Source organism: Yoonia maricola (assembly GCF_002797915.1).
In the GTDB taxonomy this organism is placed as follows: Bacteria; Pseudomonadota; Alphaproteobacteria; order Rhodobacterales; family Rhodobacteraceae; genus Yoonia; species Yoonia maricola.
In genome coordinates this window covers 450,945-497,340 of record NZ_PGTY01000003.1, presented here as the reverse complement: position 1 = coordinate 497,340, position 46,396 = coordinate 450,945, and the positions used below count along the sequence as shown (strand labels likewise).

General features: G+C 54.6%; 42 protein-coding genes and 1 tRNA gene (1 of these 43 running past the window's edge). 28 read left to right on the top strand and 15 right to left on the bottom strand.

The window, feature by feature from the left end; translation table 11 throughout:
* A partial coding sequence (locus BC777_RS16750; protein WP_446001710.1) for an EF-Tu C-terminal domain-related protein occupies positions 1 to 132 on the top strand: 132 nt, incomplete at its 5' end.
* A gap of 175 nt (positions 133 to 307) precedes the next feature.
* Positions 308 to 967, top strand: a complete 660-nt coding sequence (locus BC777_RS16745) for a CatB-related O-acetyltransferase (protein ID WP_100369332.1) — start codon at positions 308 to 310, stop codon at positions 965 to 967.
* 1 nt (position 968) lies between these two features.
* Here BC777_RS16745 and BC777_RS16740 read toward each other — a convergent pair whose 3' ends face one another.
* Complete coding sequence (locus tag BC777_RS16740) at positions 969 to 1,658, bottom strand: lysophospholipid acyltransferase family protein (protein ID WP_100369331.1); 690 nt, start codon at positions 1,656 to 1,658, stop codon at positions 969 to 971.
* Between the two features lie 127 nt (positions 1,659 to 1,785).
* Between BC777_RS16740 and BC777_RS16735 the strand changes: the two genes are divergently transcribed.
* The 4 genes from BC777_RS16735 (at position 1,786) to nusG (ending at position 3,794) form a co-directional block, all read left to right on the top strand.
* A tRNA-Trp gene (locus BC777_RS16735) sits at positions 1,786 to 1,861 on the top strand.
* Positions 1,862 to 2,070: 209 nt separating this feature from the next.
* On the top strand, positions 2,071 to 2,781 hold the full coding sequence (locus BC777_RS16730; protein WP_245834416.1) for a hypothetical protein: 711 nt from the start codon (positions 2,071 to 2,073) through the stop codon (positions 2,779 to 2,781).
* A 92-nt stretch (positions 2,782 to 2,873) separates the two neighbouring features.
* The gene (secE, locus tag BC777_RS16725) at positions 2,874 to 3,074 is read left to right on the top strand and encodes a preprotein translocase subunit SecE (protein WP_100369329.1); all 201 of its coding nucleotides are present in this window, start codon (positions 2,874 to 2,876) and stop codon (positions 3,072 to 3,074) included.
* A gap of 189 nt (positions 3,075 to 3,263) precedes the next feature.
* Positions 3,264 to 3,794 (top strand): transcription termination/antitermination protein NusG, encoded by a 531-nt coding sequence (gene nusG, locus BC777_RS16720; RefSeq protein WP_100369328.1) that lies wholly within the window; start codon positions 3,264 to 3,266, stop codon positions 3,792 to 3,794.
* A 54-nt stretch (positions 3,795 to 3,848) separates the two neighbouring features.
* On the opposite strand, the gene BC777_RS16715 is transcribed toward nusG, so the two are convergent.
* Both BC777_RS16715 and BC777_RS16710 read right to left on the bottom strand, forming a co-directional pair.
* On the bottom strand, positions 3,849 to 4,418 hold the full coding sequence (locus tag BC777_RS16715; RefSeq protein ID WP_100369327.1) for a Rieske (2Fe-2S) protein: 570 nt from the start codon (positions 4,416 to 4,418) through the stop codon (positions 3,849 to 3,851).
* 3 nt (positions 4,419 to 4,421) lie between these two features.
* The gene (locus BC777_RS16710; RefSeq protein WP_100369326.1) at positions 4,422 to 4,934 is read right to left on the bottom strand and encodes a cytochrome b; all 513 of its coding nucleotides are present in this window, start codon (positions 4,932 to 4,934) and stop codon (positions 4,422 to 4,424) included.
* Between the two features lie 292 nt (positions 4,935 to 5,226).
* Here BC777_RS16710 and rplK point away from each other — a divergent pair, with 292 nt between their 5' ends.
* Positions 5,227 to 5,652: a 50S ribosomal protein L11 gene (rplK, locus tag BC777_RS16705; RefSeq protein ID WP_100369325.1), complete on the top strand. Its 426-nt coding sequence runs from the start codon at positions 5,227 to 5,229 to the stop codon at positions 5,650 to 5,652.
* Positions 5,652 to 6,353: a 50S ribosomal protein L1 gene (rplA, locus tag BC777_RS16700; protein ID WP_100369324.1), complete on the top strand. Its 702-nt coding sequence runs from the start codon at positions 5,652 to 5,654 to the stop codon at positions 6,351 to 6,353. The genes rplK and rplA overlap by 1 nt, the downstream gene beginning before the upstream one ends.
* Positions 6,354 to 6,536: 183 nt before the next feature.
* Here rplA and BC777_RS16695 read toward each other — a convergent pair whose 3' ends face one another.
* Together BC777_RS16695 and BC777_RS16690 are read right to left on the bottom strand one after the other, a co-directional pair.
* Positions 6,537 to 6,803, bottom strand: a complete 267-nt coding sequence (locus BC777_RS16695; protein ID WP_100369323.1) for a hypothetical protein — start codon at positions 6,801 to 6,803, stop codon at positions 6,537 to 6,539.
* Between the two features lie 128 nt (positions 6,804 to 6,931).
* Complete coding sequence (locus BC777_RS16690) at positions 6,932 to 8,746, bottom strand: putative bifunctional diguanylate cyclase/phosphodiesterase (protein WP_100369369.1); 1,815 nt, start codon at positions 8,744 to 8,746, stop codon at positions 6,932 to 6,934.
* Positions 8,747 to 9,102: 356 nt separating this feature from the next.
* Here BC777_RS16690 and rplJ point away from each other — a divergent pair, with 356 nt between their 5' ends.
* The 5 genes from rplJ (at position 9,103) to rpoC (ending at position 20,534) form a co-directional block, all read left to right on the top strand.
* Entirely contained in the window at positions 9,103 to 9,615 is a 513-nt protein-coding gene (gene rplJ / locus BC777_RS16685) for a 50S ribosomal protein L10 (RefSeq protein ID WP_100369322.1), read from the top strand.
* Positions 9,616 to 9,684: 69 nt separating this feature from the next.
* Positions 9,685 to 10,059 (top strand): 50S ribosomal protein L7/L12, encoded by a 375-nt coding sequence (rplL, locus tag BC777_RS16680; RefSeq protein ID WP_100369321.1) that lies wholly within the window; start codon positions 9,685 to 9,687, stop codon positions 10,057 to 10,059.
* Between the two features lie 292 nt (positions 10,060 to 10,351).
* The gene (locus BC777_RS16675) at positions 10,352 to 11,677 is read left to right on the top strand and encodes an Ea47 family protein (RefSeq protein WP_100369320.1); all 1,326 of its coding nucleotides are present in this window, start codon (positions 10,352 to 10,354) and stop codon (positions 11,675 to 11,677) included.
* 383 nt (positions 11,678 to 12,060) lie between these two features.
* The gene (rpoB, locus tag BC777_RS16670; protein ID WP_100369319.1) at positions 12,061 to 16,200 is read left to right on the top strand and encodes a DNA-directed RNA polymerase subunit beta; all 4,140 of its coding nucleotides are present in this window, start codon (positions 12,061 to 12,063) and stop codon (positions 16,198 to 16,200) included.
* 86 nt (positions 16,201 to 16,286) lie between these two features.
* Entirely contained in the window at positions 16,287 to 20,534 is a 4,248-nt protein-coding gene (gene rpoC / locus BC777_RS16665; protein ID WP_100369318.1) for a DNA-directed RNA polymerase subunit beta', read from the top strand.
* Positions 20,535 to 20,630: 96 nt separating this feature from the next.
* Here the strand turns inward: rpoC and BC777_RS16660 are convergent, their stop codons facing one another.
* The 6 genes from BC777_RS16660 to BC777_RS16635 all read right to left on the bottom strand — a co-directional run bounded on the left by BC777_RS16660 (position 20,631) and on the right by BC777_RS16635 (position 25,881).
* Positions 20,631 to 20,984: an SH3 domain-containing protein gene (locus tag BC777_RS16660; protein WP_100369317.1), complete on the bottom strand. Its 354-nt coding sequence runs from the start codon at positions 20,982 to 20,984 to the stop codon at positions 20,631 to 20,633.
* A gap of 121 nt (positions 20,985 to 21,105) precedes the next feature.
* Positions 21,106 to 21,840 carry a proteasome-type protease gene (locus BC777_RS16655; RefSeq protein ID WP_100369316.1) on the bottom strand — a complete coding sequence of 245 codons (735 nt, stop codon included), beginning with the start codon at positions 21,838 to 21,840 and terminating at the stop codon, positions 21,106 to 21,108.
* A gap of 34 nt (positions 21,841 to 21,874) precedes the next feature.
* The gene (locus tag BC777_RS16650; protein WP_100369315.1) at positions 21,875 to 22,672 is read right to left on the bottom strand and encodes a transglutaminase family protein; all 798 of its coding nucleotides are present in this window, start codon (positions 22,670 to 22,672) and stop codon (positions 21,875 to 21,877) included.
* The gene (locus BC777_RS16645) at positions 22,672 to 23,613 is read right to left on the bottom strand and encodes an alpha-E domain-containing protein (RefSeq protein ID WP_100369314.1); all 942 of its coding nucleotides are present in this window, start codon (positions 23,611 to 23,613) and stop codon (positions 22,672 to 22,674) included. The genes BC777_RS16650 and BC777_RS16645 overlap by 1 nt, the downstream gene beginning before the upstream one ends.
* A gap of 4 nt (positions 23,614 to 23,617) precedes the next feature.
* The gene (locus BC777_RS16640; protein WP_100369313.1) at positions 23,618 to 25,045 is read right to left on the bottom strand and encodes a circularly permuted type 2 ATP-grasp protein; all 1,428 of its coding nucleotides are present in this window, start codon (positions 25,043 to 25,045) and stop codon (positions 23,618 to 23,620) included.
* Between the two features lie 56 nt (positions 25,046 to 25,101).
* Positions 25,102 to 25,881, bottom strand: coding sequence for a transglutaminase-like domain-containing protein (locus BC777_RS16635; RefSeq protein ID WP_245834415.1), 780 nt, complete (start codon positions 25,879 to 25,881; stop codon positions 25,102 to 25,104).
* 308 nt (positions 25,882 to 26,189) lie between these two features.
* Between BC777_RS16635 and BC777_RS16630 the strand changes: the two genes are divergently transcribed.
* The 4 genes from BC777_RS16630 to BC777_RS16615 all read left to right on the top strand — a co-directional run bounded on the left by BC777_RS16630 (position 26,190) and on the right by BC777_RS16615 (position 30,288).
* Positions 26,190 to 27,044 carry a universal stress protein gene (locus BC777_RS16630; protein WP_100369312.1) on the top strand — a complete coding sequence of 285 codons (855 nt, stop codon included), beginning with the start codon at positions 26,190 to 26,192 and terminating at the stop codon, positions 27,042 to 27,044.
* A 156-nt stretch (positions 27,045 to 27,200) separates the two neighbouring features.
* A complete protein-coding gene (locus BC777_RS16625; RefSeq protein WP_100369311.1) occupies positions 27,201 to 28,172 on the top strand; it encodes a Bug family tripartite tricarboxylate transporter substrate binding protein in 972 nt (323 codons plus the stop codon).
* A gap of 59 nt (positions 28,173 to 28,231) precedes the next feature.
* Positions 28,232 to 28,735 carry a tripartite tricarboxylate transporter TctB family protein gene (locus BC777_RS16620; RefSeq protein WP_100369310.1) on the top strand — a complete coding sequence of 168 codons (504 nt, stop codon included), beginning with the start codon at positions 28,232 to 28,234 and terminating at the stop codon, positions 28,733 to 28,735.
* Between the two features lie 35 nt (positions 28,736 to 28,770).
* On the top strand, positions 28,771 to 30,288 hold the full coding sequence (locus tag BC777_RS16615) for a tripartite tricarboxylate transporter permease (RefSeq protein ID WP_100369309.1): 1,518 nt from the start codon (positions 28,771 to 28,773) through the stop codon (positions 30,286 to 30,288).
* A gap of 33 nt (positions 30,289 to 30,321) precedes the next feature.
* Here BC777_RS16615 and BC777_RS16610 read toward each other — a convergent pair whose 3' ends face one another.
* From BC777_RS16610 to BC777_RS16595, 4 genes are all read right to left on the bottom strand, one after another.
* On the bottom strand, positions 30,322 to 31,299 hold the full coding sequence (locus tag BC777_RS16610; protein ID WP_100369308.1) for a 2-dehydropantoate 2-reductase: 978 nt from the start codon (positions 31,297 to 31,299) through the stop codon (positions 30,322 to 30,324).
* On the bottom strand, positions 31,296 to 32,831 hold the full coding sequence (locus BC777_RS16605) for an acyl--CoA ligase (protein ID WP_100369307.1): 1,536 nt from the start codon (positions 32,829 to 32,831) through the stop codon (positions 31,296 to 31,298). Before BC777_RS16605 ends, BC777_RS16610 begins: the two co-directional genes overlap by 4 nt.
* A gap of 119 nt (positions 32,832 to 32,950) precedes the next feature.
* Positions 32,951 to 34,132, bottom strand: a complete 1,182-nt coding sequence (uxuA, locus tag BC777_RS16600; protein ID WP_100369306.1) for a mannonate dehydratase — start codon at positions 34,130 to 34,132, stop codon at positions 32,951 to 32,953.
* A gap of 60 nt (positions 34,133 to 34,192) precedes the next feature.
* The gene (locus tag BC777_RS16595) at positions 34,193 to 34,873 is read right to left on the bottom strand and encodes a GntR family transcriptional regulator (RefSeq protein ID WP_100369305.1); all 681 of its coding nucleotides are present in this window, start codon (positions 34,871 to 34,873) and stop codon (positions 34,193 to 34,195) included.
* Positions 34,874 to 35,128: 255 nt separating this feature from the next.
* On the opposite strand from BC777_RS16595, the gene BC777_RS19400 reads away from it, so the two are divergent.
* The 11 genes from BC777_RS19400 to BC777_RS16545 all read left to right on the top strand — a co-directional run.
* A complete protein-coding gene (locus BC777_RS19400; RefSeq protein ID WP_168769195.1) occupies positions 35,129 to 35,275 on the top strand; it encodes a hypothetical protein in 147 nt (48 codons plus the stop codon).
* Positions 35,276 to 35,375: 100 nt separating this feature from the next.
* Complete coding sequence (locus BC777_RS16590) at positions 35,376 to 36,362, top strand: TRAP transporter substrate-binding protein (RefSeq protein WP_100369304.1); 987 nt, start codon at positions 35,376 to 35,378, stop codon at positions 36,360 to 36,362.
* An 85-nt stretch (positions 36,363 to 36,447) separates the two neighbouring features.
* Positions 36,448 to 36,942 carry a TRAP transporter small permease gene (locus BC777_RS16585; RefSeq protein WP_100369303.1) on the top strand — a complete coding sequence of 165 codons (495 nt, stop codon included), beginning with the start codon at positions 36,448 to 36,450 and terminating at the stop codon, positions 36,940 to 36,942.
* A complete protein-coding gene (locus BC777_RS16580) occupies positions 36,939 to 38,249 on the top strand; it encodes a TRAP transporter large permease (RefSeq protein ID WP_100369302.1) in 1,311 nt (436 codons plus the stop codon). The genes BC777_RS16585 and BC777_RS16580 overlap by 4 nt, the downstream gene beginning before the upstream one ends.
* A gap of 300 nt (positions 38,250 to 38,549) precedes the next feature.
* Positions 38,550 to 38,981, top strand: a complete 432-nt coding sequence (locus BC777_RS16575) for a universal stress protein (RefSeq protein WP_100369301.1) — start codon at positions 38,550 to 38,552, stop codon at positions 38,979 to 38,981.
* A gap of 11 nt (positions 38,982 to 38,992) precedes the next feature.
* Entirely contained in the window at positions 38,993 to 40,549 is a 1,557-nt protein-coding gene (locus BC777_RS16570) for an alanine/glycine:cation symporter family protein (protein WP_100369300.1), read from the top strand.
* Positions 40,550 to 40,717: 168 nt separating this feature from the next.
* Entirely contained in the window at positions 40,718 to 41,839 is a 1,122-nt protein-coding gene (locus BC777_RS16565; RefSeq protein ID WP_100369367.1) for an MHYT domain-containing protein, read from the top strand.
* 115 nt (positions 41,840 to 41,954) lie between these two features.
* Complete coding sequence (locus tag BC777_RS16560; protein ID WP_100369299.1) at positions 41,955 to 42,809, top strand: FAD binding domain-containing protein; 855 nt, start codon at positions 41,955 to 41,957, stop codon at positions 42,807 to 42,809.
* A 12-nt stretch (positions 42,810 to 42,821) separates the two neighbouring features.
* Complete coding sequence (locus BC777_RS16555; RefSeq protein ID WP_100369298.1) at positions 42,822 to 43,316, top strand: (2Fe-2S)-binding protein; 495 nt, start codon at positions 42,822 to 42,824, stop codon at positions 43,314 to 43,316.
* A complete protein-coding gene (locus BC777_RS16550; protein ID WP_100369297.1) occupies positions 43,313 to 45,739 on the top strand; it encodes an aerobic carbon-monoxide dehydrogenase large subunit in 2,427 nt (808 codons plus the stop codon). The genes BC777_RS16555 and BC777_RS16550 overlap by 4 nt, the downstream gene beginning before the upstream one ends.
* Positions 45,740 to 45,787: 48 nt before the next feature.
* Positions 45,788 to 46,396, top strand: partial view of an AAA family ATPase gene (locus BC777_RS16545; RefSeq protein ID WP_100369296.1) — the 5' portion only. Its footprint extends 267 nt past the window's final position; only the first 609 of its 876 coding nucleotides appear in the window; the start codon lies at positions 45,788 to 45,790; its stop codon lies beyond the right edge, outside the window.

Here is a 46,396-nt window from a genome sequence, read left to right as displayed (position 1 = left end):
ATGCCGGGCGACAACCTGAAGTTCAACGTCGAGCTGATCGCACCGATCGCGATGGAAGACGGCCTGCGCTTCGCGATCCGCGAAGGCGGCCGCACTGTTGGCGCCGGTGTTGTATCCAAGATCGTCGAGTAATCGGCACATACGCGTGGGTTGCACCCACCCTACGTAGGGTGGGTGCAACCCACCGCATGACCCAAACAAACAAAAGGCCGGCGCAGTAATGTGGCGGCCTTTTGCTTTGATAGCATAAAAGCAGTGGAGCTGACCCAAGTGGAACGGTATTCAGCCATTAGACTTTGGAGCGCCCATGCCTTTCCCATCCGCCGACACGCTACACCCGGTCACCTTTCCCGACGGTACCGTCCACAAGGGCAATGTTTTTCTTAATAATGCGATCATGCATCCAAATTGGGATATTGGTGACTACACCTATGCCAATGACTTTGATCCCCCCAACGATCCAGAGGCCTGGGCCGCGCGGCTGGCTCCATATCTTTTTCCGGGGGCACAGGACCGGATCATTATTGGCAAGTTTGGGCAGTTTGCCCATGGGCTGCAATTCATCACTGATGGTGCCAATCATGCCCGCGAGGGCTTTTCCACTTTTCCTTTTGCCATCCACGAGCCTGATCGGTTTATCGCCTATGCATCAACCTTGCGACCGGGGCGTGATATTCGGATTGGTCATGACGTCTGGATCGGGACTGGCGCCCGCATTCTGGCGGGTGCAGATATTGGAAATGGTGTGATTGTAGGTGCCGGTGCGGTGGTGAGCGGTACAGTACCGGATTATGCGATTGTGGCGGGCAACCGTGCGACGGTGCAGCGGATGCGGTTCGATGATGCTACGATTTCAGAACTCAATAAGATCGCTTGGTGGGATTGGGACATCACAAAGATTTTGCAAAACGAAGCTGCCATTGTCGGCGGCGATCTGGATGCACTGCGCCGGGCGACCGAGGCCTGATTTATGGCCCCGGCGGGAGGCCTGCCAAAGCGTCGGCCTGATGGGTGACTTCGGTCAGGCTATCTTGCACTGCGGTACGCAGGGCTGTGATTTCGGCCTCGCTTGCTTTGCGCGAGATCGTATAGTTGAGCCTTCGAAACACATAGGCCCCTTTCCCAAACGGCTTTGGCACCAGCATTTGATCCCATGATTGTAGCCGCCGCCCTTTTGTCGTCGAAAAAGCGTAGCAAAAGATGGGTATCCCAGTGGTCCTTGCCCAATCTAGCGGTGCATCTTTCAGAATAAGCGCCGGACCCAAGGGGCCGTCGCCTGTGATGCCGATACTGACCCCTGCTTTGGCCTGTTTGAGGACGCTGCGTGACGCGGCAAGGTTCGATTTCTTGCGCGACATTTTAATGGGCAGCAGCCCGTTGCGGCGCAGCATTGCGCCGGTGACACGCCCGATCGGCGATGTGTCATGCAGGCTCGACATAGTTCCGTGATGGACAGGCCAATGGTAACCAACCATCATCAGCCGACTATGCCACAGCACCAGCAATACGGGCCCTTCACCCAAAGCGGCCTCGATATCCTCCAACCCATCGTCCTTCCAAGTGGTGGTGCGATAGCAAAACGTCAGGTACCACCCCGCTAGCGTACCTAGCACTCCAGCAAGCGTTTCAGATTTTTCGAGCCGTTTGCGCAGAGACATGAGCGGGTAGGGGCCTTTGGTTGTCGATAACTGCTCTCTTGTCGCATTTCTGGACCTGAACACAAGTGTGCTGCACTTATCCCTCTTGATCCTGCTGTGGTTTCGGACTACCCCGTCAACCGGTCGTAGGGGTATAGCTCAGTTGGTAGAGCGGCGGTCTCCAAAACCGTAGGTCCCGGGTTCAAGTCCTGGTGCCCCTGCCAGACCAGATCGCGGGCCTGTGTTGCCGGAGGATCAGACAAACCTCATGACAGATCGTCCGATGCGTATTGCCTTTCATGTCGGGGCCCATAAGACGGCGACCTCGCACTTGCAGCGGTCGTTGAAACGGTCAAGTCAGGCATTGTCCAGACAGGGCGTGTACTATTATGGACCCGACCATTTTCGGCAGCCGGGTCAGAGCATTCAGTCGATGTTTGGGCTGCGTTTGGAAGAAGGCGCTCAGCCCTTGGCGCAGCTGCCCCAGAACGGGCACCGGATCGTCATAAGCGAAGAGAACTTTATCGGCCCGTTGAATCAGCCGCATGGGCGAGGGATGCGGCACCGCTATAAGTCTGCAGACGACAGGCTGGCGGAACTGTCACGCGCCATTGGCCGGGATGTCGATGTCTGCCTTGCCATCCGCCGCCCAACCGCTTTCATCAATTCCGCTTACTGCCAGATGTTGCTGGGTGGACGGGTGCAGCCTATCGCGGTTTTTCAAAGGCGCAACCCATTGGCCAGTGTTGATTGGGTCGATCTGGTCAGCCGCTTGCGGGCCGCACAGGGTGTCGGGGCGCTAACCGTCTGGCGATATGAAGATTACACGGCTGTCTTTCCGCAGATCATAAAGCATCTGGTCGGCGAAGATGCCGCAGATTGCGTTGCCCCACGCCCGCGCCATATCAATCGCGGCTTGTCAGAGCGGGCGGTGGACTATGTGCTGACCAATGCGCCTGAACCGTCCGGCGCCAAAATGGCCCAGCTGGCCCGTCAAAAACTGCCCGTGGAAGACGGCCACGCCCCGTTTGATGGCTTTGCCGCCGAAGAACACGCGATTGGGGATGCCGCCTATGCGCGTCAACTTGCGACGATTTCCGCCATGCAGGGTGTGACACTGTTGCGTCCGCCCAATGATGCATGACGTCATCTTGATAGATGCCGCAGCCAAACGGGCTTGAATTCATGTATCAGAGTCCGTAAGTCCGTCTTGTTTCGAAAGAGGACATATGCGCCATGGCCATCGCCAACCCAATGAAGTTCATTCAGGAAGTCCGTGCAGAGGTTTCCAAGGTGGTTTGGCCCACCCGCCGCGAGGTGCTGATGACCACTGTGATGGTCTTTATCATGGCGGCCCTGACGGCTGTATTCTTTGCCTTGGTCGATCTGCTGATCCGTACCGGCTTGAACGGCGTCTTGACCTACTTTGGCGGCTAATCGCGCCTGATTTTCCGCACACCTCTTGAAAACCGGGTAAGGCAGCGGTATCAGCCATCAACTTTCCGAAAATGGCGTGTGGCGAATCGAGTTGCACGCCCCTTTTATTTTCGGGAACTGCGGCCCCGCCCGCTGGACATGAAATGCAATTCGGCCTTTTGGCCAAGTGACGACAAGGTGCTCTGACAGATGGCCAAACGTTGGTATTCGGTAAGCGTTCTCTCAAACTTTGAGAAGAAGATCGCGGAAGCGATCCGCCAGAAGGCGGAAGAGCAGGGGCTGGATGAGCAAATCGACGAAGTGCTGGTCCCGACCGAAGAAGTCATCGAAATCCGCCGCAACAAAAAGGTAACCGCCGAGCGCCGCTTTATGCCCGGTTACGTTTTGGTTCACATGGAAATGTCGGATGAAGGCTATCACCTGATCAACTCGATCAATCGCGTCACAGGTTTCTTGGGTCCGCAGGGGCGCCCGATGCCCATGCGTGACGCCGAAGTGCAGGCCATCCTTGGCCGCGTGCAAGAGGGCGAAGATGCGCCACGCACGTTGATTCACTTTGAGATCGGCGAAAAAGTCAAAGTCAACGATGGCCCGTTCGAGGATTTCGACGGTATGGTTGAAGAAGTTGATGAAGAGAACCAGCGCCTGAAGGTGACTGTGTCCATCTTTGGTCGCGCGACGCCGGTTGAATTGGAATATACGCAGGTCACCAAGCAGTAACCGGGCTGCAACGATATTTGAAAAGGGGAGCGTCTGACGCTCCCCTTTTTGCGTTTAGGTCAGGCTAACCACAACTTGCCCGCCATCAGCGGCTATCGTGTAAGTCGGGATCGAGAGGTATTCATCCTCTGACGCGCCAGATACCCCAAACCCGGAGGCATCATAGATTGAAGAATGGCGGTCGCCGCGGTCTGTGCAGGCAAAGGGGGCTTCGGGATTGCCTGTGATGCCGATGGCCTTACCCCTGTGAGAGCAGACCAGATTTACCACAAAATATTCAGGGTTCTGTACCGTGCCATCGCGGTCGTTGGCGGCACCAAAGGCAATCTGATCAGCAGTGCGCCGGTGCACCGCAATGTATTGTGTCATGCCTGTGGCTGAATATGCTTCGTCGTCGGTTGGGCGGGCGATGACCGCCACTTCGCCCGGTTGCAATTCTGATACATCCACATCTGCAGGGCCCGAACCCACTTCGATCAACCTGTCTTGGCCAATTGGTGTGTCGTCCGGGATATCAGCCCAGTCTTCATCAACATTTGTCTGCGCATTCAGGATCGCCGGGCAGAGCAGGACTGCGCTGGTGGAGAGTGTTGTGATCACGTGACGACGGGTCATTTTATACATGCGTTATTCCTTCCGAAAGGTGGGTGTCATGTTGGAAATGGGTTTGTTTTGCTGCCAAAGAAGATGTTTGAGAGCGCCCGCAAAATGCAAGGTAAAGAGCGCTAAGAGGATCCATTTGAGCGTGAAATGTGCCTCAAGGAGCCATTCGCCCGCATCTGACCGTGCAAAAGCCTGATTAACTGGCGCGAGCAGCATTGGGTCGCGCAGACCCGACGCGGCGATATACCCCGTGAATACATAGGCGATCATGCACAGATAAAGACCGCCATGGACGATACGGGCGGCGATCACTTCAAAAGCGGTATGGTCGGCGTGATCTGGCGTGACGGGATAGATCAGTCTGGTGATCAGACGGGCCGCAAGAAGGACGATGAAAATCTGCCCAAGAAGCTGATGAAACCTGATACTGCCCGTGTCGATCCAATCATAGTTGTAAGCAAGCCCAGACAGCACCATGAAGGCTAACACAGCGACTGTCAGCCAATGATATACAATCTGCGCCCTTGAGTATCTCATATCGTCCGCCTTCACTTTCACTAACTTAGGGCCTTCCGGCAGAAGGCAATTTCGCGCTGCGGTCACGTCAAACGGACCGAGCAAGAGTTGAACGTCTTAGAAAACAGATTCCGTCGCGTGCAAATACGAAAACGCTTGCAAAACAAGACATGCCCTACTATCTGCACGCCCTGTCGCGCTGATAATGCGCGGCATCCATGTGGGAGGCGAGGCACACGCGTGCGCCAGACCGGACCACACAACGAAAAGCCCTGCGGACGCGACCAAAGGGCGTTGAAAAAGGAGAAGGCCGATGGCCAAGAAAATCGTGGGTACGCTCAAGCTGCAGGTCCCTGCAGGCGCTGCTAACCCTTCACCCCCCGTGGGTCCTGCGCTGGGTCAGCGCGGCATCAACATCATGGAATTCTGCAAAGCGTTCAACGCCAAGACAGAAGACCTCGAAAAGAATGCCCCATGCCCAACCGTGATTACCTATTATCAGGACAAGTCGTTCTCGATGGAAATCAAGACGCCACCTGCGTCTTATTACATCAAGAAAGCGGCCAAGCTGAAGTCCGGCAGCCAGACCCCTGGTAAGGCCGTCGCTGGTTCGATCACCGGCAAGCAGGTTCGTGAAATTGCAGAAGCCAAGATGAAGGACCTCAACGCGACGTCCATCGAAGGTGCGATGCAGATCATCATGGGTTCTGCCCGTTCCATGGGCATCGAGGTGAAGTAATGGCAAAATTTGGTAAGCGTACAACTGCGGCCCGCGCCGCATTCGAAGGCAAGCACAACGTATCCGTTGCGGAAGCCGCATCTTTGGTCAAAGACAACGCCAAGGCAAAGTTTGACGAAAGCATCGAGATTGCAATGACACTGGGCGTTGATCCTCGTCATGCTGACCAGATGGTGCGTGGCACAGTTTCATTGCCGCACGGCACAGGTAAAACGGTTCGTGTTGCTGTGTTCGCTCGTGGTGAAAAAGCTGAAGAAGCAAAAGCAGCTGGTGCAGACATCGTCGGTGCAGAAGACCTGATGGAAACCGTTCAAGGCGGCACGATCGACTTTGATCGTTGCATCGCGACACCTGACATGATGGCCGTTGTTGGTCGTTTGGGTAAGGTTCTGGGTCCACGTAACCTGATGCCAAACCCACGTGTTGGCACGGTCACCATGGACGTCAAAGAAGCTGTGGAAGCAGCAAAAGGCGGTCAGGTGCAGTTCAAGGCTGAAAAAGCTGGTGTGGTTCACGCCGGTATCGGCAAGGCGTCTTTCTCTGCTGATCAGATTGCAGAGAACATGAAAGCTTTCGTTGATGCGGTCAGCAAAGCCAAGCCAACAGGCGCCAAAGGCACCTATATGAAAAAGATCGCTGTGAGCTCAACCATGGGCCCAGGTGTGTCTATCGATGTGGCTTCGGCGACAGGCAACGAATAAAGCGCAGACTACCTGATCAGGTATCTTGCGACGGTATTGGGAAGCCCCGGAGACGGGGCTTCCTTTTTTTGTGCTGCGGGTGCGGTACCAACAATTTTGCGATCAGTTGATGTATTTGGCCGTGTTCAATGGCAAGGTGATGGTGAACCGTCAGATGAAGCGGCTTGACCTGCCAGATCGTGGTTAACTGGCTGTCACGGTGCTTCGCGCGATACACGCGTTGATTTCGGTGGCCTGTGCTTCGGTCAATCCACCGCTCGCTGATACAGCCCTTGTGGTGACCCCACCTTCAAACACGGTTTCAACACTGATTTGATTGCCTTGGTAGCCAAGCTCATCTTGGCAAGCAAACGCCAGTGAGACGAACTCTTCTGACGATTGGCCGGATGAGCCTGCGCTACAACCGATCAGTGTGATGCCAATGGCGATCATCGAGGAATATTTGAACATGTTGATCCTTTAAGAAATAATGGGACAACCTGACTGGGTTGGGTGCAGGCAGGCTCCCTATAATCTTGTACCAATACGGTTGAATTCGGACAATAGCTTTCAACGCAAGGGGCATAGCAATGAAACCCCTATACACCAAAGGCGGCTTTACGACCGTCACTGAAATGCTGCGCGCCTGTGCTGCCGGGATGGGCCCTTGTCTGTCGTTGGCGTAGAAAGTCCACAAATCCCGCTGCGGGCAGGGGGCGCGCATAGACGTAGCCTTGGAACAGATGGCAGCCGAGCCCTCGGATCACAGCGATGTCTTCTTCGGTTTCGACGCCTTCGGCCAGGCTTTCGATGTCAAGGGCGCGGGCCATTTCGAGGATGGCTGAAACCGCTTGGCGTTTCATCGGATCGCGTGTTGCCGCCTGAACAAGATGTCGGTCGATTTTGATGCGATCAGGGCGCACGCTGAGCAGGCTGGTGATTGACGCCCGCCCGCTTCCGAAATCGTCCATCTCAATCTTGACGCCCATGGCGCGCAATTGTGCGATGTTTTCCGCGACGATCGTTTCGCGTTGCAGTTCATCAAAACTGATCGTTTCCAGCAGTTCGATCGAAAGCCTGCAGGTGCGGTTCGTCCAACATGCGCCGACTTCGGACACAAGATTGGGGTCCGTCAACCGCCCGGCGCTGAGGTTGATGGAAACCGAAGTCAGATTCAAACCTGCGGCGAGACTCCTTTCCGCGAAGGCCAGGGCCTTTTGCATCATGCAACGGTCAATATCGGCAACGATGCCCAGCTCTGTTGCCGCATCAATGAACGCGTTGGGTGCAAGCAATCCCAGTTCGGGGTGCTGCCATCTTGCAAGTACCTCGGCGCCGATCACCGCATTGGTTTCAGCGTCGATCTGCGGTTGGAAGAATGGGATGATTTGATCGTTTTGGATGGCGGCGGCGATTTGACTTGCCAACTGCCGTTTTGCTGCAATCTGCCCAAGCATATCTGGCGTCAGTTCGCGCGCGCAGCCCCGACCATCTTTTTTCGCTTCATAAAGCGCAATATCGGCGTTTGCGATAAGTTGCTGGGGGGAGAATTTCCCGCCAAGACCAGCGGCAATCCCGATGCTTGCGCCGACCGACGTGTTCTGCCGTTCGATCGGAATAGGGTTCTCCATGATCTCAAGAATGCTGTCGCTGATCCATCTTGCGCTTTCGATTTCCGCATTGTCGGCCAAGACCACCAGAAATTCATCACCGCCAACCCGATAAACAGGCCCAATACCGCTTGCGATGTGCCTAAGACGTTCTGCCGCTGTTACCAAAACCGCGTCGCCGGCGGGATGGCCCAGAGTGTCATTGACCCATTTGAAACGGTCCAGATCAATATGGATCAAGATGACGGTGTTGTTTTCGACGCTCAACGCCTCTTCTAGATCACGTTCGAAGGCACGCCGGTTCAAAAGACCGGTCAAGCTGTCTTCATTCGCGCTTCTTTCGAGTGCGCGGCGCACCTGGGTCAGTTCAGTATTCCGTTCAGCCAATGCCGCGTTGCTTTCTTTCAGGCGCCGCATGGTTTCAAGTTCTGCGGTGACATCATGTCCAATCCCGCGATAGCCCTTGAAAAGGCCGGCAGAGTCAAAAATTGGATGCCCCGATATGCGCAGCCAAAGCTTTTCACCGTCATCAGGTCGGATAAATGAATACTCAAAGTTTCTGAAAGGTCGTCTGGCCTCAAGATCGGCGAAATGTTCCGCCCACCCTTCGTCGGGTTTCTGGGCGCCGCTTACTTTGGCCCGTGTAGCGCCCAGAACATCAGAAATCTTGATTTTCAGCACGGTCTCTACGCGTCCTGAAAGATAGCTCATGCGGTGGGCTGCGTCTGACTCCCAAAACCAGTCTGATGCGATCTCGGCAAAATCCTCCAGCTTGCGCGAATTATTGGGGTCAATGTCGGCCATATCATGGTTTAGCGCGTAATCTCTGAATAAGGCGTTAGCAGCGGGCTGCGCCGCGCGCGCCATATCTTTAGTTATTCAATAAGTCTTGGCTTTTTGCCGTTGGCAGATTACTGCACGCGGTAAGGCAGGTGTGATTGATTCGCGTCCGCCTTATTCGTCCGAGACGGTGGGTTGGCCTCATGCCAGTAATTCCTGCCTGAGACGGGATAGACCAGATACGCACAGCGGGCTCTCCTCTGTTTGCTCTGGCTCACCCCCGTAAACACACGGACTGTAGACTGTTGGATGGCATCAGCCGTTTGACAAAAGTAGAGCCGGTGCCGGGCCTGATCCGGTGCCACAATTGGAGTAAAACTGTGGATAGAGCACAAAAAGAACAGCTGGTCGACGATCTCGGCCAGATCTTTGAAAGCTCTGGCGTCGTAGTGGTTGCCCACTACGAAGGCATGACAGTTGCTGAAATGCAGGACCTGCGCGCGCACATGCGTGAAGCGGGCGGTTCCGTACGCGTTGCCAAGAACAAGCTCGCCAAAATCGCCCTTGAGGGCAAGCCATGCGCAAGCATTGCGGAATACCTCGAAGGCATGACTGTACTCGCTTACTCGGAAGACCCTGTCGCTGCGGCGAAGGTTGTCGACAAGTACGCCAAAGAGAATGACAAGCTGGTCATTCTTGGCGGTGCTATGGGTGATACAGCACTGGACGTCGCTGGTGTGAAAGCCGTTGCCGGGATGCCATCACGCGAGGAGCTTATTGCTTCTATCGTGGGCTGCATCGGGGCACCTGCAAGCAACATCGCCGGGGCCATTGGCGCGCCTGCTTCGAACATCGCAAGCGTTCTCTCAACCATCGAAGAGAAAGCTGCATAAAGTATCTGAATTGACTTGGGGGTGGTACCCTCACGTTGGAACACACTTAAAACGAACGGAAAGCATAAAATGGCTGATCTGAAGAAAATGGCTGAAGAGATTGTCGCGCTGACATTGCTCGAAGCACAAGAACTGAAAACCATCCTCAAGGACGAGTATGGCATTGAGCCCGCAGCTGGCGGCGCAGTGATGATGGCAGCTGGCGGCGACGCTGGTGGTGAAGCAGCAGCAGAGAAGACAGAATTCGACGTCGTTCTCAAGAACGCTGGCGCATCCAAAATCAACGTCATCAAAGAAGTCCGCGGCATCACAGGTCTTGGCCTGAAAGAAGCCAAAGACCTTGTCGAAGCTGGTGGCAAGATCAAAGAAGGCGCGTCCAAGGACGAAGCCGAAGAGATCAAAGGCAAGCTGGAAGCAGCCGGCGCCGAGGTCGAACTGGCCTAAGCCAGATCGGTTTGATCAAAAAGAACCGGGTCGTGCAAACGGCCCGGTTTTTTTGTGTCTGGTGGGTGGGGCACGCAACGGTCGGTGGGGTACTGGGTCGATTTGGGAAAAGACCGCGCGAAACACCTTAAGGCCCAGGTTTTGCGAGGTTTGGTAGCGTACAGATGGCGTATGTATTGCGTACAGAAGCTGTATGTACAGATGTACGAGATTGGGTGGGTTAATGGTGCGTGCGGAAGAGTGTTAAGTAATCGTTGGTGTTAAGCGTATTGCCGGATTATGCTTTTTAACCATGCGTCAGGTTAGTAGAAACAGTTCTCACTCGGTGTGCCAAAGTGCGAATTGCAAACTGAAAGCGATTGATAGGAGACTGTCAGATCTGCATCTTCAGTGGCATGACGCCGAAGATGCGTACTTTGACCCCAACGCGTTTCGAATAGCCATTCAAACCTGTATTCAGACCGCCCGAACGGTTACCTTTATCTTACAGTCGAACAAAGCTCTATTTCCAGATTTCGACGCTTGGTACGTACAGTGGCAAGATCAGTTTCGTAGTATCCCGCTGATGAAATGGATGGTTGACGCCAGAAACAAGATAGAAAAACGCGGTGATCTTGAAACACACAGTGATGTGACGGTTTCGATCTTGGCATCCTATCTCGATCACGAGAGGGTTTCAGTCCAAGTCGAGACCGATTTATTTGACTCAACTCAGCAGTTAATGGAGAAGATTCCAAAGTATGCTTTGCGAAAGCACGTTTTGCGCGATGGGATTTTGCAAATACAGCGTCGTTGGGTCGCAAACGATCTGCCTGAATATGAACTTCTTGATGCGGTTGCAGAGGCTTATGGTCATTTGTCTCGACTGGTACATGACGCACATTTGGCGCTTGGATTACTGGCCCCAGATATTACGAGTAACGTGCATGGCCTGACTTATGACCATGAAGCGATGGATGGTAAATTGCCTTGCATGATAGGTCATGAGCGACGTAGGTCTTGTGACATTTGGCTTGCTACCGGCGAACGTATGGAAATCGAAACAAAGTTGGTAACTGTCAGCAGAGCAGAAGCAGAAAAGGTGAGCGGACGCTATGATATAGACTTTAGCGAAGTCTACAGTGGAGCAAATACACCAGAGGAGACTCTGCGAAAACTGTTCGATGTTGCTCGCAAAATGTTTCTTAACGACGAGTATCATGCCACGATTGCAATACTCCTTAAGGGTATAATTCCTGTCGATATTCAAGAATTGAGACCCGAAGAACATGGCCAGAAGTATGTAATGGCTCAAATGCTCGCGGATCAGGTTAGACGCGTAGGTGCTGATACTGTGATTGTTATTGGTGAAATCTGGACGGCTCCATTTGATCCGGAGCAGCCTCTTGCGAGGGCTGTAGATTCATCTGACAAGAGTGAGGCGCTATCTGGCACGTTAGTGCAAAAGCGTGGTGAGCCTTTGAGGATATCTGCTGAAATACTCCGAGGTGTAGATAGAGTTGCATTGAAGGCATCGACAGAACAGTCGGGCGGCGCACATAATTTCTTTTCTCCTATATATGACGTGTGGGGTAGGGCTAAATCGCCAAGCGCCGAAGAGGCCCAACATGACAAATGATCTTTTTGGCGCGACTTGAGCTGGTCATGCATTTTCTGTGTTCCATCATGAAGTGCTGCGCTGACCAGAGACGCCGACGAGCATCAGCGGTTCTCCACCCCCTCAAAAACCCCATTGATTTTCCTTAAAACCCTTGAACTTTACCCGAATCTCTCTTAGTTGATCGGTTCTGGTCGGCGCAGCATTCGGAAATAGCAAAACTTACTCATTTGAAACTTATCTTTCAAAGCGCCCGTTTGTGCGCGTTTTGACAGGTAAGTTGGTCGTTTCGGGAGAGGTGTTTTGGGTTACACTTCAGGTATTGAAGCGATCCTGCCGTAAATCGGACGCGTTTTGGTAGCCCAGCCAAGGCGCGTTTACGACATTATGGAGACCCGGCTCACATGGCTTCAACCTTCCTTGGTCAGAAACGTCTACGCAAGTACTATGGTAAAATCCGCGAAGTACTTGAAATGCCGAACCTTATTGAGGTTCAGAAATCATCCTACGATCTGTTCCTGCGCTCTGGCGACAGCGACACGCCGCTTGACGGTGAAGGCATCAAAGGTGTCTTCCAGTCGGTGTTCCCGATCAAAGACTTTAACGAAACCGCTGTGCTTGAGTTCGTCAAGTACGAACTGGAAAAGCCGAAATACGATGTTGAGGAATGTCAGCAACGCGACATGACTTACAGCGCGCCGCTGAAAGTCACCCTTCGTCTGATCGTGTTCGAAGTTGACGAAGATACTGGTGCGAAGTCCGTCAAGGACATCAAGGAACAAGATGTGTTCATGGGCGATATGCCTTTGATGACGCCGAATGGTACCTTTGTTGTGAATGGCACTGAGCGTGTGATTGTCTCCCAGATGCACCGCTCCCCCGGTGTGTTCTTTGATCATGACAAGGGCAAAACCCATTCATCCGGCAAACTGCTGTTTGCCTGCCGCATTATCCCATACCGCGGCAGCTGGCTCGACTTTGAATTCGACGCCAAGGACCTTGTGTTCTGCCGGATCGACCGCCGCCGCAAACTGCCTGTGACAACCCTGCTTTATGCGCTGGGCTTTGATCAGGAAGGCATCATGAATGCCTATTACGACACCGTTGATTACAAGCTGGCCAAAAAGGGCGCGGGCTGGACCACCAAGTTCTTCCCTGAGCGTGTGCGTGGCACTCGCCCTGCCTTTGATCTGGTCGATGCCAAAACCGGCGAAGTGATTGCTAAAGCAGGCGAGAAAGTGACACCACGGTCGGTCAAGAAACTGATCGACGCTGGTGAAGTGACCGAGCTGCTGGTCCCCTACGAGAATATCGTCGGCAAATTCGTCTCGGAAGACATCATCAACGAAGAAACCGGTGCAATCTACGTTGAAGCCGGTGATGAACTGACGCTTGAGATGGACAAAGAAGGCGAAGTCATCGGTGGTACGCTGAAAGATCTGGTTGATGCGGGCATCAAGACGATCCCAGTTCTTGACATCGATAACATCACAGTGGGCGCCTACATGCGCAACACAATGGCGTCGGACAAGAACATGAACCGCGAAACCGCGCTTATGGATATCTACCGCGTCATGCGTCCGGGTGAGCCGCCGACCGTTGATTCAGCATCCGCGCTGTTTGATACGCTGTTCTTTGACAGCGAGCGCTATGATCTGTCCGCCGTTGGTCGCGTAAAGATGAACATGCGCCTTGATCTGGATGCCGAAGACACCATGCGCACGCTGCGCAAGGAAGATATCGTGGCCTGCATCAAGGCACTCGTCGAACTGCGTGATGGCAAAGGCGATGTCGATGACATCGACCACCTTGGCAACCGCCGTGTCCGGTCCGTTGGTGAATTGATGGAGAACCAGTACCGCGTTGGTCTGCTGCGCATGGAGCGCGCGATCAAAGAGCGTATGTCTTCCGTTGAAATCGACACGGTGATGCCGCAGGACCTGATCAACGCCAAGCCAGCAGCGGCTGCGGTGCGTGAATTCTTCGGTTCCAGCCAGTTGTCACAGTTCATGGACCAAACCAACCCACTGTCCGAAGTGACGCACAAGCGCCGCCTGTCAGCCCTTGGGCCTGGCGGTCTGACACGCGAGCGTGCGGGCTTTGAGGTGCGCGACGTGCACCCAACCCACTATGGTCGTATGTGCCCGATTGAAACACCGGAAGGGCCAAATATCGGTCTGATCAACTCGCTGGCCACTTTCGCCCGCGTGAACAAATACGGCTTCATCGAAACGCCATATCGCAAGGTCACCGACGGCAAGGTCACGGACGAAGTGTCCTACATGTCCGCGACCGAAGAAATGCGCCACACAGTGGCGCAGGCGAACGCGAATATGGGCGCCGATGGGACCTTCAATAACGAGCTGGTCTCAACCCGTAAGAACGGTGACTACACGCTGTCGCCACGCGAAAACGTGGATCTGATCGACGTGTCGCCTAAGCAGCTTGTGTCTGTTGCGGCGTCCTTGATCCCGTTCTTGGAAAATGACGATGCGAACCGGGCCTTGATGGGGTCCAACATGCAACGTCAGGCGGTGCCACTCTTGCAGGCCGAGGCCCCATTGGTGGGTACCGGTATTGAGGAAGTGGTTGCACGCGACAGTGGTGCTGCGATCATGGCGAAACGCGCCGGGATCATCGACCAAGTCGATGCCCAGCGTATAGTTATCCGTGCAACCGAGGATCTGGAACTGGGTGACGCGGGCGTTGATATTTACCGCATGCGCAAATTCCAGCGTTCCAACCAGAACACCTGCATCAACCAGCGTCCGCTGGTGAAGGTGGGTGACAAGGTGCAAAAAGGTCAGGTTGTGGCTGATGGTCCGTCCACCGATATCGGTGAATTGGCCTTGGGTAAGAACGTGGTCGTCGCGTTTATGCCTTGGAATGGCTATAACTACGAAGACTCGATCCTGATCTCTGAGCGTATCGTGCGCGACGACGTCTTCACCTCGATCCACATCGAGGAATTTGAAGTCGCCGCCCGTGACACCAAGCTTGGGCCAGAGGAAATCACACGTGATATTCCAAACGTTGGTGAGGAAGCCCTGCGCAACCTTGACGAAGCGGGTATCGTATATATCGGTGCCGAAGTTGGCCCGGCAGATATCCTCGTGGGTAAGATCACACCAAAGGGCGAAAGTCCGATGACGCCGGAAGAAAAGCTTCTGCGTGCCATCTTTGGTGAAAAAGCATCTGACGTGCGCGACACATCTTTGCGCCTGCCACCCGGTGACTTCGGGACGGTTGTAGAGGTCCGCGTCTTTAACCGCCACGGCGTGGAAAAAGACGAACGTGCCTTGCAGATCGAGCGTGAGGAAGTTGAACGTCTGGCCCGTGACCGCGACGACGAGTTGGCGATCCTTGATCGTAACATCTATGCGCGTTTGTGGGACATCATCAGCGGTAAGAAAGCGGCGAAAGGGCCCAAGGGCTTTAAGTCGGGTTCTGTTGTGTCCGAGGAAAGCGTTGCCGATCTGACCCGTGGTCAGTGGTGGCAGTTGGCCATGGCTGACGAAGATGATGCCAAGATCGTGGAAGCGCTGAACGAACAGTACGAAATCCAGAAGCGTGCCATGGACGCGCGTTTCGAGGATAAGGTCGAGAAAGTGCGCCGCGGCGATGATCTGCCTCCGGGTGTGATGAAGATGGTCAAAGTCTTCGTGGCTGTGAAGCGCAAGCTGCAGCCCGGCGATAAGATGGCCGGTCGTCACGGCAACAAGGGTGTGATTTCCAAGGTTGTACCTATGGAAGACATGCCATTCCTTGCCGATGGTACCCCTGTCGACTTCTGCCTGAACCCACTTGGTGTTCCTTCACGTATGAACGTCGGTCAGATTTTGGAAACACACATGGGCTGGGCCGCACGTGGCCTTGGCATTCAGATTGACGAGGCGCTGGGTGAATACCGCCGTTCCGGTGATCTGACACCTGTGCGTGACGCGATGAAGATCGTCTATGGTGACAACGTTTATGACGAAGGCATCGCTGGCATGGACGAGGATGAGCTGATTGAAGCTGCGGGTAACGTCACAGGTGGTGTGCCGATCGCGACGCCCGTATTTGACGGTGCGAAGGAGGCTGATGTAAACGACGCGCTGGTGCGTGCCGGGTTCGACACCTCTGGTCAGTCAGTTCTGTATGATGGCCGCACCGGTGAGCAGTTTAGCCGCAAGGTAACGGTAGGCGTGAAATACCTGCTGAAGCTGCACCACCTTGTCGACGACAAAATCCACGCACGTTCCACCGGGCCTTACAGCCTTGTCACGCAGCAGCCATTGGGTGGTAAAGCCCAGTTCGGTGGCCAGCGTTTCGGGGAAATGGAAGTCTGGGCATTGGAAGCATATGGCGCGGCTTACACCTTGCAGGAAATGCTTACTGTGAAGTCAGATGACGTGGCAGGGCGGACGAAAGTCTATGAAAGCATCGTCAAAGGCGAGGACAACTTTGAGGCCGGCGTGCCTGAGTCGTTCAACGTGCTTGTGAAAGAAGTCCGGGGCCTCGGCCTCAACATGGAACTCCTGGATGCGGAGGATGAGGAATAGTCAAAGTTTCATCGAAACTTTGTGGACAGACTTTCGATGAAAGTCTGTCTTCCTCTCCCCTCCCGCCATACTGAAAAGGTATTGAAATGAACCAGGAACTGACAAACAACCCGTTTAACCCGCTCACACCGGCGAAAACGTTTGACGAAATCAAGGTCTCTTTGGCCTCTCCCGAACGGATCCTGTCGTGGTCCTTTGGTGAGATCAAGAAGCCAGAAACCATCAACTACCGCACGTTCAAGCCTGAGCGTGACGGCCTGTTCTGCGCGCGTATCTTTGGCCCGATCAAAGATTATGAATGCCTGTGTGGTAAATATAAGCGCATGAAGTATCGTGGCGTTGTCTGCGAAAAATGCGGTGTGGAAGTCACGCTGCAAAAGGTTCGCCGCGAACGCATGGGCCACATTGAACTGGCAGCACCTGTCGCGCACATCTGGTTCCTGAAATCGCTGCCATCCCGCATCGGCCTGATGCTGGACATGACGCTGCGCGATCTGGAACGCATTCTCTACTTTGAAAATTACGTCGTAATCGAACCCGGCCTGACGGACCTGACCTACGGCCAGTTGATGACCGAGGAAGAGTTCAACGACGCGCAAGACCTTTACGGCATGGATGCATTCCAGGCCAATATCGGTGCCGAGGCGATCCGCGAGATGCTGTCCCAGATCGACCTTGAGTCCGAGGCAGAGCAGCTGCGCGCTGACCTGAAAGAGGCCACAGGTGAATTGAAGCCAAAGAAGATCATCAAGCGTTTGAAGATCGTCGAAAGCTTCCTTGAGTCCGGTAACCGGCCCGAGTGGATGGTTCTGACGGTGATCCCTGTGATCCCGCCAGAACTGCGCCCGTTGGTCCCGCTGGATGGCGGTCGTTTTGCGACGTCTGACCTCAACGATCTCTATCGTCGTGTGATCAACCGGAACAACCGTCTGAAGCGCCTGATCGAATTGCGCGCGCCTGACATCATCGTCCGCAACGAAAAGCGGATGTTGCAGGAATCTGTCGATGCGTTGTTCGACAACGGCCGTCGTGGCCGCGTGATCACGGGTGCCAACAAGCGTCCGTTGAAATCACTGTCCGACATGCTGAAAGGTAAGCAAGGTCGCTTCCGTCAGAACCTTTTGGGGAAGCGCGTCGACTTTTCTGGTCGTTCGGTCATTGTGACCGGTCCAGAGCTGAAGCTGCATCAATGTGGTTTGCCGAAAAAGATGGCTCTCGAACTGTTCAAGCCGTTCATCTATTCGCGGCTTGAGGCCAAAGGCCTGTCTTCGACAGTCAAGCAAGCCAAGAAATTGGTCGAAAAAGAGCGTCCAGAGGTTTGGGATATCCTTGATGAGGTGATCCGCGAACACCCTGTCATGCTGAACCGTGCGCCAACGCTGCACCGTTTGGGCATTCAGGCGTTCGAACCTGTGCTGATCGAAGGTAAAGCGATCCAGCTTCACCCGTTGGTCTGTTCGGCCTTCAACGCCGACTTTGACGGTGACCAGATGGCGGTCCACGTGCCGCTGTCGCTGGAAGCGCAGCTTGAAGCCCGCGTTCTGATGATGTCCACGAACAACGTGTTGTCGCCATCGAACGGTGCGCCAATCATCGTGCCTTCGCAGGATATGATCTTGGGTCTCTACTACACCACGATCATGCGTGAAGGCATGAAGGGTGAGGGCATGAACTTCTCGGATATCGAAGAAGTCGAACATGCGCTGACCGCTGGTGAGGTGCATCTGCACGCCAAGATCAATGCGCGTATGACGCAGATCGACGATGAAGGTAACGAGGTTAAAGTCCGCTTTGAAACCACACCGGGCCGTCTGCGCCTTGGTGCCTTGTTGCCATTGAACGCCAAAGCGCCCTTTGCTTTGGTCAACCGTTTGCTGCGCAAGAAAGAAGTGCAGCAGATCATCGATACGGTCTACCGTTACTGCGGTCAGAAAGAATCTGTCATCTTCTGTGACCAGATCATGACTATGGGCTTCCGCGAAGCGTTTAAGGCTGGCATCTCGTTTGGTAAGGACGACATGGTTGTGCCGGATACCAAATGGGATCTGGTGAATGAGACACGCGAGCAGGTCAAAGACTTTGAACAGCAGTATATGGACGGCCTGATCACTCAGGGTGAAAAGTACAACAAAGTTGTCGATGCCTGGTCCAAGTCGAACGACAAAGTCACCGATGCGATGATGGCCACGATTGGTACAACGCCAACAATGGAAGACGGCTCTCAGGGTGAACCAAACTCGGTTTACATGATGGCCCACTCCGGTGCGCGTGGTTCGGTCACACAGATGAAACAGCTGGGCGGGATGCGCGGCCTGATGGCCAAGCCGAATGGCGAAATCATCGAAACGCCGATCATCTCGAACTTTAAGGAAGGTCTGACCGTTCTTGAATACTTCAACTCCACCCACGGTGCCCGTAAGGGTCTGTCTGATACGGCGTTGAAAACAGCGAACTCTGGTTACCTGACACGTCGTCTGGTGGACGTCGCCCAAGACTGTATCGTCCGTGAGGTCGATTGCGGCACAGAGCGTGCGATCACGGCTGAGGCCGCGGTCAACGATGGTGAGGTTGTTGCTTCACTGGCCGAGCGTGTGCTGGGCCGTGTTTCTGCTGATGACGTCATCAAGCCGGGTACGGATGAGGTGATCGTTGATGCAGGTGAGCTGATCGACGAACGCAAAGCCGACATGATCGATGTGGCGGGCATCGGCAAGATGCGTATTCGCTCACCTTTGACTTGTGAGTCAGAGGATGGCGTCTGTGCGATGTGCTATGGCCGTGACTTGGCCCGTGGTACCCGCGTGAACATCGGCGAGGCTGTTGGTATCATTGCGGCGCAGTCCATCGGTGAACCTGGCACACAGCTGACCATGCGGACATTCCACATTGGTGGTGTTGCCCAAGGTGGCCAGCAATCGTTCCAAGAGGCATCACAGCCCGGTAAGGTCCGTTTCGACAACGAAAACCTGCTGGAAAATGCCGCTGGCGAAATGGTTGTCATGGGTCGCAACATGACCCTGTCGATCATGGACGCGGACGAGAACGAGTTGGCCAGCCACAAGGTTGGTTACGGCTCCAAGGTCTTTGTGAAAGACGGTCAGGACATCCTGCGCGGTGACAAAATGTTCGAATGGGATCCATACACCCTGCCGATCATTGCCGAGCAGTCCGGTACAGCCAAATACGTTGATCTGGTCAACGGTATCGCCGTGCGCGAAGACACCGATGATGCAACGGGTATGACCCAGCGGATCGTGTCTGACTGGCGTGCGGCACCAAAGGGCAATGAACTTGCACCAAAGATCATCGTTCTGGGCAAGGATGGCGAAGCTGCGGTCAAGGAAGATGGCAACCCTGTTGCCTATCCGATGTCCGTGGATGCTGTTCTGTCTGTCGAAGATGGCGAAGAGATCAAAGCGGGTGACGTTGTCGCGCGTATCCCACGTGAGGGTGCCAAGACAAAGGACATTACCGGTGGTCTGCCACGTGTGGCCGAACTGTTCGAAGCCCGTCGTCCGAAGGATCACGCTATCATCGCTGAGATTGATGGTTATGTGCGCTTTGGTAAGGACTATAAGAACAAGCGCCGCATCGCGATTGAATCTGCTGACGATGCAGACGTGAAGGTCGAATACATGGTGCCCAAGGGCAAGCACATTCCGGTTGCGGAAGGTGACTTTGTCCAGAAGGGTGACTACATCATGGACGGCAACCCAGCCCCGCACGACATTCTTGCGGTTATGGGGGTCGAGGCCCTTGCGGACTATATGATCGACGAAGTGCAGGACGTTTATCGCCTGCAAGGTGTGAAAATCAACGACAAGCACATCGAAGTGATCGTGCGCCAGATGCTCCAGAAGTGGGAGATTCAGGACAGTGGTGACACCGTTCTGCTGAAGGGAGAGAACGTCGATAAGGCTGAGTTTGATGAGGCCAACGCAAAGGCACTGGCGCGCGGCGATCGCCCTGCACAGGGCGAGCCGATCCTGCTTGGTATCACCAAGGCGTCGTTGCAGACACGTTCGTTCATCTCTGCCGCGTCGTTCCAGGAAACGACACGCGTTCTGACCGAAGCGTCCGTGCAAGGTAAGCGCGACAAGCTGATCGGTCTGAAAGAGAACGTCATCGTGGGCCGTCTGATCCCTGCTGGTACAGGTGGCGCGACACAGCAGGTCCGCCGTGTTGCTGCAGACCGCGACAATGTCGTGATCGAAGCCCGCCGCGAAGAGGCCGAAGAGGCTGCACGTCTCGCTGCTCCGATGGAGATGGCAGATGTGTCAGAGGATCAGGTCTTTGCCGACGCTGTTGAGGTGCCGGAAGGCGACGACGCGTAAACGACGGATTTTAGAAATTAAGAAAGGCCCTCGCTTTGCGGGGGCCTTTTTGTTTAAGGGAATGTCTGGTTTGAGCCCAATGTGTCGCTTAGATTTCTAAGGATTTGGAATTCTTTTTAGGTTTTTTGCCGGAACCCAACCCTCTAAGCCAACTGCATTCTTGCACAAGACCCATCCGTGAGTTTCAGCTCTCCCGTGCAACTCTTCACCTTGACGACATGTTAGCTCAAGAGCTGAAAAGTCTGTAGTTGCATAGGTCTTGCTTCCAATACTATTGGCGAGATTGTCGGGTATCCAACCTTCTTGCCCAGCTTGGTTTTTTGCCCAAACCCAAACATAACCGTCCCAGTTATCGGTCTTGCCTGTCAGCCAGAATTCTTCGCCCTCTTTGAGCAAAATTGGATCATCATACGCCGCATCCCAATCTGCAACAACTTGATGGCTTCCCATTGGCTGATCTCCATTAGTGCAACCCTGATAATAAAGATCACATCTGGATGAAACTCAAGAATGGAGAACGGCGGTAATGTCCGCAAAGCCGCCAAGCGGAAAAACATTGCGGACGCTCTGCTCAATCCCCCTGATAGCTTGGCAATTGCGTCAACGCATTCCGCAGCGCTTCCCCCCAGCTATTCGATACCGTCTGGTAATAGGGATCATCTGCTTCAATCCGCGGTTTGTCCGACACTTCAAAACTGTCTGCCGTGTAGGTCTGCAAATCAAGCGGTAGCCCGACCGAGAGGTTCGCTTTAATCGTGGAATCAAAAGATACCAGCAACAGTTTGACCGCGTCTTCAAAACTCATGTCAGGGTCATAAGCGCGCACCAGAATCGGCTTGCCATATTTCGTCTCACCGATCTGGAAGAATGGGTTATCATCTGTCACCTCGATGAAGTTGCCCTCGGGATAGATCAGAAAGACTGTGGGTTTGCCGCCCTTGATCTGACCACCAAGGATGACCGAAGCTTTGAATTTGGACGCCGCCTTTTGTCCCTCGGACCCGCTGTCTGCGATCACCTCGCGCAGTGTTTCACCGATAATGCGGGCGACTTGAAACATTGTTGGTTGTTCAAGGATGGTTGGATTGCGTTCGGACACGATTTTGGATCGCTCGTCCAGCAGGCTTATCAGCGCTTGGGTCGTTGCCAAATTGCCGGCTGTCATCACTGTGATCACACGTTCGCCCGGCACGTCCCATGTGAACATCTTGCGCGTCACCGAAAAATTATCCACACCCGCGTTTGTGCGGGTGTCCGACATAAAGACAAGGCCCGTGTTCAGGCGCAGTCCAACGCAGTAAGTCATTCTATTATCCCGTGCAGAAACGTCCTGTGCGTGTCTATTGCTGAACTTGCAGCGATACAATCATCGCTTCTTGTGCAGAACCAAGACGGACACCTGATATCGGTGATGCATCCCGCGAATCGAGGCCTGTTGCAATCCTGACATAACGTTCGTCGGGGCAAATTCGGTTTGAGACGTCAAAGCCGACCCAGCCCAGCCCATCTATATGCGCTTCGGCCCAAGCATGGCTGGCGTCTTGGTCAATACGGTCGTTCATCATCAGATAGCCGCTGATGTAGCGCGCTGGGATGCCGGCAACCCGCGCTGCCGATACAAAGATTTGCGCGTGGTCCTGACAGACACCACCGCCTGCGCTGAGCGCTTCTTCCGCTGTTGTGCCCGCTTCGGTGCCGGTCGTGCTGTAGGGTGCCGCCGCAATGATGGCTGTGGAGAGGGCGTGCAGGCCATCCAGCGCGTCAGGTGCCTTTGTGATGATCTTCGCAAGCTTCTTGATGCCCCGGCCTGCTTGGGTTCGCAGGGTGCTTTGGCGAAAATGCCAAAGCGGCGCTGTGCCGTAGACCTTGCCAAACACACCGTCAGAGCTGTGCGTTTCAACTTCGCCTGTGACATCAACAGAGACTTCGGTTGTTCCCGCGTCGGCTTTTACCAATAGGGTTTTGTTCTGATATTGATCGTCGAACGTCAACTCAGTCTGCCCACCAGAAATCGTGACATCCCAGTTATGCACCGTCTGATGTTTGGAGCTGGCCGGGGTCAGGCGCACCTGTTGCAGGCCATATGAAACAGGCGCGTCATAGGTATATTTTGTAGTATGTTGAATGCGTAGTTTCATTATCCCACAAACCTATAATCTTGCTCAATCTGCAACCCCAGTGCGTTGTTTTGGCGGATGAATGACGTAATGAAGTCATGCAGGCCTTCGTCAAACACAGATGCGATGTCACGGTCACGCAGTATGTTGCGCTGTGCTTCGATCATCTCATGACAGGGCAGGTGGCGCTTATAGTCTTTTGCGAGATACCCCAGATTGTCTTCGAGCAGACGGCTGCAAAACGACAAGGAGCGGGGAAAGCGGCTGTCAAAGATCAGGAACTCGGCGATGCTGGCCGGTGAGATATCGTGGTCATTAAGCCACCTGAACGATCGATGCGCTGACACCGACCGTAGGATCGTTTCCCATTGCACATTGTCGAGTGTTGAGCCGACATAGCTCGCCGATGGCAGCAGCGTATAATACTTGACGTCAATGATGCGCGCAGTGTTATCTGCACGTTCCAGCGCGATCCCGATTTGCGTGAAATCGAAGATATCGTTGCGTAGCATCGTTCCATGAACAGCACCGCGGACAAGCGCTGTGTGGCGGCGGATTTCGCCTAGTACGGCAGGCAGTTTGGTTTCCGTTACGGGGGTCTTCAACGCGGCCCGCAGCGCCATCCAGCTTTCATTGACAGCTTCCCATACTTCGGTCGTCAGTGCCGTGCGCACCATCCGTGCGTTGGTGCGGGCATTCTCGATCGAGGATATCACGCTGGACGGGTTGTCTGTGTCGCGCAGCAAGAAATCCAGCGCATTGGCAGCGGTGTAGCCGTCATATTTCAGATCATAGTTGCGGCGCACACCGGCTGTCGTCAAAACCGATTTCCACTCTGATGCGGGGTCCTTTGATTTAGTCAGTGCAATCCGAAACCCGGCCTCGATCAGGCGTGCGGTGTTTTCGCTGCGTTCCAGAAAACGGAACATCCAATAGATGCCACCTGCGGTTTTTCCGAGCATATCGCTAGTCCTCCAAAACCCAGGTGTCTTTGGTGCCGCCGCCTTGGCTGGAGTTGACCACGAGTGATCCGGCCTTGAGTGCCACGCGCGTGAGCCCGCCGGGCGTGATGTTCATCTCATTGGGAGAAACCAGCGCAAATGGGCGCAGATCGACGTGCCGCGGGGCGAGCCCCTTTTTGGTGAAAATCGGCACGGTGGACAATGAAAGCGTGGGTTGCGCGATGTAGTTTGACGGCGAACGACGCAGTTTGGCTGCAAAGGTCGCGAGCTCTTTCTTGCTGGCCGCAGGACCGACCAGCATGCCGTAACCGCCTGATCCATGCACCTCTTTCACCACCAGATCGGACAGGTTATCGAGCACGTACTTCAGGCTGTCGGGGTCTGAACAACGGTAGGTTTCTACATTCCGCAAGATCGCCTTCTCGCCGGTATAGAACTCAATGATATCAGGCATATAGGAATAGATTGCCTTGTCATCCGCAATCCCCGTGCCAGGCGCATTGGCGATGGTGATATTGCCTGCGCGGTAGACGTCCAAAATTCCCGGTACACCCAGCATTGATGACGGGTTAAAATTCAGCGGATCAAGAAAGTCATCATCAACACGGCGATAAAGGACGTCGATGACCTGGTAACCTTCGGTCGTGCGCATCGCGATGCGCCCGTCGACGACTTGCAGATCATGTCCTTCTACCAGTTCGACACCCATCTGGTCAGCCAGAAACGAGTGTTCAAAATAAGCAGAGTTGTGGATGCCTGGCGTGAGCACAGCGACTGTCGGTTTGCCATCGCAATTGCGCGGCGCACAGGCAGCAAGCGAACGGCGCAGGTTTTTCGGATAATCACTGACGGGTTGGACTTTGATCTTGCTGAACAGTTCCGGGAACATCTGCAACATCGTTTCGCGATTTTCGAGCATGTAGGACACGCCAGAGGGCGTGCGCGCGTTGTCTTCAAGGACAAAGAAATCATCTTCACCAGTGCGCACGATGTCAGTGCCGACGATGTGCGTATAGATCCCGCCGGGGGGCGACACGCCAATCATTTGGGGCAGGAAGGCTTCGTTCTGCGCAATTAATTCAACGGGCACGATGCCTGCGCGCAGGATTTCCTGCCGGTGATAAATGTCATGCAAGAACGCATTGATCCCACGCACCCGTTGTTCGATCCCTTTGGACAGCTTTGTCCATTCGCGATTGGCGATGATACGAGGGATCAGATCAAAGGGTATCAGCCGTTCCTGGGCAGCGGCCTGACCGTAGACGTTGAAGGTGATTCCGGTGCGGCGAAAGAATGATTCCGCTTCTTTCGATTTCTTGGACAGGCGTGCAGCATCTTCTTGCGCGAACCACGTTTTGTATTCTGCATAAGGGCCGCGCACATTGTCGGTGCCGGAATGCATCTCATCAAAGTACTGTCGATCTAAAGTCATCCCACGATGCTAGCGGTTCTTCAAATAGTTACAAGACGATAGCGGAATGGCATATTTTATGCGATAACCTGCACATCGACAGTCTGCGCAAGCAGATCCATTTGACCATAAGACGTCATGAAAGATACATCAGCGGCGTCACGGCCTACCCCGATACGCACCATCTGGTCAGGATCGGCCATGCCTGTCGGATCGACAAGATGCCAAGCACCTTCAAGATAAACCTCGACGACGGCGTGAAAATCTTGCGGTTTGACATTGGGTGCGTAGACACTCGCCATGCGTGCGGGGATGCCCACCGCGCGCGCCATCGCGATCAGAACATGGGCATAGTCCCGACAGACACCAGCCATCGCGTGAAAACTATCGGTTGCAGTTGTCGCGCCGTTGCTGGCGGCGTTGTCATAGGTGAAATGATCGTAGATCCAATCGCTCATCTGCTGCACGAGTGTGCCGCCTGAGGCATCACCAAACTGCGCGGGTACAAAAGCGAAAAACGCTTCCGGGTGACAGTAGCGAGATGGCATAATGTAGGGTGTCACATTTTCTGATAGCGCTGCTATCGGGCTTGTTTTGAGTGACGGTAGCTGCATGGAGGGGCGATCTATGTCCACGAGTGCATGGTAGGAACATGCAAAGTTCCCTCCCACCTCGGCCCAGCGACGTTGGCCCACGCCATCTTCGCCGCCAATCACGTTCCATGCCAGTGGCTGTTTGGTGTGCAGGTTGCTTTGTACGATCACTTGCGTGTCGTCCTGTGCTGCCTCTATTTGCAACAAAAGGCTGCCGTTGCCGTGCATTACGTATTGCAGATGTGTCTGGATGGATATCCGCATCGTCAGCCATCATCCCAAAGATCGATACGCTTTCATTATCAGGCCGCATTGTCGAGGTGCGCTGCATCAAAATCGGCGATACCCGCGTATCTTTTGAACTTCGGCGTAGATTGTAACGTCGTTCGGCGGCGGTGAGGGCCCAGTGCCGTATATGTTTTCGTTTGGGGATTTTCGCATATCCGCACTACAATAGGTTGTGCATATGGCCCGTGCTACTTGGCTGGCACGATGCCGCTGATGACAGCGAGAAGATGTTCCATCGGCGCTAAATGGACTTTGTGCGATAACGACGAAAAGGATAATCACCCATGCCCAGCAAGATACTCGTTCCCGTGCGCGGCGATGGTATGATCGAAACAGTATTGGGTCACGCTGCCGCCCTTGCCGCACGCCACAACGCGCATATTGTTGTCGCGCATTGCCGGGCGCGGACCGAGGATCTAATGCCTTACGGCGTACAGCTGCCGTCCTTTGCGCGCGACACACTGGCGGAACAGGTCCGTCAACTTGCCGAGCGGGAAGAAGAGGGTGCGCGCGCTCAGGTGAACGATTTGGCTGCAGCACTTGGTCTAACGCAAATGGACGGGACGCAGCGCGATGTGGCCTCAATTGATATTGTAGAAGAAGATGGTCTGATGGCCGATATCATCAAACGCAACGGACGGCTTGCTGATCTTGTGGTGGTTGCGAAACCCGACAGGGACCGCAATTTGGGCTCTAACTCGCTTAAGTCGGCCCTGTTTCGTACTGGACGACCAGTTATGATGTGCCCGCTGGGCAGGTCCGCCCCGTCCAACTTTGGGCAGCACATTGCTGTGGCCTGGAACGGATCGCTTGAAGCATCGCGCGCGGTGGCGATGACGCTGGATCTGGCCGAATCAGCGGATACGGTGACCATTCTGAGTGGCGGCATGAGTGATACACAGGGTGCCACGGCAGATGAATTGGTCAATTATTATCAACTGCATGGGGTCACGGCGAACGTCCATCGGTTCGATGGTCGCAACCCAGGTGAAGAACTGCTGAAAAAGACAACGGAACTTGGCGCAAGCCTGTTGGTGATGGGGGCTTACGGACAGAATCATGAACGTGAGACGCTCTTTGGTGGGAATACGCAGATCGTTGTAGATAAGGCAGAAATACCCGTTGTTTTTGTACACTAAAGTATTCATTCACGACGCAACAAAGTTTTACTTGTAATACATTTTTAACAAGATAGTTTCTTGGTATTGCAGGTGAATTTTTTTCCCAAGTACAGGTCCCGGTTGCATCATAATGCGCCGGTTCAAACACGCAGAGCTATCTTAGGGGATTATCCGATGAATTTGACGAAACGTATGCTTATGAGCATGGCCGGTGCCGCATTGATGTTTGCCGCGCCCATGCAGGCTGTGGCGCAAGATTGGCAGCCACGCAAACCCATTGATTTTGTGATCATGGCCGGTGCCGGGGGCGGTGCAGATCAGATCGCCCGCTTCATTCAGGCCGTGGCCGAACAGGAAGATCTGACCACCCGTCCGCTTGTTCCAAACAACAAAGGCGGTGGATCGGGCGCAGAGGCGCTGATCCATGTCAGTACGGCCAGCGATCCGGATCATACGATCCTCGTCACTTTGAACTCTTTCTTCACGACGCCGTTGCGCCAGCAAAACCTTGGGATTGATATCCAGACATTTACGCCTGTGGCGATGATGGGTGTCGATCCGTTTGTCCTATGGGTCCACAAGGATAGCGGCATCACGACGTTTGAAGAATACGTCGCGAAAGTGCAGGAGATGGATGGTGAGTTTGTCATGGGCGGTACGGGTGCCGGTCAGGAAGACAGCATTGTTATCGCCTATATGTCCGGCGCGTATGATCTGGATATCAAATATATCCCCTATGACGGCGGCGGTGCCGTTGCCAAAGACCTTGCAGGTCAGCAGATTATGGCAACCGTGAACAACCCGGCAGAAGCAAAGGGTTTTTATGAAGCCGGTGATTTTGTCCCGCTTCTTGCCTTCTCGGATGAACGTATGCCGGCATATCCTGATGTGCCGACAATCAAGGAAATGGGTCACGATTTTTCGTACTATAACCAACGTGCCATTGTGGGTGCACCGGGGATGTCTGAAGAAGCCGCCGCCTATTATCAGGACCTGTTCACCCAAGTATATGAAAGTGAACAGTGGCAGGGGTATCTGACCTCCGAAAGCTTGTCCCCGCTATGGATGGATGCCGCTGAACAGCGCGATTATTGGGCGCTGCAGGTTGAAAATCACCAAGCGCTGCTAGCCGCTTTGGGTGAGTAACCCAAGCTGGGATTGAACTTCAGACCCCGAATGGGGCGTTTACCAACAAGGAGGGCCAGATGCGCGTCGGCGAACTTCTAACCGCGGGATTTCTGGCCCTTCTGTCGTTGTATCTGATGTGGAAAAGCACTGAGCTGCCGATCGGATATATCGCAGGCACAGGCCCCGGTGGCGGTGCGTGGCCATTCTGGCTTTCCGCGATCATGTTGATCAGCTGTATCTGTATCGCCATCAACTGGTGGCGTGGAACCAGCCCCGCATCGCAGTCCGAAGATCCCGTTCTTGACCGCCACGGGTGGAAGTCGCTGATTTTTGTCGGCGGCGGTATTATTGTTTTCGTGGCCTTGATCAGCATCATTTCGATGTACGGTGCGATTGCCGTGTTTTTGTTCTATTACATCTGGTTTTTGGGACGGCACGGTTTGATCCTGAGCCTTGCCATATCGCTCATCACGCCGGTTGCGCTGTTTTTCTTTTTTGAAGGGGCCATGCAGATCACGATGCCATCGGGTTTGCCGTTCACTGACCCGGTTTTCAACTTCCTTTATGAGATCATCTACTAAGGCATTGGCACGCCACCACTCAGAAAGCACTTAATATGGACGTCCTTCTTTTGCTTGCAGATGGCATGTTGTTGTCGCTCCAGCCGCTGAATTTGGTCATGATCCTGCTTGGCGTCACACTTGGCCTGTTCATCGGAGCGATGCCGGGGCTGGGATCGGTCAATGGTGTGGCGATCTTGTTGCCGGTGACCTTTCTGGTGCCGCCGGGATCGGCGATTATCTTTTTAGCCGCGATCTATTACGGCGCGATGTATGGCGGCGCGGTTTCATCGATTACCTTGGGTATTCCGGGGGCATCGACCGCAGTAGCCACGACGTTTGACGGCAGGCCGCTTGCCCAACAAGGCCGCGCGAGCCTTGCGCTTGTGACGGCTGCATTGGCGTCTTTTATTGGCGGCACTGTTGCCAATGTTTTATTCACGCTGTTTGCACCTTTGTTGGCTTCCGTCGCCCTATCCTTTGGACCGCCCGAGGTGTTTGCGCTGATGCTGCTCGCTTTTGCTACTTTTGTCGGCCTTGGCGGTGATGATATTCCCAAAACTGTTTTCTCGATTTGTTTTGGCCTTGTGCTGGGCGCGGTTGGGTTTGACCAGATTTCAGGCGCGCCGCGCCTTGTGCTGTTTGACTATAATGGGTTTCTGCAAGGGATCGGTTTTCTGGTGCTGGCGATCGGTGTCTACGGGATCGGAGAGATGCTGTGGACGATTGACCAGACACGCGGTGATGTCACCGCGACAACCCCGAAGATGACGATCAAAGGGATGGCATCGGATACAAAAGAGGCGGCGAAGCGTGGCTGGAAAGGCACGATGATTGGGTCGTTCTTAGGCTTCTTTGTCGGCGTTTTGCCCGCAGCGGGGGCCACCCCCGGTTCGCTAATGTCTTATGGTGTCGCCAAGATGGTATCGCGCAAGCCCGAGGAGTTCGGTAAAGGCTCGCCCGATGGTGTGGCTGCGCCAGAGGCCGCCAACAACTCTGCCTCCACGGGGTCAATGCTGCCGATGCTGACGCTCGGTATCCCCGGCTCGCCCACCACAGCGATCCTGCTGGGTGGCATGGTGATCTGGGGCTTGGTGCCCGGCCCGCGCCTGTTTGTGGACGAACAAGAGTTCGTCTGGGGTTTGATCGGGTCGTTCTATATTTCGAATGTGGCGGCCCTTTTGATCAACCTCGCGTTTATCCCGGTCTTCATCTGGATGTTGCGGATGCCATTTACCATCCTGGCCCCGATGATCTTTGTCCTATCGATTGCGGGCGGTTATGCGGCGACGCGCGACATGTTTGATATCTGGCTGATCGTTCTTTTCGGCCTTGGTGCCTTCTTTATGCGCAAGTTCGATTACCCGTTGGCACCCGCCGTACTCGCCATCGTGCTGGGGCCAATCGCCGAGCCGACTTTGCGCCAGTCCCTGCTATTGTCATCGGGTGATCCGTCAATCTTTTTCACCCGCCCGGTTGCGGGGCCGATCACGATCATTGCGTTGGTCCTGATCTTCCTGCCAGCAATTAAGGTTGTGCGCCGCATGCGTGACGAGAGAAAGCCAGCGTCGTAACGCTGGCTTTTTTCTGTCAATCAATGTCCCGGTTTAGCTGTAAAGACCTGCAACCTTACCGCGTAATTGCACCAGTGCCAGCACAGTATCGATGGTCGGCGTCGGTGTCCCGGTCACACGCCCAAGTTCTTGCACTGATCCGACCAGCGCATCAATTTCCATCGGGCGGCCCATATCAAGGTCCTGCAACATTGACGTGCGGTGCGCACCGACATCAGCGCCACCTTGAATACGGCGATCCACATCAATGGGGAATTTGACACCCAGATTTTCGGCGATGGTCTGTGCTTCAAGCATCATGTTGCGCGCAACCTCGCGCGTGCCGGGCTCGGTGCAAAGCACATCCAGCGTCGCATGGGTCAAGGCCGAGATTGGATTGAACGACAGGTTCCCCCAAAGCTTGATCCAAATCTCATCCCGGATTTTGGGACGTACGGGTGCCTTTAATCCTGCCGCACTCAGCGCCTTTGAAAGGCGCATCGCCCGCTCTGATTTCTCGCCTGATGGCTCGCCCAGCGAAAAGCGGTTGCCTTCAATGTGCTTGATCACACCGGGCTCGATTACCTCTGCCGCCGGATACACCACACAGCCCAGCACATTGTCCGGCCCAAAGCCGTCCCATTGTGCGTCACCCGGATCAACACTGGCAAGGCGTGTACCTTCCAGATCGGTGCCTACTTTATGGAAATACCACCACGGCACACCGTTCACACCGGACACAATGGTTGTGTCAGGGCCGATCAGCGGTTTCATTTTGGAGACCACAGGCGGCACAGAATGCGCTTTGAGCGTGACAATGACATAGTCCTGTGGACCCAGATCAGCCGGATCATCCGATACCGTGACAGGCATCGTCCGGGTCTCGCCCTCTTCAATGAGCGTCAGACCGTTTGCCTGCATTGCCGCCAGATGCGGCCCGCGTGCGACAAGGCTGACGTCGGCCCCGGCCTCAGCCAGTTTGGCACCCATGTAGCCGCCGATAGCGCCTGCTCCGAAAATACAGATCTTCATGATGCTGTATCCACAAGGCCCAGTTTTTCAGCCAGCCCGATACGCTGGAGTTTCCCTGTCGCACCTTTGGGGATTTCATCGAGGATGACCACCTTACGTGGCACTTTGAAGTCAGCAAGCCGTTCCGAGGCAAAGTCGCGCACATCACGCTCGCTGATATCCTCACCCTCGCGCAGGACAACGGCGGCGGCGACTTCCTCACCCAGCTTGGGATGGGGTAGGGCAAAGGTCACAACCTGTGCGATGGCGGGGTGCGCGGACAGCACACCATCCACCTCAAGCGGGCTGACCTTTTCACCGCCACGGTTGATGATTTCTTTCAGACGGCCCGTCAAAGAAAGATAGCCATCTGCGTCAAACGTGCCTTGGTCGCCGGTGCGGAACCAGCGCTTGCCTTCGGCGTCAAAGAAGTTTTTGGCGTTGGCGTCTGGATTGTTTTCATATCCCGGCGTCACGTTGGGGCCTGAGATCACGATCTCACCGATAGCGCCATCGGTGAGTTGTGGTTCGATCTCATGCGCAATGCGAACTTCGGGGCCGGCAGGTACGCCGACAGCGCCGGGTTTTTGTGCGCCGGGTTTGAGTGGGTTCGAACACATTTGATGCGCAGCTTCGGTCATGCCGTAGCCCTCGATGACGGGGGCACCAAAAGTTTCGAACAGCTTTTCCATGACCGGGCCGGGCAGGGAGGCTGATGAAGAGCGCAGGAAGCGCAACCGCGCCGCTTCGATGATCTCTGCGTTGCGCGGTGCGCGCGATAGGATCGCCTGATGCATCGTTGGGACTGCAGTGTACCATGTTGGGTCACAGTCCCGCAGCCAGCCAAAGAAACGCAGCGCGTCAAAGCCGGGCGCGCACCAGACCTGACCACCTGTGGCGAGCGTGGAAGAGACAGCGGCCAGAAGGCCGTGAATGTGGAACAGCGGCATGACGTTCATGCAGCGGTCATCGGCCGTCAGTGCCAGCGATGTGGCGATGTTGTGTGCGGATGCGGCGACGTTTGATTGCAAGAGCGGCACGATCTTGGGGCGTGATGTGGTGCCTGAGGTATGCAGGATCAGTGCCACATCACTCGCCTCTGGCGCTGCCGTATCGCAAGATCCGGTCACGTCCGTTTGTAGCGTGAATTGCCCCGCAGCGGCGTCATTATTGACTGATAAGCGCAGGATCGTGACGCCCAGTTTCTTTGCTGCCTTATAGGCGGCGCCGTCGTCATCAGCCATCAGAACGACGGCTTTGGCTTTCAGGTCATCGACATAAAATGCGAATTCATCTTCGCGGTAGGCGGGGTTTAGTGGTGCCGTCACTGCCGTTTGTGCGATGGTGATAAAAGCTGCTGCCATCTCGGGCCCGTTGGGCAGCACAATCGCCACCCGATCTCCACGTCCGATACCCGCATCATGAAGTGATCCAGAGACCTCATCAGCCAGCGCGCGCAAGCCACCATAGCTGAGCCAGTCACGCTCGGGCGCACCAATAGCGGGTGCAGCTTCGGGATGGCTCGCGAGTAAGCTTTTTAGCGTATCTGACACTTTATCTCTCCGATTATTTGAATGACACAACCATAGCGCACATGCTGCACCATGCAACCATTGCGCAAGGGGGGAAAGTGGTCGATCAACGCACGCGCGGTATCGGTGTTATGGCGGTTTTAGGACCCCGCCTTAAGCGCCATCATCGCGCCTCGAAGCTCGGCCAGACCCTTCATGCGGCCGCAGAGGGGATAGCCTGGGGCGCTGTTTTGCCCAAGGTCTGTCAGAATATCCTGTCCGTGGTCTGGCCGCATGGGCAATGCATCCGGGTTTGGGTGCGCCTGCAAAAGCGTGCGCAGCACTGCGATCATATCGGTTGATCCGGCCAGATGTTCGTCTTCGAAAAAGCTGGTTGGCACAGTGTCATCTGCGCGTCGCACATTGCGTAAATGCGCAAAATGGATGCGATCAGCAAATTGATTGATGATCGCACACAGATCGTTGTCGGCCCGCGCGCCAAGCGAGCCACTGCAAAAGGTCAGCCCGCTGGCGTGGCTGTCGACCGCGCCCAGAAGGAATGCGATATCGGCTTGTGTCGAAACGACCCGCGGCAATCCCAGCACGGGCCAAGGCGGGTCATCGGGGTGGCAGCACATCTGGATACCGCAGTCTTCTGCTGTTGGGATAACGGCTTGCAGGAATGCTGTCAGGTTTTGGCGCAGCGCATCGGGCCCGATATCGTCATAGGTGGCCAGAGCCATGTGCAGCTCATCCAGCGTAAGATGCTCAGCCGCGCCGGGCAAGCCTGCCACGATTGTCGTCGTCAGCGCGTCTATCGCCGCTTTATTGGTTTGTTCAAACCGCGTGGTGGCCGCCGATGAGATAGCCTGAGTATAGTCAGCCGCAGCATCTATGCGCTGCAGGACATGCATATCGAACATCGCAAAATCGGCTAGGTCAAAGCTCATCGCGGTACCGCCATGCGGCATCCGTTTGGCGATATCGGTCCGTGTCCAATCCAGCAGCGGCATGAAATTGTAGCAAACAACCCGGATACCTTCAGCGGCAAGGTTGCGCAGTGATGCCTTGTAGGCCGCGATATGGGCGGCAAAATCGCCGCTGTTGGTTTTGATCGTTTCCGAGACGGGCAGGCTTTCGACCACATCCCATTTCAGTCCTGATGGTGTGCCATCGTTCATGACTGCGATTTCAGCTTTGCGTGCGGCAATGCTTTCGCGGGACCAGATGATACCGGGGGCAAGATTGTAAAGACCGGTCACGACGCCTGCGACACCGGCTTGCAGCATGTCGTCGATTGTCACTTGATCTGTTGGCCCAAACCAGCGCCACGTTTGTTTCATCCGCTTGCCTTGCTTTGGTTTTGCGGGTTAGGGGTGAGGTGGGTCATGTGCTTGGGCGGCTCATTCAAAGTAGTCAGGATGCGTTTCCTGCACCGCCTTGATGATAGGTGTCAGCCGGTCAAGATGCTGCCGTATCGCGGTTTCAACCTTGCGTTTGTTGCCTTGTCTGACAGCATCGAGAATTTCGACATGATCCTCAAACAGGTCTTTCATGGATGCCTGACTGGTCAGGCTTAGCATACAGAGCCGGTCAACCTGCGCTTTGCTGCCTGAGATCATTTCAAACGCAAAATCCGCTTTGGCAGTGGCACAGAGCAGCTGGTGAAAATCGTAGTCATGAGCATGAAACTTATCTGCGTCATTGTCCGCCATAGCTTGGCTTTGATTTTCCATACATGCATCCAGATGGGTATCAAATGACGTGTCCCGTTCATCACATGCGCTGCGCAACACTTCTAATTCGATTGCGGCGCGCAGGAAGCGCGTGTTCTGAATGTCCTCAAGAGAAAAGTGGCGGACCACTGTGGGGCGTTGGGGGCGGATCGCAACCAGACCAAGTTTGCTCAGACGGCCGAAGGCCTCTCTCACAGGTTGGCGCGAAAGATCGAACCGTTTTGCAACATCTGCTTCCGACATCTTGGTGCCGGGCAGAAGGCTGAGATCGACGATTTCATCATAGAGTACTGCAAAGACCATATCTGCGCTGGTTTGGCGTTCCATCAATCGATTTGACGTATCCATGTCATTCTTTCCTCACCGGCGATGCGACGACTCTTAGCTGTCAGCTCGCTTTTTTCCAACCCAGATTCTGTAGTCCACGCCTTGTGCGAAAAGATGCGACTTTCACATGTTACGGATTTTATATATATTTTACAAATTGTTATAAGTTTTTCCAGTTTGGGAAACTAAAATGCTTGCCTTGTAAACGACTAGTATACTAGAAAACATGACTAACAAAATGATGCTGTGCGCATTCGTTGCGGCAAGGGAGGCAAAATGGCCTTAAAGGGAACAAAAGCCATCGTCACTGGTGGTCGCTATGTCGACGCGGCCGATGTGATTGCCGTGTTCCTTGCGGCCGAAGACGTCAGTTTCAACATTGCTATTTGTAACGATGCACATGGGGGTGTTGCGTCATCTTAATTGTCTGTCGGTAAGCCGCCGACAACATTTCGCGAGTCCCAGGTAGAAGCCGGCCTGGAACAGTATCTCATAAAGTCGGCTTCACACTAGGGAGGATAAAATGTTTCTTTTTTCAACAAAGGGCCTGATTGCTTCTGCAGCGCTGGCCATGACAGTCACCGCAGCACAGGCACAGGATGTCACGCTGCGCGGTGCAAGCATGTTCGACGAAGAGCACGCTTTCACAATCACATTGCGCAAGTTCGAAGAGCTGGTTGCCGAAAACTATGGCGGTGACATTGCGTTCGACCTGCGCCTGAATGGTGAACTGGGCGTTGAGAGCGACTATGTCACCTACCTTAACCAGGGTGTCGCGGTCGACTATACCATCCTTGCGCCATCCAACATGGCGGTCTTTTCCGAATCCATTCCTTTGATGGACATGCCTTTCCTGTTCCGTGATCTTGACCACTGGGATGCGGTGCTGTCGTCAGACACGCTGACGCCACTGGAAGATGATCTGCGTGAAGCGGCCGGTATCGTCATTGTGGGTTACACTGGTGGCGGTGTACGTAACCTTGCCTCTGCTGAGCCAATCACGAACATGGAAGAGTTGGCTGGTCACCGGATGCGTGTGATGGGTGCCCCTATTCAGGCGCAAACATTCTCTGCAACAGGCGCCGCCCCTTCTGCGATCGCCTATAACGAAGTCTACAACGCGATCCAGACGGGCGTGATTGCAGGCTTTGAAAACGAAGCTGCTTCCATCCAGAACCTCAAGTTCTACGAAGTCGCGCCGCATATTTCACTCACTCAACACACGATCACTGTGCGGCCGATCGTCATGTCTGCAAAAATCTTTGATGGTCTTCCTACTGACCTTCAGGACGCAATCATGGCCGCTGGCGCAGAGGCTGGTAGCTTCGGTCGTGCGCTGGAAAGCGGACAAGACGGCGAAAAACTGCAGGAAATGATCGACGCAGGTCAGATTACCGTGCATGAGTTCGATGGGCGGGACACGATGCTGGAGCTTGTTCAGCCGGTGCAGGATGCCTACGCCGCTGAACTGGGTGCGACCGAGCTTCTGACTGCCATTCGCGGTATGTAAACTGGGGAGGGGCGGCGGCTAAGCCGTTGCCCCATCTCGACCCTGCCAATCGGGTCCATTGACCCGGATGAACTGGATATATGCAATGATTGGCACCTTTCTTGATAAATTCTGCGACGGGTTGAGGGTTCTTTTGGGCGTTCTGATGGGCGCCTTGGCTATCCCCGTCGCTATGCAGGTGATCTCGCGCTACACCGGCATTATTCCAAGCTACCTTTGGACCGAAGAACTTTCGACATTCATTTTCGTATGGATTGTTATGATTGGGTCCATGGTCGCGGTGTGGGATGGGACGCACTTTGACGTCAGGGTCATACCCGATGCGATGTCGCCGCTTTTGCGCCTGTTGCAAAACGCATTCGTGCATATTGCGATCTTATTTTTCGGCGTTTTATTCGCCTACTACGGGCTCGAGTACGTGGAATTTGGAAATAACCAGCGATCCGTCATGATGCGCGCCAATCTGGCCATCACCTATGTCTCCGTACCCATCGCGGGTGTGATGTGGACAGTCTTTTCGGCCTACCGGATTTGGGAAGAATTCAGGGCCTACCGCCAAGCAGGAAGTAAGCGCATATGATTGTTGGAAGTGGTCTGGCCTGTGCTCTGTTGGTGGGCTGTTTTCTGGTTCTCGTGTTTCTGCGGATCCCTGTTGCCTTTGCGCTGGGTCTGTCAACGATCCCGCTGGTGCTGCTGGAGCTGCGCCTGACGCCCTTTATCGTGCTGGACCGCATGTTCCAGTCTTACAATTCCTTCATTCTGCTGGCTGTTCCGTTCTTCTTGCTTGCAGCCAATCTGATGAACTCTGGCAAGGTCACGGACCGGTTGATCGAACTGGCGCGCGTGATGACAGGCTGGATGCCCGGTGGTCTGGGCCACGTGAATGTTGCCGTGTCCATGCTTTTTGCGGGGATTTCGGGGTCATCAACGGCAGATGCCGCCGGATGTGGTAAAATCCTGATCCCTGCCATGCAAAAAGAGGGCTATGACACCAAATTCGCGGTCGCGATCACGGCCTGTTCGTCTGTGATGGGTGTGATCATACCGCCGTCGATCCTTATGATCGTATGGGGCGGCGTGATGCAGGTCTCAGTCGGTGCCTTGTTTCTGGGCGGCGCGATACCGGGCTTGATGATTGGTCTGTCCTTGATGGCTACGGTTTATGGATTTGCCAAAGTGCGCGGATATCCGATTTCGGGCAAGCCGACATTCGCGGAGTTCTGGGCGGCCTGCAAAGGCGCGAGCCTTGCGCTTCTGACCCCGATCTTTGTAATCGGCAGCATCGTTGGCGGTTTCGTAACACCCACTGAAAGCGCGATTATCGCTGCCGGTTATTCGCTGATCCTTGGCATGTTTGTGTACCGCACGGTGCGTCTGCCTGACCTTGGGCATATTCTTTATGACACGGCACGGTTCGCTGCGATCTCGCTCTTTGCGATCGGTACGGCCTCTGCCTTTGGCTGGCTCTTGTCGTTCTATAATGCACCGCGTTTGATCGTTGGCACGATGACCGCGCTTGATCTTGGTCCTTTTGGTACTGCACTGATCATCGCGGCGCTGTTCCTGATCTTCGGGCTTTTCATTGACGCCATTCCGACGATTATCATTCTGGGTACGGTTCTGATGCCGGTTGCACAAACGGCCGGAATTGATCCGATTGCATTCGCCATCATCGGGATTGTGGCTTTGGCCTTTGGTCTGGTCACGCCGCCTTATGGGTTATGTTTGCTGATATCGGCAGCCATTGGCGGGCTGAATGTTGTGCAGGTGATCGGGGATGTGGCAATTATTCTGTTGCCCATGCTTTTGATCCTATTGCTGATCGCAGCCTTCCCTGAAATCGCACTCTGGTTGCCCCAAACGTTAATGCCGGGCTCATTTAGGTAAACGGACCGATTTTACCAGCTTTTTGCTGGCTTTACGCCAAAACGGCAGAATTCTTGGAATTCTGTCGTTAGCGGGCCAATAGATAAGGCGAAATGCCTGTTTCGGGCCAATTTCCGCACAGTTATGCAGCATACAGCCGAATAGCCTGTAAAATGGGCTGAATTCAGCCACACTTATCATGGTCGATATGTAAACTGGTGGTGCGACAATCTGACTGTCGTACGTGTGGATGAAGCCAATTCTTCCATGTGATCCTAAGAGAAAGCCTATTCAAACAATGGAAGATAGGGGAACAGACTCATGAAATTAGTGATCGGCCTGGACGGGGCCAGTACCGGGGGCAAGGCCCTTGATTTCGCCAAGAACCTGGCGAAAAAAACCGAAACCTGTGAATTGATTGTGGTTTACGTGATTGAATGGTCACCGTTCTCTTTTCAAACCGCCGAAGAAAACGCAGAGCGCCATAAACGACGCGAAGAAGAAATCGCCGTTGCGATGGAACGCGTTGTCGATCCAGCGGTCGCCGAATTGAAAAGCGCTGGGCTCTCTGCTCGCGCCATTGTCCGCCACGGTGATGTGGCAGATACCATTGATGATGTCGCACATAGTGAGGGCGCCGATCAAATCGTCGTAGCGCGCTCAAGTGCCGGTGGTCTGACATCGCGGCTGTTCGGCAGCTCAACTGCAAATCTTGTCATGAACGCGCGCGTTCCTGTCACTGTTGTCGCATAAGGAACGTAAACATGAAAAAGCTTTCCGCACTATTTTTGGCGCTCGTCGCCTATGTTTCTCTTGCGTTGCCAGCGCAGGCGCAAGAGGCTGCACAATCATTGGATGCCCGCGTTAATGAGGTTTTTGCCAGCGCTACGGGCTGGTTTGTGAATTTTATCTTCATGGCAATTCCAGGCACAGACTTTCCCTGGATCGTCATGTGGCTGGTGATCGGTGCATCAATCTTTACCGTCTATTTTGCTTTTGTGCAGTTCAGGTTCTTTGGCCATGCTATCGGCCTTGTAAAGGGTGACTATTCCGACCCCAACGACGCGGGCGAGGTCAGTCACTTTCAAGCGCTGGCGACGGCGTTGTCAGGCACGGTTGGCTTGGGCAACATCGCGGGTGTTGCTGTGGCCGTCGGTATCGGTGGTCCCGGTGCGACGTTCTGGATGATCCTTGCTGGCCTTCTGGGGATGGCGTCGAAGTTCACGGAATGTACGTTGGGTGTGAAATACCGCAACGAATACCCCGATGGCACCGTGTCGGGTGGCCCGATGTATTACATCAGCAAGGGCTTTGATGAGCTTGGCTTGCCGGGTGGTAAAATTCTGGCGGTGATGTTCTCGATCTTCTGTATTCTGGGCGCCTTAGGCGGCGGGAACATGTTCCAGGCCAATCAGGCACATGCGCAGATCACGCAGATCACCGGTGATTTCCCCGGCTGGATTACGGGCCTTGTCTTTGCGGCTGTTGTGTTTGCCGTGATCGTCGGTGGCATCAAATCCATCGCTAAAGTCACCGAGAAGATCGTGCCATTCATGGGCATCCTTTATGTTGGCGCGGCCATCGTCGTTCTGATCGTAAACTATGACATGATCGGCTGGGCCTTTGGTCAGATTTTTGCGGGTGCATTTACCGGTCTTGGTGTCGCAGGTGGTTTCGTCGGTGCGTTGATCCAGGGCTTCAAACGTGCGGCGTTCTCTAACGAGGCGGGCGTTGGTTCTGCGGCGATTGCACACTCTGCGGTAAAAACCAAAGAGCCGATCACCGAAGGGTTCGTATCGCTGCTTGAGCCATTGATCGATACCGTTGTGATTTGCACGATGACCGCTTTGGTGATCATCATCTCGCAGCAACTGATCATTGACCAAGAGACCGGCAACTACGTGCTGAACGAAGCCGGTACGGCGATTGCAACCGTGGACAGCAACAGCGGTGTTGCGCTGACCTCTGCGGCGTTTGGTTCTGCGATCAGCTGGTTCCCATTTGTGCTGGCTATTGCAGTGATCTTGTTTGCCTTCTCGACAATGATTTCATGGTCCTACTATGGCTTGAAAGCATGGACCTATCTGTTTGGTGAAGGCAAAACGACAGAGCTGATCTTTAAGATCATCTTCTGCATCTTCATCGTCATCGGTGCGGCAGCAAGCCTTGGTCCGGTCATTGATTTCTCTGATGCGGCGATCTTTGCCATGGCGGTTGTGAATATCTTCTGCCTCTACTTCCTGATGAAAGTCGTAAAGACCGAGCTTGCGTCTTACAGCGCGCGCCTGAAGTCGGGTGAGATCAAGAAATTTACGCACTAAAGGCTTGCGTCAAAGATATAAAAGGCCGCCCCTTTTGGGGCGGCCTTTTTGGGTTGTGGGCAGCGGTTCAATATCGTGGCACCGCCCGATGCCTTTCACCAAAAGATGAAGCGCGTTTGTGGTTTACAGTGTTTGCAAAATGCCCAGTTTCTGGTCATCTTACGCTCTATGGAGGTCCTCAATTTTAGTCACAGCGGCTTTTTGATCGTAATGTCTTGTGTCGTTGCGCTTGTTGCTGGATTCACAGGTCTTTCGCTCACACGTGATCTTGCACAGCGACCTATGTTTCAAAAGAAAGTATCTATTACACTGGCGTCCATTGCCTTGGGCGGCGGCATTTGGGCTATGCATTTTGTTGCAATGCTGGGGTTACAGCTACCGATCCTGTTTTACTATGATGCGGCAATTACACTTGTTTCGGCGTTGTCAGCGATCCTGCTTGTTGGCGCGGCTCTGATATTGCTGCATTTCGCTGATCGAACCCCAAGGGTGATTGCGCTGGCAGGTGCGATTGTGGGTGTGGGTGTATTGGTGATGCACTATATCGGCATGGCCGGGTTAGAGTTGTGCCGTGCGGTCTATACCCCCGTTGGTGTCGTGTTTTCCTCTGTTGTGGCGATTGGTTTGTGCATGCTGGCCTTCTGGATCGCTTATGGGCAGCGGACCAACCGCAACATTGTACTGGGTACGATCTGCTTTGCGATTGCAGTTTGCTCTGTTCATTTTCTCGCAATGGCGGGCACAAATTTTGTGCCAGAACCGACCGCTGCAGAATTTGGGCCATCCATGAGCAATGAGACGCTTGCGCTTGGCGTAATCTTTTTCAGCTTTGTAATTTTTGGGGCCTGCTTGTGGGTCAGCGTGACCTACTTGATCCCCTCTGATGTTGTGGAGAATGCCTCCCAATCGCCGGTAACGCGCAGCGCCGAAGCGGTCGCTGGATTGCAAATCCCCTGCGAGCGAGATGGCAATAAGGTTTTTATCCGTTCTGATGATGTTCTGTTTGTGCGGGCGGATGGGCACTATACGCAGATATATACCGACGACGAACGGTTGTTCTGCGTCTGGCCGGTGACAGAGGCGTCAAAGCGGCTCTTGCCTACCGGGTTTTTGCAAACGCACCGTAGCTATCTGGTTAATCCTGCCCGCGTATCGCGCTTTGAGCGGACCAAGGACAAGGGACGCTGTATCTTTGACGGTGCAGATTTACCGCCCGCACCTGTGAGCCGTTCAAAGTTGAAGGCGATTCAAGATGCCTTGGCGGCGCAAGCTAGCGCAGTTCGTGCGTAATAGGGCGCATTTCGTGCAAAAGACCTGTATTCCATTGATTTTCTAGTGCCGCGACATGCCGTCGCATCCAGTCTGGACCCCAGCCAGATGATTTGCTTTAGGGAGGAGAAAGCCGATGATTCCAGCGGCATTTGAATATTATCGCCCAAAAGACATGGACGGTGTCCTGTCTATACTTGAAGAGCACGGAGACGATGCGCGTGTGATGGCGGGCGGTCACAGCCTGATCCCCATGATGAAACTGCGCATGGCGGATGTGCCCCATCTGATCGATCTGCAAGATGTTGGCGGTATGTCAGATATCGAGCTGACGGCCGACAGCATCCGCATTGGCGCGTTGGTCACCCAAGCTGATATTATTGATCACGCTCGTTTGGCAGCAGCAGCGCCGATCTTGCGGGAAGCGGCTTTGCAAATCGCTGATCCGCAGGTGCGCTACATGGGTACCATTGGCGGCAACGTCGCAAATGGTGACCCGGGCAATGACATGCCAGGCTTGATGCAATGTCTGAATGCGTCATTCACAGTGGTCGGTGCCGACGGCGAACGCGACATTCCGGCGCGTGAGTTCTACGAGGCGGCTTACATGACCGCTCGCGAGGATGAGGAGGTGCTGACGACAGTGACCATCCCACTGCCCAAAGGTGGCTACGCCTATGAAAAGCAGAAGCGCAAGATTGGCGACTATGCGACGGCGGCGGCGGCGGTACAAATCGTCAAGGATGGCAGTAACTGTGTGTCAGCCTCTATTGCGATGACGAACCTGAGCGATACGCCGATTTATTCTGAAGACGCGAGTGCCGCTCTTGTCGGTACTGCGGTTGATGCTGCTGCTCTTGATGCTGCGGTCGCTGCCATGTTGGAGGATATCGACCCGACCGAAGATAATCGCGGCCCCATCGCATTCAAAAACCATGTCGCCGGCGTCATCCTACGCCGCGCCATCACCCGCGCTTGGTCGCGGGCGTAAGGGAGGATACCCATGCCAAAGAAAATGCACATCAAGCTGAACGTGAATGGCAAGGACGAAGAATTCCTCGCCGAACCGCGCGAACTGTTGATTTACACACTGCGCGAGCGGTTGAACATCACAGGCCCACATATTGGCTGCGAGACCTCTCATTGCGGGGCCTGCACGGTGACCATCGACGGCAAGTCAGTGAAGGCTTGTACGATTTTCGCTGCCCAAGCCGATGGTAAAGAGGTGACGACCATTGAAGGCATCGGCGGGCCGGACGACCTGCACCCGCTACAGAATGCGTTCAAAGAACATCATGGCCTTCAGTGCGGCTATTGCACACCTGGCATGATCACACGCGCCACCAAGTTACTGGAAGAAAACCCTAACCCGACCGAGGAAGAAATCCGGTTCGGCATGGCCGGTAATATCTGCCGCTGCACGGGCTACCAGAACATTGTGAAGTCCATTCAGGCTGCGGCCACTGAAATGAATGCAGCCAAGGAGGCCGCAGAATGAAAGACGAAGTCACCCGCGAAGAACGCGTTGATAACCTCAAAGGTATGGGCTGCTCGCGCAAGCGCGTTGAGGATGCCCGATTCACGCAAGGCAAAGGCAATTACGTCGATGACGTAAAGCTGGATGGCATGATCTTTGGCGATTTTGTGCGCTCTCCCTATGCCCACGCGCGCATCAAAAGCATTGATACCGCTGCCGCGCTGGAAGTCCCCGGCGTGCTGGCCGTGCTGACCGCCGCTGATCTTGAACCACTGGGCTTGCATTGGATGCCGACCCTTGCTGGCGACAAACAGATGGTCTTGGCCGATGGCAAGGTGCTGTTCCAAGGGCAGGAAGTGGCCTTCGTCGTTGCCGAAGATCGCTATGCCGCCGCTGACGGGATTGAGGCGGTTGAGGTCGAGTACGAAGAACTCCCCGTTCTTGTTGATCCTTTTGAAGCATTGAAATCCGATGTTGTGCTGCGCGAGGATTTGGTGGCCGAAGATGGCTCTATCCCTGATGGCGCCCACGGCCCGCGCAAACATGCCAACCACATCTTCACATGGGAGGCTGGCGACAAAGACCCCACCGAAGAGGTCATCGCGAACGCTGATATCGTCGCCGAAGAAGAGATGTATTATCACCGCACCCACCCATGCCCGCTGGAAACCTGCGGCTGTGTGGCGTCGATGGACAAGGTGAATGGCAAGTTGACGCTGTGGGGCACTTTTCAGGCCCCCCACGCGATCCGCACGATTGTATCGCTGATTTCGGGGTTGGAGGAACACAATATCCGCGTCATCTCACCCGATATTGGTGGCGGTTTCGGTAATAAGGTCGGCGCCTATCCCGGTTATGTCTGTTCTGTCGTGGCTTCGATTGTGACAGGCAAGCCTGTCAAATGGATCGAAGACCGGATGGACAACCTGATGACCACGGCCTTCGCCCGCGACTATTGGATGAAGGGCAAGATTTCGGCCACCAAAGAGGGCAAGATCACCGGTCTGCATTGTCACGTGACAGCGGATCACGGCGGCTTTGATGCCTGTGCTGATCCGACCAAGTTCCCTGCCGGGTTCATGAACATCTGCACTGGGTCTTACGATATCCCAACTGCCTACCTTGAGGTCGATGGTGTCTACACCAACAAAGCGCCGGGCGGGGTCAGCTATCGTTGCTCCTTCCGGGTGACAGAAGCGGTGTACTTCATCGAACGGATGATCGAGGTGCTGGCGATCAAGCTGGATATGGACGCGGCAGAGCTGCGTCGGATCAATTTTATCAAGAAAGAACAGTTCCCCTATACTGCGGCCCTTGGCTGGGAATATGACAGCGGTGACTATCACACCGCTTGGGACAAGGCCCTAAAAGCGGTCGATTATGAAGGGCTGCGCGCCGAACAGGCGCAACGGGTTGAGGACTTCAAGGCAGGCAAGACGCGCAAGCTGATGGGCATCGGCCTGTCGTTCTTTACCGAGATTGTCGGCGCCGGGCCTGTCAAGAATTGCGATATTCTGGGCCTTGGTATGTTCGACAGTTGCGAAATTCGTATCCATCCCACCGGGTCCGCTATCGCGCGACTTGGCACGATCTCGCAAGGGCAGGGGCATGCGACCACATTCGCGCAAATCCTTGCCTCGGAAATTGGTCTGCCTGCTGACAGCATCACCATCGAAGAAGGTGATACCGATACCGCACCCTATGGTCTGGGCACCTATGGTTCACGCTCTACCCCGGTTGCCGGAGCGGCGACTGCCATGGCAGGGCGCAAGATTAGGGCCAAGGCACAGATGATCGCCGCCTATCTACTAGAGGTCCACGACAATGACGTGGAATTTGATGTAGATCGGTTTGTGGTCAAAGGCGCACCCGAAAAGTTCAAAACGATGAAAGAGATCGCCTTTGCCGCCTACAATCAGGCCATTCCGGGGATCGAACCGGGGCTTGAGGCGGTCAGCTACTACGATCCGCCCAATATGACCTATCCGTTTGGCGCTTATGTCTGCGTCATGGACATTGACGTGGATACCGGTGTGCCAGAAATCCGCCGCTTCTATGCGCTGGATGATTGTGGCACACGCATCAACCCGATGATCATCGAAGGTCAGGTGCATGGTGGTCTAACCGAAGCACTGGCAGTCGCATTGGGACAAGAGATAGCTTATGACGACATGGGTAACTGTAAAACGGGGACGTTGATGGACTTCTTCTTGCCGACTGCATGGGAAGTGCCGAATTACGAAACCGACTATACTGTGACCCCCAGCCCGCATCACCCCATCGGGGCAAAGGGCGTGGGCGAAAGCCCGCATGTGGGTGGAGTGCCTTGTTTCTCAAACGCGGTGCAGGATGCTTTCCGCCCGTTTGGCAACACGCATACCAACATGCCGCACGATCATTGGCGTATTTGGAAGGCCGCCAATGAACTGGGCCTGCACGGCTAAACGCGCCACAGCGAGGGTGAGGTGCGCCTCACCCTACGGAGCCATATTATGAGTTGGAATGATCTAAAAACTGCGCTTGCGGTCGAAGGCTATGTGGCCTCGGATGACTTGGCCGTTGCCTTGCAATTGGCCTTGTCATTGGGGCGCCCTTTGTTGTTGGAAGGGGCCGCTGGCGTTGGCAAGACCGAGATCGCGCGAACATTATCAGCGGTGAAGGACACGCGTCTGATCCGATTGCAATGTTATGAAGGGTTGGATGCGGCCCAAGCTATTTATGAATGGAACTACCAGCGCCAGTTATTGACCATCCGTGCCGCAGCCGAAGACGGTGAAACAGGTAAACAGGTCGAAGATCGTATCTTTTCGCGCGATTTCTTGTTGGAACGTCCCTTGCTGGCGGCCATCACACAAGACAGCCCGCCGGTGCTATTGATTGATGAAATCGACCGCGCGGACGAAGAATTCGAAGCCTATCTATTGGAGATTCTGTCGGACTTTCAGGTATCAATCCCCGAACTGGGCACAATCACGGCTGTCACTCGGCCGATTGTGATCCTGACGTCAAATGGCACGCGTGATTTATCTGACGCCCTGCGCCGCCGCTGTCTTTATACTTATGTGGCATATCCTGATCGTGCGACAGAACTGGCGATCCTT

Coding starts and splice junctions, on each gene's coding strand:
- BC777_RS16745 (WP_100369332.1), top strand. CDS start 308: ATGCCTTTCCCATCCGCCGACACGCTACACCCGGTCACCTTTCCCGAC.
- BC777_RS16740 (WP_100369331.1), bottom strand. CDS start 1,658: ATGTCTCTGCGCAAACGGCTCGAAAAATCTGAAACGCTTGCTGGAGTG.
- BC777_RS16730 (WP_245834416.1), top strand. CDS start 2,071: ATGTTTGGGCTGCGTTTGGAAGAAGGCGCTCAGCCCTTGGCGCAGCTG.
- secE (WP_100369329.1), top strand. CDS start 2,874: ATGGCCATCGCCAACCCAATGAAGTTCATTCAGGAAGTCCGTGCAGAG.
- nusG (WP_100369328.1), top strand. CDS start 3,264: ATGGCCAAACGTTGGTATTCGGTAAGCGTTCTCTCAAACTTTGAGAAG.
- BC777_RS16715 (WP_100369327.1), bottom strand. CDS start 4,418: ATGTATAAAATGACCCGTCGTCACGTGATCACAACACTCTCCACCAGC.
- BC777_RS16710 (WP_100369326.1), bottom strand. CDS start 4,934: ATGAGATACTCAAGGGCGCAGATTGTATATCATTGGCTGACAGTCGCT.
- rplK (WP_100369325.1), top strand. CDS start 5,227: ATGGCCAAGAAAATCGTGGGTACGCTCAAGCTGCAGGTCCCTGCAGGC.
- rplA (WP_100369324.1), top strand. CDS start 5,652: ATGGCAAAATTTGGTAAGCGTACAACTGCGGCCCGCGCCGCATTCGAA.
- BC777_RS16695 (WP_100369323.1), bottom strand. CDS start 6,803: ATGTTCAAATATTCCTCGATGATCGCCATTGGCATCACACTGATCGGT.
- BC777_RS16690 (WP_100369369.1), bottom strand. CDS start 8,746: ATGGCCGACATTGACCCCAATAATTCGCGCAAGCTGGAGGATTTTGCC.
- rplL (WP_100369321.1), top strand. CDS start 9,685: ATGGCTGATCTGAAGAAAATGGCTGAAGAGATTGTCGCGCTGACATTG.
- BC777_RS16675 (WP_100369320.1), top strand. CDS start 10,352: ATGCGTCAGGTTAGTAGAAACAGTTCTCACTCGGTGTGCCAAAGTGCG.
- rpoB (WP_100369319.1), top strand. CDS start 12,061: ATGGCTTCAACCTTCCTTGGTCAGAAACGTCTACGCAAGTACTATGGT.
- rpoC (WP_100369318.1), top strand. CDS start 16,287: ATGAACCAGGAACTGACAAACAACCCGTTTAACCCGCTCACACCGGCG.
- BC777_RS16660 (WP_100369317.1), bottom strand. CDS start 20,984: ATGGGAAGCCATCAAGTTGTTGCAGATTGGGATGCGGCGTATGATGAT.
- BC777_RS16655 (WP_100369316.1), bottom strand. CDS start 21,840: ATGACTTACTGCGTTGGACTGCGCCTGAACACGGGCCTTGTCTTTATG.
- BC777_RS16650 (WP_100369315.1), bottom strand. CDS start 22,672: ATGAAACTACGCATTCAACATACTACAAAATATACCTATGACGCGCCT.
- BC777_RS16645 (WP_100369314.1), bottom strand. CDS start 23,613: ATGCTCGGAAAAACCGCAGGTGGCATCTATTGGATGTTCCGTTTTCTG.
- BC777_RS16640 (WP_100369313.1), bottom strand. CDS start 25,045: ATGACTTTAGATCGACAGTACTTTGATGAGATGCATTCCGGCACCGAC.
- BC777_RS16635 (WP_245834415.1), bottom strand. CDS start 25,881: ATGCGGATATCCATCCAGACACATCTGCAATACGTAATGCACGGCAAC.
- BC777_RS16630 (WP_100369312.1), top strand. CDS start 26,190: ATGCCCAGCAAGATACTCGTTCCCGTGCGCGGCGATGGTATGATCGAA.
- BC777_RS16625 (WP_100369311.1), top strand. CDS start 27,201: ATGAATTTGACGAAACGTATGCTTATGAGCATGGCCGGTGCCGCATTG.
- BC777_RS16620 (WP_100369310.1), top strand. CDS start 28,232: ATGCGCGTCGGCGAACTTCTAACCGCGGGATTTCTGGCCCTTCTGTCG.
- BC777_RS16615 (WP_100369309.1), top strand. CDS start 28,771: ATGGACGTCCTTCTTTTGCTTGCAGATGGCATGTTGTTGTCGCTCCAG.
- BC777_RS16610 (WP_100369308.1), bottom strand. CDS start 31,299: ATGAAGATCTGTATTTTCGGAGCAGGCGCTATCGGCGGCTACATGGGT.
- uxuA (WP_100369306.1), bottom strand. CDS start 34,132: ATGAAACAAACGTGGCGCTGGTTTGGGCCAACAGATCAAGTGACAATC.
- BC777_RS16595 (WP_100369305.1), bottom strand. CDS start 34,873: ATGGATACGTCAAATCGATTGATGGAACGCCAAACCAGCGCAGATATG.
- BC777_RS19400 (WP_168769195.1), top strand. CDS start 35,129: ATGGCCTTAAAGGGAACAAAAGCCATCGTCACTGGTGGTCGCTATGTC.
- BC777_RS16590 (WP_100369304.1), top strand. CDS start 35,376: ATGTTTCTTTTTTCAACAAAGGGCCTGATTGCTTCTGCAGCGCTGGCC.
- BC777_RS16585 (WP_100369303.1), top strand. CDS start 36,448: ATGATTGGCACCTTTCTTGATAAATTCTGCGACGGGTTGAGGGTTCTT.
- BC777_RS16580 (WP_100369302.1), top strand. CDS start 36,939: ATGATTGTTGGAAGTGGTCTGGCCTGTGCTCTGTTGGTGGGCTGTTTT.
- BC777_RS16575 (WP_100369301.1), top strand. CDS start 38,550: ATGAAATTAGTGATCGGCCTGGACGGGGCCAGTACCGGGGGCAAGGCC.
- BC777_RS16570 (WP_100369300.1), top strand. CDS start 38,993: ATGAAAAAGCTTTCCGCACTATTTTTGGCGCTCGTCGCCTATGTTTCT.
- BC777_RS16565 (WP_100369367.1), top strand. CDS start 40,718: ATGGAGGTCCTCAATTTTAGTCACAGCGGCTTTTTGATCGTAATGTCT.
- BC777_RS16560 (WP_100369299.1), top strand. CDS start 41,955: ATGATTCCAGCGGCATTTGAATATTATCGCCCAAAAGACATGGACGGT.
- BC777_RS16555 (WP_100369298.1), top strand. CDS start 42,822: ATGCCAAAGAAAATGCACATCAAGCTGAACGTGAATGGCAAGGACGAA.
- BC777_RS16550 (WP_100369297.1), top strand. CDS start 43,313: ATGAAAGACGAAGTCACCCGCGAAGAACGCGTTGATAACCTCAAAGGT.